Below are 57,671 nucleotides of genomic sequence, written 5' to 3' on the forward strand. Positions count from 1 at the left end.
AGCGAAAACGAACGACTTTCTCAAGCAATAGAGCTCTCTCTTATGCACTTCTCAAAATTTGATTTTACAACGATAAGAGGCGATATTCTAACGGGTATTTACGATAGATTTTTGGAAGGCTCCCAACGAAAAAAACTAGGAGAATATTACACCAAACCAAGCGTTGCAAGATATATAATCGACAGAATAGAGATAGATAGAGATGATGTCGTATTGGATCCCGCATGCGGATCGGGCACCTTTTTACTGGAGGTATTCAATAAAACTATCGGCGAACATATAGATGCGGGAGTAGTTACGTATGAAGAAGCGGTAGAAGAGCTCTCTCATATCAGGGGAAACGATATAAATCCTTTCTCCTCGATGATAGCGCAAATACAGATTCTGTGGCATCTATTAGCTTTTAAAAAAGATATATTGAATCATGGATTTCCAAGACTCTATATCGCTGAAAAACATAACTCCTTGATACCTGCCGATATATTGAGCTCAGAATACTCCACTTATGTAAAAATCGATAAAAAAGAGTATGACGCGGTTATCGGAAATCCTCCCTTTGTCCGTCCGGAAAGAAAAGATGAAGATTTTTCAAAAGATGTGGCCAAATTCTATTCAAAAGATATAAAGATCGATAAAAATCTTTTTACTCTTTTCATATACAGAGCTTTGAAATCTTGGTGTAAAGATGGGGCGTATCTTGGATATGTCATACCTCTTTCATTTTGCGACAATAAATCAAATAGCAATCTAAGAAAGCTCTTTTTGCCTTTTAAGCAAAGATGGAAAATTGTTGAGATTGTGGATATGGAAGCGATATCGGAATATGTGTTCGATGCTTCCGTGCAGCCAATTATCTTTATAGCCAAAAACGAACCCGCATCCGAAGATGATGTAATTAGAATAAAAATAGCCGGAACGGAATCACTTCTAGAATCTGGAGATATAGACTTAAACAAAGCGCCGTATGCAGATTTTAAATATATGGATGTATGGAGCAAAGATGGTAGGATCCTTACAAAAATAAACAGCGAAAGAAAAAAAATTATAGACAAACTGTTGCAATACAAAACATTTGAGGATATTGCTTTTAGATATTGGGTGCTTACTAGAAAAAATAGAATTATTCAATATGGACTTCTTCCTGAATTTCAAGGGATGGAAGAGAATGACAAGATAGAAGAAAGAACAGGCATTGCTAGAGGAGCAGTATTTAGAGGTAAAAAACCAAAAAAAGATAACGGTTTTAATATATACAAGGGTGAAAATATAGCAGCTGGACTTATAGAGGGGGAGCCCGCTGAAAACAATATTGATATTTTAAATGTAGACGATCCTTCTTTATGGAGATATTTAGATATCCTGCCAAATTATGGTTTTGCATTTTTACAAATTTCATTAGGACTAACAGCTGCACGTTTTAAACCAAAAAAAGAAGCTTTCCTTGACACCGCAACTCTATTTTTTCCATCAAAAGAGCTACGAGATTTTCCTTTTGATCTTTTAATTTTATCTAGTGTTTATCAATTCTTTTATGGAATATATGCAAGAATGGGAGTGGTAGAGCAGTATTATAGTCATGTCTATCCATTAAATCTAAAATGGCTGCCATGGAGCGATAAGCTTTCAGTTTATTCGGATGACATTGAAGCCAAAAGGAAAGAATATTACGAAGCTTGCAAAGCCTTGCACAATCGAGAAGAAGCATTGATGGATATTTTAGAAAAAATTGGAGCAAAACCTTTTACACAACTATGCAGAGACTTAGGGGCATCCAATAACACATGGGGAGTCAAATGGAGCGAAATAGACGATGACAGAAAAATTCAGATCAATGCTCCAGAAATTAAAAACCCAAGTAAACATGGAGATGCCTATAGGATATATTTAACCGATGATGTATTTACCTTTATAGAGATAGGAAACGAGTTTGCCGCTAAAGCTTTTGGTGCAACTTTGACGATATATCACGGCAAAGTAATGAAAAAGTCTGATTTACTGAGAATTAAGGTGCCAGAAAACGATGATGCCTTGAATGAATTTGTAGAAGAAATTAAAAAATATGATCAAGGGGAATATGCTAGCATTGTAGAAAACATCATCTATCAAATAGATGAGATTGTTGGCAAGTGTTTTGGGTTGAGCGAAGATGAAATTAGATATATTCAAAAAGAGATGAAGCATGATCCATACTTAAAACATATAAAACCAAAACTCCCATTTTCCGGAAAGAAAAAGAGGGGGCTGTTTGCAAGTTTGGCATCTTCGGATAGATACAAGTAAAAGGAAGGAAGATATACGCTTATCGTGCAAACGATAACTTTTCGAGCGTAAAAGGTCTAATGAAAAATAACATAGAATTATCCACTTCTGGAATAAAGTTTAGTTATAGAAGATTTTTAGCAGATACAAGTATTGGCTTTGCAATAATATTACTTTTTTTATCTCAATATCCAAACTATATGGAACATAATTTTATGATAATGTTTTTCATATTGGCATCTACTCCAGTTGGAATATTGGTAAATATCAGTAGTTGGATACTGTTAGGTTTTTTTCAAACACGCGTTACAAAAGATGTTGTGTTATCTATTAAAAATGGCAAGTTATGGTCAATAGAAAAATACTTATTACTTGGTACGGATGAACATTTTCAAATCAAAGATACTATAGAATTTTATAAACTTAATGAAGAAAATTTTTACAAAATTGTTAAATTAATAGAACATTTTCTCTCTGTGCATTGTCCGCAAAAAATTGGATATTATCAAGATATAGTTGGAATGAGGATATTTTATAGAAATGTGAGCTTATTATTAATGATTATACCGTTTATAGTAAAATTAAATCTAATTCAAATAGGGATTATAATTTCTATGAGTTTATTTTTTCTTATTGCAAATTCTATAATAACGATCTACGGTGTTTTTTATTTATTACAAGTCTTTAAAATGCTGTTTTTAAGGGATAAACTAGATAGTAAAATAGATTATAAAGAAATAATATCGACTATCAAAGAATTTAATGGTTGTGATTAAACTGGAATAGTGTTAATGTGAAAAAGTATCTATTAAGAAAATAGCAATAAATCTCTTAAAAATCATAGAAATAAATTATAAGAAGTAGGCCTCTTTTCATATTCCATAGAAGTATATTAAAGGGGGATTTGAAAAAGATAGGTTGGGAGTTTTATTGAAAAAATTTGTATCTATAAAAGATAGAAATAAAGAAAAATTTAAATAAATTAAATTAAAATATGAAAAGAAAGGGGCATTTATATTATGAAATTAATTAAAGATCAAATTCATAATAATATAATTTATTCTAATCTTGAATCAGAGATATTTTCTAATCTATTATTTAATAGGCTACATCATATTCTTCAAAATTCAATGGCTTATATGGTCTATCCTACAAATAAAACTTCTCGTTTTGCGCATAGTATTGGTGTAATGCATATTGCTTCTCAAATTTTTTATTATGGAATTAAAAATAGTGATGAGAAAGTTTTTGCAGAGTATATTCAAAATAAAATAAATTTTATTGAAAGTAATATTAAAGAGATCAAAGAATATATTAGACTTGAGCTTTCCATTGATGGGGATAGATGTATTCAGTATCTTTTTGATAATGAAAAATTACAATATGATAAATTACGTCCTTTAATAGTACACTTATTAAGTAATTCTTTTGTAAAAAATTTTATGTTTTATTCTGATATTTTTAAAGATGATGCATACTATGTTTCATATTTTTTACTTTTAATATCATTACGACTTTATGGGTTATTACATGATTTTGGGCATATGCCATTTAGCCATCTAACTGAATTTTCTTTAGAAAGTTTGGCAGATAAAATTTCAGATAAACGTATTGAAATTAAAGATGAATCTTTTTTTGATTTTTTTTACCGATTATCTGAAACTGAAGATAAGTTACACGAGACGATTGGAAAAAAATTAAGTTTAATGTTAATGAAGTATATTGAACAACAATTTGCTGAAAAATATGCAATGACCAAAGAAGAGAAAGCGGGATATGCATTAATATTTTTTTTGCTAAGAAAGATATTACTAGAATTTTATAAACACAAAGATAGCTCTCTATATTCTCTCGTCGAAATAATATCAGGTGATTGTGATGCAGATAGAGTTGATTATACGTTGAGAGACGGATATGCAACATCTCTTATTAAAGATGGAGCTGATGTTGATAGAATAATTAAAACATTTTGTTTAGATAAAAGGGAATCAACAGATTTTTCTGATAATTTTAAATTTTTTCCTTCTATCCAAGCTCTTTATGATATAGATGATTTCTTCCTTGATAGAACCCATATTTATAAAGTAGTTATAAATCATCATAAAGTCAGAAGATATGATCATCTTTTATTGAATACAATACGGATTTTATTAGAAGAAGAATTAAAAGATTATAATAAATCTGATACGCTTGAAATTAAAACATTAACGGATATGATTTCAACAATTAATGAAATATTAGTATTTGATATTAATAATGATATAAATTCATTAAAAAAAATCGAGAGAATCTTTTTTAAAACTAGTCAGATGACTGACTATTGGTTATTATCTTATATCAAAGAGAAATTAATTAATTCTTATATATCAGAGACAGAGATGCCCGAAGAATTGTTTTTGTTATTAAATGAAATATTTACTGGATCAAAGAAAATAAAATCTTTATGGAAAAAAGAGTATGATGCACAAAATTTTTTAAAAGAACTGGGTGCAGAACTAGTAAAATTAGATGCAGGGCTATTTAGTGATACAACAATTAGTAAATCTTTTATAGAATTAAAAGAAGATTACAAAAAAAATCCAAATTATGGTGTAATAAAATTTATCCGTCAATCTTTAGAAATAAAACCTCAAATATTATACAAAATAGAAGAAAAGTTTAGAGAGAACCATTTATTTATATATCTTGCACAAACTAAATTAGCATCTCCTCCGACTAAAAATTACTTTTCTTTGATAAATCTTAGAAATAAGAGAGAAAAGATCAATTATTATGAGCTCTCCTTGAAAGCAAGGATATTAATACGTGAGAAATATGAATTTATTCCATTTTATGTTTTTTATTCAATAGATGTTTCTGTTTCACCTAAGGAGATAGAAAAAATGCTCAAAGATTTTTTCATCGAACAAATTTCAATAGAATTATAAAAGGGAGGTTTACATGTGTAAAAAATATAGAAGATCCGAACAAATAGTTAATAGACTTATTTTAGAAAAAAATGAATTTACTTATGATAGTGTCATTGAAGAAATCCGTAAAGAAAATGGTGTGATGAGAATAGCACCGGGTGTAACAATAAGGGATTATTTGGATTTCTTAGAAAGTAATAACTTCCTTCGTTATATACCTAGAGAAAGAAAATATATTCGTATTTAGAGTCAATTTTAAATTAAGAAGACAAGAATGAACTCGTTTGCTATTTGGTTGGAAAATCAAGACACGTCTATAGACGAATGTCATTTAAATATTTGGTACGACAAAGAAAATAAATATAAAAACTATATAGAATTTGGTTTTAAGTATGATGCCACATTGATAAACAATATTAAATTATATGTACCTTTTAGAGTTGAACAGAGTATGGTTGAAGATATTGTTGAAACTAGACTTAGAAATGATGAAAAACTTCTTGGAGCATTATTTAATACGACTATTGAGTCTTTAAATAATAATTTAGTTAAAATGAACCATTATTTACATCCAGAATTTTATTTGTCGGGTGTCCAATTTTCAATTGATGATGTTGAAAATGGTGGAAGTTTGATAGATCTTTTCCCTGAAGATATAGAGGGACACTCAAAGAGTTATATACGATTTAGAATATATAGAATTGACAAATTAGTAAAGCTTATAGATGAAAATCTTAGTTATTTTGAAGGGATATTTAGAAAGAGTGGTATTTTTGAGCTCAATATTAATAATATAAGGAAAATGCCAGAACAAATTGCTTTGGAAATGGGGGAACACTCCCACTCATTTAAACGAATTCATGTATTTTTAATGTTTAATAATTCTGTAGATATATATTTTGAAAATTTTGGTTTAAAAGACGCTAGGATTCTTGAAAATCATATTTGGGACGATTATATTAAGTTTGATAATGTGAATAATTATTATGCGTTGGATAAAAAAACAGATATAGAAAAAGTTATCGCATATCATTGGTTCAAAGGAAATAAGGTTGGGAAGGTTGAGAAGAATATTAGTGATTTTAATCTTTTTGTAAAAATAAAATATATAAATTTTAATTTAAGAGCTCTAATCATAACTTGTATAGTTATAATATTATTAGGTGCTCTAGGAAGCATTTTGGCTGATTGGATAAATTTAGAGAGGTTTATTATTGGTGTGATTATTGGCATAACGATATGGTTAGATAAAATAAATCAAAGGATATGATATGGAATCTGTATTAATAAAGAGACAAGGGGTAAAACCAAAATATAATTTATTAACAGATTATTCATATAGACAGTTTTCGGGAAATTGTTACTATATAAAAGGTATTGAAATATATAATTTAATTAAAGAAGCTAAACTGTACTATCCTAAATTTGATTTATGGTATTTTGGAAAAGTGCTTCCAGGTTTATCTTTTCAGAATAGGAAATTTTTAATAGAAAAGAGAGATACAGATATTGCTGGAATTGCTATTATTAAACATTCCTTAAATGAGAAAAAATTATGTACTCTCCGCGTAATTGATAATTATCAAAATAGAGGTATTGGAATAAAACTTTTTGAAAGAGCTTTTGAAGAGTTAGAAACTGATAAACCTTTTTTAACTGTATCAGAAGAAAAATATGAACAGTTTAAAAGAATCTTTGATTATTATGGATTTAAAATGACATCTAAGAAAAAGGGGCTATATCGTAAAGATAAATATGAATATTTTTTCAATGAGTTTTCAAAATAGGTTTTACAATGAAATATATTGAAGTTAAAAAATTCTCAGAAATAGATTTAAATGATCCTTTTTTTGATAGCTTAAAGAGGGATTATTCAGATTTCCCCGAATGGTTTAAACGAAAAGCAAAGGAAGGTGCAAAAGCTTTTATTTTAAATCGAGATGATGGGAGTCTCCAGGCATTTTTGTACCTAAAAGAAGAAGATACCGTTAATGATGTTTACCCACCACTTCCTAATGGTAAAAAGATAAAAATAGGGACTTTTAAAGTAGATCCACATGGTACAAGACTAGGTGAGAGGTTCCTTAAAATAGCAATTGACTATGCTTATGAGAATAATGCAAGATGTTTGTATGTTACAACATACAAGGAGAAACATCCACAACTTGTTAAACTTTTTGAAGAATTTGGTTTAAAATATTATGGCTCTAAAGGACAAGAAAGTGTATTTGTAAAAGAGATGTTTAAACTCGAAGGTAATTTAACAGAACGTTATCCGTTAGTTGAAATAAAAGATGAAACGAAAATATATGTATTAGGCATTTATCCAGAATATCATACAAGGTTATTTCCTGATTCAAAATTAAAAACGGAAAATTCTGATGAAATTATTCGAGATATTTCCCATACGAATGGTATTTTTAAAAATTATATAGCGAAAATTCACGGATTACAGAAGTTAAAGCCAGGAGATGTATTAGTTATTTATAGGACAAAAGATAAAGGAAGACAAAGTGCACGATATAGTTCCGTCCTGACTTCTTTATGTGTAGTCTTAGAGAAAAAACATCAAGATGAGTTTCGAGATTTTTCAGATTTTTACATATACTGCAAACCATATTCTGTTTTTACTAGAAATGAATTAATGTATCAATACAAAACTGGTGATAAAAAAGTAGTCAGAATGACGTATAATGTGGCATTCAAAAAACGTTTAATTAAAGAATATATAGAAAAGAATTTTGGTATTCCTAATTATTGGGGATTTTTTGAAATACCAAAAGAATTTTTGAAACAGATAATAATAGATGCTAATGTTGACGAGAGGTTAATCATAGGGCTCTAAATGGGCAAAGTAGTCTTTGTTGGCGGTATACATGGGGTAGGAAAAACAACTTTTTGTAATAAATTGACCGAAATATATAATGGAAGTTTGAAACATTTGAGTGCAAGTGAAATTATAAAAAAATACAAAAATTATGCTTTTAAAGAATTTGAGCATAAAAAAGTTAAAGATATAGATATAAATCAAAAATTGCTAATTGAAGGGTTAAAAAAAGAGAGAGAAAAAGACAATATATTACTTGATGGTCATTTTGTATTATTAGATGAAAAAGGAAATATCAAACGAATAGGTATAGAAACATATATGGCATTGCAAGTGAATGGTATAATACTATTACTAGATAAGCCAAAAGAAATAATAAAACGACTTAATATTCGGGCACCTAATCATTCTTTTACTATTAATTTATTAGAAACCATGCAAGATGAGGAATTAAGTTGGGCGAAAGAAGTAGCCAAGATTTTAAAGTTGCCCTTTAAAGAAATTAATTTCAATCAGTGTAATACATATGAAGATTGTTTAAAAGAGAGTATAAATTTTATATCCGCATACATAAATGATTGAGGAGGTCTGAAATTTTCCAAGTATTGATACGGATCAAAATAATTATGTAACTTCTTGATGTTTTTTAATTTAATTGAATATGCTTTTTCTCTGTTGCTAAAATAAGAAAAGAATTCTTCCTCAGTTATTCCTGCATATTCCCGACATATTTCCCATATTTTTTGAGGGGTTCCTTCAATTACTCTTTCAAATTCACAAATAGCTACAATTTTTTTAATAGGCGATGATGCATAAATAAATATATTTCTAATATTTTTTTCTTTGAAAATTACTTTCCTAAATTCATATAGTTTTTCTTTGTTTAAGATTTTTTCAACATATTTTGGTTTGATAGAGATGATTATATCCACTGCATTTTGATTTTTACAAACTAGATAATCATTAGTTAATGACATACTAGGTAAACATTTCTTTACCATCTTATCATACTCCTTAGCATTTAATATAAATTTTACAAAAAATATACTAATATTTATCTTAAAGTATAAAAAATATACTATTAAGGTATAAAATGAAAAAGTCTTGTCTATCTATAAAAGAATTTAAAAGATTTTTGAAAGAATTGGGATTTACTCAAAAACAGTTCGCAAATTTTTTAGGATTATCTGAGCAAACATTGAAAAAATGGGTTAAAGATCAAGAGATACCATATTATGCGGAAATAATTATAAAACAAAAGATGGAACTAGATAAATTTAGGAAGGAACATTCTTGTATAGATGAATTGCTAGAAGATCGAATAAAAAATATACTTTCTAATATTCAAAAGAATTAAAAATATTTTGATTTAATTTACATTAGAGTAGCGAGTTCTGGTCTTTTTCTTCTTTCTATCTTGATTCCTAACACTCTTGATAAACTTGAATAAGAAAGCTCTATTCCATTTTTTTTCATCCAAGAACAAGCATTTTTAACTTCTTCAATAGTTACGAAATGGGCTTGTTTTTTATATTGCCAAATCGTTTTCTCATACCAAAAAGGTATATAATTTAAATCTCGTTTGAGAATAGCATATGAGATTTTATTTGAATTGATAAATCGTTGTAAATTTATAGGAGAAGAGAGAATTGAAATAGAAGCTGTAAAGACTGCAAATGCTTCTTTGAGAGAAATGATTTCTTCTAAAAACTTTCCTCCGAGTTCCCTTGTATTCTTGAGTTTAACATTGTGTAGCTTAATCTCTTTTTCCAAAATATCCAAATTTCTATAGCCTGAAAGATATATGAGTTTTGCCATATGTTTTAGAATACGGAAATAGAAAGGCGAATAATACCATTTGCTGTTATATACAAAATATCCCCTATACAGTATTTCGGTCGCTTTTGAAAGATAATATATGCCTTTTGAATTGTGATGGATTTTTTCCGTTTCGGCTTCTTTATAGATAAATCCGCAATTCCAGCAATTAAATGATTTTGTATCCAATTTTCTTTTTACCAAAAATATCGGTTCCCCGCATTGAGGACATTCGTTTATGAGAAAGTTTTTATGTTTTAGACAAACCGTATAGAAGCTTAATCTCCACTCTTTTCTGAAATATTCCTGTTCTTGCAGACATTGCGGACAATATCTTAGTCCTTTTATACGTGGATAGCTTCCTCTTACTTTTACCGGTGTTATAAGGTGGTTTCTGGTTTTAGAATCTATTATTTCGTTTAGAAAACCGCTGTAGCTTTGCAATGAGGTATTAAAAACATCTTTTTCATCCAGTAACATTCGCTTTGCGAAATTGTTTGCTATCTTTTTATCCACAAAAATATCCGTATCCCTGTTAAGGAATTTATTTTTATATTCAGGGAAATAGTAATTGATAAAAGTTGGTGTTTGTAAGAAATTTATAGTAGCGTTTCTTGCGATCCATGAGGTAAATAGTTCATCGGGATATGGTTTGACTCTGTTTTTGATTACGGTTTTTGCCAATTTTTCTTTAAATTTTTTATCCCTGTAGACTATTTTAAAAAGATACCCTTTTTCAGGATGAAACTTAGATTTCGTCGGCATAGATAACGCCTTCTCTGTCATATGCGGGGACATACTCTATTTCTTTGAGCATTTTTCTTTCTATTTTCTCTTTTCCGCTTTCAATCGCCTCTATTGCTAAAAGATTGCAGATTGTTACAATATCGCCTATGAGTCCGTCACTGAGTTCTAAAATTTCGGTAAACAATTTTTCGTTCTCGTAAATTTTTGAAGGTTTTTTAAGCGGTAAAGTCTTTTCAATTGCGTAAAGCAAAGACAAATAATCTTTATCAAGCTGCCATTTTTTTATTTTTGTCGGGACAAAACGGCTTTTTAACTGATGGTCTGAGCTTACTAAACTCACTCCTTTGGGTATTCCAACTAAAACTATGGGAATTTTTAAAACATTTGAGAGATTTTTAATTCCGCTCATAAATTCCATCTGTTTGGTTATGCTTCCTATTAACGCTCCTTGAATTTCATCGATTATAATCATTTTCACCTCATTGACTTCACAATAATGCTTTATTTTGTTTTCTCTTTCGCTAATGGGTTCATCTTTTCTGTATGGAACAACAAAAAACTGGAACATCTTGTTGTATAGATCGTGCAAATCTGCTCTATTCGGTGCTTGTATTAACATGACATGTTCAAAAAAAAGCTGCTCATCTTCATTTCTATAAATATTCATTTCATAAAATTTCTTAACCATTGCAGTTTTGCCGTTATTTGAATCTCCTACTAAAAGCATAGAGCGGATTCTATCTTTTCTTGGCTCATTCATAAGATCTGAAAGTTTTTTGAAAAGTTTTATTGCTTTTGGATGTTTGATGAATTTTGGAGCTTTTATAAAATTTACTCTATCTTCTTTATTTTTATCAAGTTCCTGGAGTGTTTTTTGCGGGAGCCATTGAAGATACTCTTTTTGTGTCATATTCTACCCTTTAATCAAAATCAATTTCATAATCTTCAAATTTTATATTTTTTAGTCCAGCCTGTTTTGTATTCTTCTTTTTATTTTCCAAAAGCGGTTTGGAAGTCTGTTTTCTCTCTTTATTTCTTCTATGCTGTTTCGTTTTTTTAGCTGCTTCGTCTTCCATCTCTTTTAACTTCAAAACTGTTTCAAGGAATTCTTCTTCAGTATAATCTTTTTTTCTCGCATCCATATAATGTTTTCTTGCATTTTTAAGCTCCCATTTTGAGATAGCTGGTAAAAATCTCTTTTTTGCTGGGATTTCAATATATTCCTTTAAATCTGGATGGAAGAAATAAATTTTTCTTAAATCATAAGGATCGTATCGAAATATATATTTCTCTTTACTCTTTGGTGGAGTTATAAAAGGGATAAGAGACTCATCGTAATATTTAACTCCAAAAAGTTCAACTCCCGCTTTTTGAATGGTTCTTTCTTCAAACGGTAAAAGAGATATTTTTGCAAATCTTTTTTCCTCTTCGCTTTGAAGCATTCTTAAAGCAACTGGTGGATTTTCTGAATCACCATAAAGACCTTCTTGAAACTTTTCTTCTGGCGTTAAACCATTAAGTCCTTTATGCGGTTTTTTATGATAATAATTTACTATCCATTCGGTGAGATACTTTTCAAGCTCTTTTAGAGTAAATATTGCATTTTTTTCAGAATCATAATCTCCTCTTTCTTGAGGATTTGAAAAAGTGGTACCTTTCAATTTATGAATTTGTATATTAAAAGTTTTAATAGCTCTTTCTATATGTCCTCCGCTTTTAGGACGTCCTTTTGGTCTGAATTCAAGATTTATGCCCATAACTGAACAAAAAGTTTCCAATCCTTTGCTTCTAAACTCTTTAGCGTTATCTACATGAATAGTATTTGGAATTCCATAAATTTTCCATTCTCCTTCGATTCCCAACTCTTTTAAATAGTTTTCTTTTGAAATTAGTCCCATATAAATGGTTTTTCCAACCGAATACAACCCTGGAGCTTCAAGTGTAAGGCAAAAACCGTAAATCATTCTGCTATAAACATCTATTGCTAGTGTAAGAGTTGGACGTCCTATCGGTTTTCTATAGGTTTCATCTACTATTTGAATATCTAAAGGTGTGTGGTCTGTTTGGACAATCTCTAGAGGATATTTTGCTTCAAAGGTATTAGGTGATTCTTCAATTAAATTTGCAAATTTTTTGTTGCCTTCTCTCTTTTTGAATGCGTATCTTTCGTCGATTTGAGACACCATTCTCCATACGGTTGCATAACTGATTTTTTTCAATCCTTGTTCATACAGTTTTGCGTTAATAAGTTCATGAACGTGAGCTATGGATGGTTTTTGAACACTTAGATAGTTGCTATCTATAATTTCCCAAGCTATCCGTTCTTGTTCTTTACTAATTCTAAACTTTCCTCTTCCTCCTCTTTGGGAATAATTCGGAACCAGAGCTAATAGATTGTTTCCACTGTTTTTATAAAGTTTTATCCAATCGTAAATAGTTTTTATGCTTTTGCCTGATTTTTTTGCTATTTCCTCAACATCCTTTTTAGTTCTTGATTCCAATAAAGGTTTTATGATTTCAAGTCTCTCTTTAGCAATTTTGAGATATTTTTCTTCAATACTTTCTATAGGTTTTAATGACAAAGATTTTGGATTGTCATTTAATTCGCTTATTTTAATGGTTTTGAATAAATTTGTTTTAATTTCTTTTATCACAATAGTGTCAATATCAAGGATCTGATGAATAACATACTTTTTATCTTTATAAGATATAGTTTTACCTATTTTAAGTTCTATCATAGTTAATCCTTACTATCGAATCAGTTGAGAGTTTTTTAAAGAGATTGATATCTAAGATTTCGTCAAATATCATCTTGTAGATGAAAGCCATATTGAAACCTTCCTTTGCCAATTTGTTTAAAGATACTCCATTATATTTTTGAATATAACTAATTATTTTTTTCTTTTCATCTTCAGATAATGTTATACCCGCATAATTATAGATAAAAGATATATTGGAAAAATAAGGTTCTTCAATATCTTTCTCAGTAAAAAATTTAAATTCTAAATTGTTTTTATCGCAATATTCTTGAAGAGTATTGATTTTTCTTTCAAGTCTTTCGTCCATTTTTTCTACTTCATCGTAATATTTAACTTCTATAAGCAAATTTTTGTTGTTATTTCTTTTGGCTAATACATCGGGAACATATCTTCCAATATTTAAAGGCTGTTCTATATATGATTGAATACTTTTATCAAACTCTAAAAATAAAAAACATTTTTTCTCTAATTGAGATTCAAATTTTACAACTCTTTTGTTTTTGTAGCTGAAAAAATTACCTGCAACTGATCTAGTTTGAATAGGTATCTCTCTAATTCTCATTAACTAACCTTACATAAGAAATTATAGATAAATTAGAATAAATATAATTTAGTATATCTAATTTAGAATAACAGTGCAAATATATTTGAATAATTTCTTTTTTTATTTATGGTAAAATTTCCAAATTAAGCGATTTCAAGGAAAAATTTGGTGAAATTATATTTGAATAATTACAGCGGTTCTAATAGAGCAAAAATAGGTGAAGTGGCTTTGTCCCATCTTGGGATACTTTTTTTCGATGAACTTCCTCATTTTTCCAAAACAGTATTAGAAGCGTTGAGAGAACCTTTAGAAGACGGCAAAATTCTAATCTCAAGAGTAAACTCCAAGATTGAGTATAAAACCGATTTTTTATTTGCGGCGGCTATGAATCCTTGTCCTTGCGGCAATCTTTTAAGTTTTAAAAAAGAGTGTAGATGTAGCGAAGCGGAGATTCAAAGATATAAAAATAGACTATCCGAGCCCTTTTTAGATAGAATAGATTTATATGTGCAAATGAGCGAAATTAACCCGGAAGATAGTTCCACTATAAGCAGTAAAGAGATGAAAAAGTCCGTTTTAAAAGCTTTTGAGATGCAAAAAAGAAGAGGTCAAAAAAGAGTAAACGGAAAAATGGATGAAAAAGAGATTGAGAACTACTGCATCTTTGATGAGGAGGCAAAAGAGATTTTAGATAGAGCGGTTGATAGATTTTCGCTCTCTTTTAGAAGTATCAACAAGATTAAAAAAGTCTCTAGAACTATAGCCGATATGGAGTCAAGCGAGAAGATTGAAAAAAGACACCTATTGGAAGCGTTGGGATTTAGAAAAAGATAGATAAATCTTCGGCGATTATGCGCCAAAGATTGATATAACCCCTTTTGTTATAAAATAGCCCCCCACCATAAGCCAGATAGCCATAATCAGAGCCAACATAACCGGTTTTATACCAGCTTGTTTAAATTTTTGTACGCTAGTTTCCATTCCTAAGGCGGTCATAGCCATAGTAAGTAAGAAAGTATCCACTTCGTTGATATCTTTTATAATAGGCTTTATAGCTTCAAAATCGGCTAAGGCGGAGTTTATGCCAGCCATTACTATAAACCATATCGCAAACCACGGAATAGTTATTTTAAACTTTTGGTTTTTTTGCTCTGAGTCTGAAGTTACGGTTCTTGAAACGATTAAACCTAAAATAATTAAAAGAGGAGCTATCATCATAACTCTAGTCATTTTTACGATTACCGCGTTATCTGACGCCACTCCGCCTATAGCTCCACCGGCAGCTACGACTTGCGCTACTTCGTGAACGGTACCACCAACATAGATGCCGTATGCTGCGGGATCCATATCAAATATGCCGGCCTTGTATAGAGCGGGATAGATAAACATTGCTATAGTTCCAAAAAGTACAACTGTTCCTACCGCTACCGCACTTTTATAGGGTTCTGCTTTTAAAACCGGTTCAGTGGCTAAAACCGCAGCTGCTCCACATACGCTAGAACCTGAGGCACAAAGAACGGATGTTTCTCTATCAAGTTTAAAGATCTTTACTCCTAGCCACCATCCTAAAATAAAAGTTGTTGAAAGCATTATGACCGAAACTATCAAACCTGACATCCCAACTTCGATGATCTGTTGAAAAGTTATCCTAAATCCGTAAAGCACTATTGCAAATCTTAAGAGTTGTTTAGAGCTAAAAATAATACCTGGAACCCACTCTTTTGGGATATGGCTTCTAAGAGTGTTGGCGTAAAACATACCTATAACGATACCTATTATTAAGGGACTTATAGCTAGTTTTTTTATAAAACCCATATTTGAAATCTCTATTGCGGCTATTGTAAAAAGTGCAACGAAGAGTATCCCGTTTAGAGTGTATCTGATATTTTCTTTTGAAAACGCCATATCAATCCTTTATATGGAAGATTATGCAAATACTCAATTATTTTGATAGAATATATCTTATGATATCAGTCAAATTAAAGATGAGATTAATAATCCTTAAAAAGAATTATAATATTTTTTTTAAAATAAGAAAAATAAATAAATTGGTATATTATCATAAATATAATTGAAAAAGGATTTAAAAATGAGAATCACTCTAAGACAGATGGAGATCTTTTTACAAGTAGCAAAAATAGGACATCTAACGCAAGTAGCAAATGAGATGGGGCTTAGTCAATCCGCCGTATCAATGTCTATAAAAGAGCTTGAGTGTATTCTTGGATGTAAGCTGTTTGATAGAATCCAGAAAAAACTTGTCTTGAATGAAAAAGGGCGTGCTTTTATGCATGCTATAGAGCCTTTAGTGAAAAAACTTCGAGACATAGAAGAAGAGTTTATGTCTCAAGAAAATAAAGGGGAACTAACAGTAGGAGCAAGTACAACTATAGCAGACTACATAATGCCTCATATTATTTGCGAATATATGGAGAAATATCCGGACGTAAAGATATCAATGAAGATAGGCAATACTGACGAGATAGTAAAAATGGTAGAAGAGGGAAGTGTAGATTTAGGATATATAGAGGGTGAAATACAAAATTTTAACGTAGTTACTTCACCGGTAGGAGTTGATGAACTTGTTATTGTAACCGGCGATAAAAATCTTGTTAAAAAGAAGGAGTATTATATAGATAATCTTTTAGAATACAAATGGATTTTAAGAGAAGAAGGATCTGGTACTCGTTCAGTCTTTTTAAATAAGATTAAAAATTATGTAACTGGTTTAAATCTATTTTTAGATCTACGTCATACAGAGGCGATAAAAAGTGTCTTAAAAGAAACTTCCGGGACTATTAGCTGCATATCTAAAATAGCAGTAAATAGAAATATAGAGTGTGGAGAACTTTATCAACTCAAAATAAAAGGCTTTGACTTTACCAGAGAGTTTTTTCAAATTCATCATAAAGACAAATACAAAAGCGAACTTTTCAAGAAGTTTAGCGTATTTGCCAGATATAGGTTTGGTGAGATTTTGAATAAGTAGAATAGATAGGAGAAATTATGCAAAATCTCTATAAAAGTGTGGCTTTTTTAGATAAAAAGTGTTATGAAAACTACTCTCTTCCAGAAGATATTTTGATGGAGCACGCTGCCGATGGGATTAATAAATTTATTAGAGAGAGGTTTGAAAAAGGCTCTAAAATATTAATAGTAGCCGGTCCAGGAAATAACGGAGGAGACGGAGTTGCACTAGCTAGACTTTTATATGGGGATTTTGAAGTTTCTCTTGTTATGCCTTATGGAGCAAAAACTAAGATGTGCAAAATTCAGCTTGATAGATTTTTTGCGGTGGGAGGCGAGCTTAGCAGTAATATAAAAGAGTATGATATAGTCATTGACGCTGTTTTTGGCTCTGGTCTATCTAAACCTCTTAGAGATGATACCGTTTTGCTTATAGAAAGACTCAATTTATTAAAAGCTTATAAAATAGCGGTAGATATACCTTCTGGAATAGATGAAGATGGAAAACCTTTGCCTGTTGCATTTAAGGCCGATATCACATTTACTATGGGGGCTTTGAAGAGTGCACTTTATATGGATTTGGCAAAAGATTTTGTAGGAAAAGTTAAAGTTGTAGATTTAGGAGTATCTAGAGAGCTTTATGAAGAGCCCTCTCATATCAAACTTTTGGATGAAGTGGATCTAAAGCCACCTTATAGAGAGAAGAACTCTTCTCATAAGGGAAATTACGGGCATCTAGCGGTTATTGCCGGAGAGAAAGAGGGAGCTGCAATACTAGCAGCTTTAAGTGCTTTGAATTTTGGTGCAGGCTTGGTAACTATAATAACCAATGAAAAGATAAATGTCCCTTATGAACTTATGTATTCAAACTCTTTGCCGAAAACTGCAAATGCTATAGCCGTTGGAATGGGTCTTGGTCAAGAATATAGTGATGAGGACTTTAACTCTTTGGTAATGGATAATAATCTCCCTTTGGTTGTAGATGCTGATCTTTTTAAGAGTGAAAAGATAAAAGAGCTTTTAAAAAAGAGTAAAATTGTTTTAACCCCTCACCCTAAAGAGTTTGCATCTATGCTTGATATTTTGAATATCGCACAAGTCTCTCCAAAAGAGATACAGCAAAATAGGCTCTATTTTGTTCAGCAGTTTTGCAAAAAATATCCAGAAGTTGTATTGCTGTTAAAGGGTGCAAATCCGATAATTGCCAAAAATGAGGAGTTATTTATAAATCCACATGGCTCAAACGCATTGAGCAAAGGCGGAAGCGGGGATATATTAACAGGACTTATAGGTGCACTTTTAGCCCAAGGGTATGAGCCATTATCTGCAGCTATTCAGGGTTCTTTAGCTCATGCAATAGCTTCTAAAAAGGTAGAAAAAGCAAATTATGCTTTAACGCCAATTGATTTGATAGAGGCTGTAGGATGTCTTTGAAAAAGATAGTGGTTTTGTTTAGTGGCGAAGGAACTAATCTTGAAAATATACTAAAAAAGCTTCATAAAAAAGAGTTTGAAGGTAAAAAAATCCAAATCGTTAAAACTATAACCAATAATCCCAAGGCAAAAGGTATCGAAAAAGCTAAAAAATATGGAGTTGATGTTGAGATTATTGATCATAAAAACTTCTCTTCAAGAGAGGAGTATGATGAAGTTTTGGTTAAAAGCATCAAAAAGGTTAATCCCCATCTCGTAGTTTTAGCTGGCTTTATGAGGATTTTGTCACCTGTTTTTACATCCAATATAAAAAATGCAATCAATATTCATCCATCTTTATTGCCTCTTTTCAAAGGTGTTAATGCAATAAAAAAAAGTTTTGAGAGTGAGATGAAAGTAGCCGGTGTTACTGTTCATAGAGTAAGTGATGAACTCGATTCGGGCAAGATTTTGGATCAGTGCTGTTTCCATAGAGATAATGAGAGTTTTGAGGAGTTTGAGAAAAAAATCCACCAACTAGAGTATAAACTATATCCTGAAGTGATAAAAACTCTTTTAATAAGAGAATAATGTTAATTGTTTTAGAAGTTTTGTATTTTAAAAAGATATTGCATATTTTTTGATTATTTGGCCAATATTGGTAAGTTATTGCACAAAAAATATCCTGTGATATTAGATGTTAAATGTAGTTTATAATTGTTAAGCATTTAGTATGTTTTAGTATGTGTAGTTATAGGAGTTAAAAATTAAAAAGATTGATTTGATTGTAAAATTTTTGACTATGAAAGTTTTTTAAAGTAAAATAAGATAAAAATTATCCCATTTAGGAGAAAATTATGGCTGATATTTTAAAAATAGGAAAATATGAATTTACAAGTAGACTTATAGTTGGAAGCGGAAAATATCCCGATTTTCAAACTACGTACGACGCGACTATTGCAAGTGGAGCGGAAATGATAACCGTTGCGGTAAGACGCGTAAATATTACCGATCCAAACAAAGAAAATCTTATGGACTATTTTAAAGATAGCGACGTTCAGTTTTTACCAAATAGCGCAGGTTGCGTAACCGCCGAGGAGGCTATAACGCTTTTTAGACTAGTTAGAGAAGCTACAGGCATAGATATAATAAAACTAGAAATTATAGGAGATACTGAAAAAACTTTGTATCCTGACGTTATAGAGACGGTTAAAGCTTGTGAAGTTTTGGCAAAAGAGGGATTCACGGTTATGGCTTATACAAACGATGATCCGATTGTTGCAAAAAGACTTGAAAATGCAGGAGCTGCTGCAGTTATGCCGTTAGCAGCGCCAATAGGAAGCGGACTAGGGATCCAAAACAGATATAATGTTGTATTTGTTAAAGAGGCTGTAAGTGTTCCGGTAATAGTTGATGCAGGTGTTGGATGTGCTAGTGACGCTGTAATAGCGATGGAACTAGGAGCTGACGGAGTACTTACAAATACTGCTATAGCTCAGGCTAAAAATCCTATCGCTATGGCAGAAGCTATGAAACACGCAGTTATTGCCGGGAGACTTAGCTATTTAGCAGGACGTATTCCGAAAAAACCCTACGCTACGGCTTCAAGTCCAACAGAGGGGATGATCCAGTTTTAAAGTTTTAAAATATGAGCCGGTTTTATAGGCTCATATTTTTATAATTCCCATTAAGTTTAACATCATAAAAAGTAGGGATATAGGAGCTATATAGCGGATTGAAAATCTCCAGACTTTATAAACTTTTTCTCCCATTTCCGGTTCTAACTCGGCTTTTACTCTATCTTGATGTATTTCATAACCTATAAAAATTGCTATCAAAAGTCCTCCTAGAGGCAATAGTATAGAGTCGGTAGTATACTCTAATATATCAAATATTGGTTTACCCGCTATACTAAAAAGATCTCCCCACCCTTTGGTATAAGAGAGCAGAGCGGCTATACCAACAAGCCAGTAAATAGAGCTTATAAAAGCTACCGCTTTGGTCCTGCTAAAATCGAATCTATCTATTAGATATTGAACTACCGGCTCGACAAGGCTTATAGCCGAAGTGATACCGGCAAATGCTAAAGATAAAAAAAAGAGTAGAGCAAAAATAATACCCAAAGAGCCAAAATTGTCTAAAATAGTTGGTAAAGAGATAAAAACAAGTCCCGGCCCTTGAGATGGCGATGCGCCAAACTGAAAAAGAAAACTAAAGATAACCAAACCGGCTATAAGTGCTATAAAAGTGTCCATAAAGGTTACTATAAATGCTGTTTTAGTTATATTTGCATCTTTTGGCAAAGAAGCAGCGTATGTCATAATAGCCCCCATACCAAGAGAGAGGGTAAAAAATGAGTGGCCAACTGCTCTTACTATCGCTTCTGAGTTTAGCTTATCCCATTTTGGCTCAAACATAAAACTCCAAGCCTTAGTAAATCCATCTAAAGAGAAAGCGTACAAAAGAAGTCCAAAAAGGATTAACATTAGTGCCGGCATAAGTATAAGATTTATCTTTTCTATACCGCTTTTAATTCCTTTATGTACTATATATCCTACTATAATGACTGCAATCGTATGATAAAAAATAGCAACTCCTGGGCTTTGTGTTACCAAAGTATCAAAAATTGTTTTTGCATCTTCAGTAGTTGATGGCAGTCCAAACATCAGTATGATCAGATAATAAAAAATCCATCCGATGACCACTGAGTAGAAAGTCATAATGATAATACCGTTAAAACCTATCAAACCAGCGTATTTCCAATATTTTTTATTTGGCGGAGCTAAAGTTTCAAAACTTCCTACCGTATCTTTTCTACCCAGAGCGCCAATAAGCATTTCAGCAACCATTACAGAAAAACCGATAAAAGCTATTGTGAACAGATAAACTAAAACAAACGCACCGCCGCCATACTCTCCCGTCATATATGGAAATTTCCATATATTTCCCAGTCCAACTGCGCTTCCTGCAGCTGCCATAATAAAGCCAACTCGGCTAAAGCGTTGAATTTTCACTTTCTCTCCTAGCCATTTGTTTGTTGATATTATATAAAACAATTATTTAAATATGTAATTAAGGCTCAATTTTATTAGCTCTACTCTTTTATTTATATGTATGTAAAGATAAAGATGAATTTATCATATTTGTAACTTTTTCTTACTTTTATAAATGATCTTTAAGTAATATTTTATATAATTTAAAATAGTTTATTAAATAATTCGATATTGTGCATTAACAACAAGCAACTAATAAAAATTGAAGAATTTATCATCTAAACGCTTCTAAATATGGAACTGTTTTTTAAAGGGTGTTAAAGTACCGCAAGGACTGTTATGGATATAAAGAAATTGCAAGAAGAAGCTAAAAATTTTAATGTTTTGCTTGTGGAAGATAATGAAAAAGTTTTACAAGTAACAAAAACTCTTCTTCTAAAATTTTTCAAAGATGTAAAAGTTGCGTTTAACGGTAAAGAAGGTCTTGAAATTTTTGGAAAAGAGAAGTTCGATATAGTAATCACTGATATAAATATGCCTAAAATGAACGGGCTTGTCATGATACGCAAAATCCGTCAAATTGACCAAGAGGTTCCAATAATAGTTTTGTCGGCCTATAATGAGACAAACTACTTTATTGAGTTGATAAAAGAGGGTGTGGACGGGTATCTTATCAAGCCAATTCAGTTTGAACAGTTGACTACTACTTTACAAAAAGTAGTTTCAACGTTGAGACAAAGAAGAGAAGCTGAGCGTTATAAATATCTTTTGGAGCAGTACAAAGAGGCTGTTGACGAGGGTACGATAGTTTCAAAAACTGATACGACCGGAAAGATAACTTATGTGAACGAAAACTTTGAAAAAATCTCTAAATATTCCAAAGAGGAACTTATAGGTAAACCTCACAATATTATTAGACATCCAGATGTTCCCAAAGATTTTTTCAAAAAACTTTGGGAGACGATTTTAGCGAAAAAGACTTTTAAAGGTGTAATTAGAAATCTAGATAAAGATGGAAAAACATACTATGTACAGAGCACAATAAAACCTATATTGGATAATAAAGGTAATATTCAAGAGTTTTTTTCGATTCGTCAAGATATTACCCATACCATGAATCCAAAAAAACTACTTTTAGAAGCTCTTAAAGAGGTCAAAAATAAACTCTTTGTTTTAATGAAACTCGAGCAATATAGCTTACTTGAAGAATTTTATCCTCAAGAGATACTTGAAAAGCTAGAAAAAAAAGTACTTAATTATCTTAATACTTTTTTCTATCAATATTTTCATACGGATTACATATTTCATCTTGGTAATGGAGAATATGCGCTTTTAATTGAAAAAAATTTAAGTAACGAACAAATAGTAGAGTCATTGAAAAAAGTCCAAAAGAAGATCCAGCAAGATGAAATTATTATAGACCAATTTATCCAATACAATATCTCTGTATTGATAAGTGTTGTTTATGAGGGTGATTACTTTTATGAGTCGGCGATTTTTGGGCTAAAAAAATTGGAAAAAGAGCAAAAATATTTTATAGTTGCCAATAATTTGGCAAATGAGTATAGAAAAAGGGTTAAAGAAAATATAAAAGTTATCAAAGAGATAAAATATGCTCTTAATAACGACTCTATTTTAGTTTATTATCAACCCATAGTAGATTCAAATACTTCAGAAATAGTAAAATATGAAGCTCTTGTGCGTATGCGTTCTTCTAATGGTGAGATAAAGAGCCCCTTTTACTTTTTAGGTGCTTCTAAATTAAGTAATCTCTATCCAAAGATAACGCAAACAGTTATCGAGAGAACCATTACTCTTTTGCATAATACCGATAAGCGGGTTAGTATTAATCTTTCCGTTTTGGATATCGAAAATGATGAGATGCGTTCAAATATAATCCATATTCTCTCAGAACATCGTCCTTGCGTTGATAGAATAACTTTTGAGTTGCTTGAAGATGAAAAGGTACATGATTTTAAGGTTGTAAAAAACTTTATTAAACTCATAAAATCTATGGGCGCCACTATAGCGATTGATGATTTTGGCAAAGGTTACTCAAACTACTCCAGGCTTATTGAGTATGAGCCAGATTTTTTGAAAATTGATGGCTCTTTGATTAAAGATATAGATCGAAATCCTATTAGCCATTCAGTGGTAAAGAGTATAGTAACGTTTGCTAAAGAGCAAAAAATGAAGACCGTTGCAGAGTTTGTGGAAAATGATATTACAGTTAAGATATTGCAAAACTTGGGTGTTGATTTAGTACAAGGCTATTTTTTTGGCAAACCTCAGCCTTTAGAGTTTAAAGATGGCGGAAATGTTTGATGTATTGATAATCGAAGATTCTAAAACTATTAATAATATACTTTCTAAAAGACTTGAAGAGTTGGGTTTACAAGTAACTCAGACCTTTACCCTAAAGGAAGCAGAAGAAAGGCTCTCTCAAAAAAAGTATGATTTTTTGATTTTAGATTTGCATCTGCCTGACGGCGAAGGTATAGATCTGCTAGGCAGTATCCAGACCATAACCGATACCAAGATAATAGTTCTCACCTCTACCGCCGATGACGAATCTTTAAGACAGGAATTATTTAACAGAGGGATATTGGATTATATTATAAAAGATCAAAACTTTCTCTATTCGGTAGAGGAAGTGATAAAGATTTTTGAGCATTTTTTATCCAGAAAAAAAAAGAATATGATCATTATCGATGACTCAAAATTTGTAGTACGTCAAGTTAAAAGAGTATTAGATACAAGAAACTATAATGTAGATGGTATTCATACCGGGAAAGAAGGATTGGAGCTATTAGAAAAAAAAGAGTATGAACTTATAATTTTAGATATTGAACTACCCGATCTTCACGGTTTAGAAGTTTTAAAAAGAATCAGAGATAAACCTTCTCTTATTCATTTACCTATTATTGTACTTTCTGGGAGTAATACGCCAGGTCTTGTTAGAAAGATACTCAAAAGCGGAGCGAACGATTATATTAAAAAGCCTTTTGTTGCAGAAGAGTTTATACTAAAGGTTGATTTTTGGATAGATTACTTTGAACAGCAGATGCAGCTAAAGCGTAAAACTATTGAGATGCAGCGACTAAACGAGCGGCTTGAAAAGATAGTTAAAGCTGAAGTTGCGAAGAATGTCGAACAAGAAAAGATGCTGCTTGCACAATCTAGACTTGCGGCTATGGGTGAGCTTATAGCAATCATTGCTCATCAATGGAGACAGCCTATTAATGTTATTAGTACAATAGCGAATAACGTTAAGATATGGCTAGAACTTAAAGAGTATGATATAGAAAAGATTAAAGAGAACTGTGAAAATATCTTAAGACAGATTAACTATTTAGATACTACAATGGAAGATTTTAGAAATTTTTTTATGCCGCAAAAGGAGATGGTAAAAACCGATTTTGGCAAAATTGTACAGAAAGCGGTAGAGATTTTAGAACATCTACTTTATATAAAAGATATCGAGCTAGTTATAGAAAAAAAATCTGTTGAAAAGTTAGAGACATATGAAAATGAACTTTTGCAAGTAGTCATTAATATTATCAAAAACGCCGTTGATGCCATGGAAAATAAAAATAGAAGAAAAATCAAAATTTTGATAGATGGTTGTAAACTAGAAATAGCCGATAGCGGAGGAGGAGTGCCATCTAAAATTTTAACAAAGATTTTTGAACCCTATTTTAGTACAAAAGGACAAAAGGGTACAGGACTAGGACTATATTTGAGCAAACGTATTGTAGAGGAACGTTGCAATGGAAAATTGGAGGTGCGAAACGAAAAGGAAGGGGCGATTTTTACCATAGAATTATGTAAAAGTTAAACTGTAATACTCACAACATCATTTGACACTCATACTTTCTCCCATTGATTATTTGTCAGTTTAATTATCAGTGTCAGAAGTGATAGTTTTTTCGGGAGTGTAAAAATAACTGTGTAAATCCTTATAAAAAGATTAGATAAAATTAAAGAATAAAAAGGATTTACACAATGAGGTATATCAATACAGAAGAGGTAAAAAAAGCTATCAAAGAGGGAAAGGGGATAGATATTGATGAGATCTTGGAAGAATTCAAAGGTCTTTTAAAAGAGGTTTATCAGACTGCTACAGAAGTAGAGTTAACTGAGCATTTAGGATATGAGAAGCATCAAGTTTCAGATAATCCAAATTATCGTAATGGGTACAGTGAAAAAACTTTAAAGTCCAAATATGGGGATATAGAGGTTAAGATACCAAGAGACAGAAACGCTACCTTCGAACCAAAGCTTATCAAGAAGCGACAGACTCTCATAAAGGGGACAGAAGATTTAATTTTGTCTTTATATGCAAAAGGGATGAGTGAACAGATTTCAACACCATCTTGATGATTTATATGGGTATGAACTTTCTATTCAGACAATTTCCAATATAACAGAAGCAATAATAGATAAGGCAAAAGAGTGGCATAGTCGTCCGCTAGAGGCAATATATCCGATAATATTTATGGATGCTACAGTTTTAAAAATAAGAGTGGATAGAGTAGTATAACCCAAATTTTTCATTAGATAATGATAAAATATTAAACCTACCATACAAGCGGAAAAACTAAAGGGAAGAGGGACTAACCAAATGGGTGAGTTGAAGATTGGGTATATAGACAAGAATATTACGCCATTTGGAGGGATGAAAATATTAAAAGATTTTATGGATCGTAAAGGATAGATGTAGATAGTTTGACGATAGATTTGGATAACTTTTATCGCTTTTGGGGGAGCGTTAGAAATTTTGTGTCAATCCGATAGAATAAAATAATCTAAAGGAGAGACACAATATGGAAAACTTCGATTTGAATGAAGCTCTTGAGGCTATCAAGGCTGGAGCAAAAATAGATGGCAAAGATGGAGTACTTGCACCACTTATTAAACAACTCACAGAGGCTGCTTTAGAAGCAGAACTTGAATCACATCTAGCTAAAGAGATAAAAAACCGCAAAAATGGCAAATCTTCAAAAACAATGAAGAGTTCAGTTGGCGAGTTTGAACTAGTGGTTCCAAGAGATAGAAAAGGGACATTCGAACCTCAAATCGTTAAAAAGTATCAAACTTATATGAGCGATCAAATAGAGCAGAAAATACTATTACTCTATGCTCTTGGAAACTCCTATAGCCAGATAGCCCAGCATATTAAAGAACTTTATGGTATTGAATTTTCCAAAGCCACTATTAGTGCTGTTACAGATAAGATTATTCCAATGTTAAAAGAGTGGCAGCAAAGACCATTAGAGGCAGTATATCCTTTCATTTGGCTTGATGCAATACACTATAAAATCAAAGATAATGGTAAATATGTTAATAAAGCTGTTTATACTATTCTTGGAGTAAATTTGGAAGGCAAAAAAGAGATATTGGGACTTTATCTATCAGAGTCTGAAGGTGCCAATTTCTGGCTATCTATTTTAACAGATTTAAACAATAGAGGAGTCGAAGATATACTTATTATCAGTGGATGGACTCAAAGGGTTTTCAGAGGCTATCAATGCAATATTTCCTAAGACCGAAGTGCAACTTTGCATTATTCATCGTCCGAGCGAAGCGACAACCCCGCAGGCGAAGCCGAGGACAATAAGAAATTCCCTTAAATATGTAGCTTCTAAAGACTCCAAAGAGTTCATGAAAGACCTTAAAAAAGTGTATCAGGCAATATCCAAAGAGGCTGCCGAAACGGAATTGGATCGGCTTGAAGAGAAATGGGGCAAAAAATACCCCATTGTTATCAACTCGTGGAGAAATAAATGGGAAAATCTCTCCTATTATTTCAAATATCCTGAAGATATCCGTCGTATCGTCTATACTACAAATATCATAGAATCTGTCCATCGACAGTTTCGAAAACTTACTAAAACAAAAGGAGCGTTTCCCAATGAAAACAGCCTTTTAAAGCTGCTCTATCTTGGTATTCAGAATGCTCAAAAAAAGTGGACAATGCCAATTAGAAACTGGAGTCTTACTCTCTCCCAATTGGCTATATTTTTTGAAGGAAGACTCGAGAAAGCTCTCGAGCTATGATATAATCCTATGAACTATCGGTGACACAAAATTATGAACGGTCTCCTTTTTAGTTGAGAAATTTAGTTGAGAAAAAAGATAAACTTCAAAATAATATCATTAAATTTTCTTATGTAAGAAGAACTCTATTGCAAAATCCGGGATTATATTATAGTCTATTAAGAGTCTGTTTAATTTTTTAGATACTCTTCCTGCTATTATAAAAAATATATAGAGGTAAGGGGACTGTAAAATAAACTGTGTAAACCACCTAAAGTCCTTAAAACCTTAGCGTGTATATTTTTGCATAATTTCACTGAAAAATATACAAAGCTGAGGATAGATTTCACTCCAGCTTCTGATTTTTGTATTACTCCATTTGTGCTGTACCTCCTGTGTGGCAAGATAAAGAAGCTTAAAAGCTGAATCGATGGTTGGAAAAGAACCCACAGACTTTGTTCTTTTTTTAATATTTGAATTTATCGATTCTATGGGATTTGTCGTATAAATCAGTTTTCTTATAGCTTGGGGATATTTAAAAAATGTAGATAGCTCATTCCAGTTAGATTGCCAAGACTGGGTAATATGGGGATATTTTTGACCCCATTTGTCATTAAAATTTGTAAGAGCAAGCTCTGCTTCTTCTTCGGTTGATGAAGTGTAGATACTCTTTAAATCTTTAGCTACCTCTTTTCTATCTTTCCAAGATACAAATTTTAGGCTATTTCTGATCTGGTGTACAATACATCTTTGAATTTCTGCCTTTGGATAAACTGCCTCTATAGCCTCTTTAAATCCATTTAGTCCGTCTATTGCAAATATCAATACATCTTCAACACCTCTGTTTTTTATCTCATTTAAAAGTGTTAACCACTGTTTAGAACTTTCATTTTCACCTATCCATATACCAAGAATATCTTTTTTCCCTTCAAGAGTTATGCCTAGCATTATATATGCAGCAATATTTTTAACTACTCTATCCACTCTTATTTTTAAAACTGTAGCATCCATAAATATTATCGGATATATTGCCTCTAGCGGACGACTATGCCACTCTTTTGCCTTATCTATTATTGCTTCTGTTATATTGGAAATTGTCTGAATAGAAAGTTCATACCCATATAAATCATCAAGATGGTGTTGAAATCTGTTCACTCATCCCTTTTGCATATAAAGACAAAATTAAATCTTCTGTCCCCTTTATGAGAGTCTGTCGCTTCTTGATAAGCTTTGGTTCGAAGGTAGCGTTTCTGTCTCTTGGTATCTTAACCTCTATATCCCCATATTTGGACTTTAAAGTTTTTTCACTGTACCCATTACGATAATTTGGATTATCTGAAACTTGATGCTTCTCATATCCTAAATGCTCAGTTAACTCTACTTCTGTAGCAGTCTGATAAACCTCTTTTAAAAGACCTTTGAATTCTTCCAAGATCTCATCAATATCTATCCCCTTTCCCTCTTTGATAGCTTTTTTTACCTCTTCTGTATTGATATACCTCATTGTGTAAATCCTTTTTATTCTTTAATTTTATCTAATCTTTTTATAAGGATTTACACAGTTATATTTACACTCCCGAGGTAAGGATTTGGAGTAAACTATCTAAAAAATGATGGATGATTTTAGTCTTTTAGAAAGTTTTTTATAAAGTTTTCTAAATAATTTTCTCTGTTTAAACTCTTCAAACTCCATATCTCCTATTAGCTTTCCTACACTTAAAATCGTATCAAATGAGAAATCTCTCTTTTTTAAATACTCTTTAATATGGATTCTTTGTACTTCAAGATCTTGATGCCTTCCTAAAATATCTTGAATATTTTTGCAGTTTTTTATAAATATTTGCGTCTCTTTTTTTTGATAGAGGCGAGAGAAGAACTCTAGTAGATAGCGGATCCTTTTAAATTGGATTCTTAGCTCATGATATTTATAAGCAGGTGTATTTTTTACTATCGATTTTGCTAGAAAAAATATTTTTTTCTCCCTTTTTTTTATGATTTTATACGAAGTAACAATGATTGGAAAGCTAGCTTTTGCAGTAAACGAAATCGAGTCAATCAGATTTTTGATATTTTTGAATTTTTCACTTTTTAAAAGTTCTAAAATTCTTTTTTGCTCTTTTTCTTGAATCTCTTGTAATTTATCTTTGAAATCCTTTAAATAATCTTTCATAGAAGGAGGAAGATGTGAGAGATATTCATCGAAATTGGAAAGTAAAACGTCTATATCCCTTTTTTTGTTTGTGGATGACATAACCTCTTTTGTTTGAGAATATATGGTTTCAAACCACTTTTTTTGAAAAAACTCTTTAAACTCTTTCAAAAAGACTAACATTTTTCTTAGAGAGACTCTAATCTGATGAAGATTTTCTATATCTTCATCGCCTGTTAATATTTTTTCTCTGTAATATTCAGCTCTTCTAAAAAGAGAATGCAAAATAGTTTTAGAGGCCTCTTTAGTACTACAAAGAGGAGCAATCTCTTCAATATTTAAAATATTTTCGCAGTTTTGTAAAGTGGGAATATTTTGGTTTTTAGCCAAGAAAAAATTGGAAAATCTTATATCTTCAGTAACATCTTCTAAAATAAGCTGTTTAAATCTTTTATCTATATTGAAATATTTGGCTTCTTTCTCATCTTTAAACTCTACTTCTAAAAAAAAGAGTCCTTTTAGCTCTTTTTCAAATCTATCTATCTCATAGATCTTTTTTCTTGTTTTGACTTTATATCTCGTTTTATACAAGGAGTAGATATCTTTATAATTTGATAAGATATTTTCAAACTCGTCTTTGGTTATCTCTCTTTCAAACTCCTCTCTTGCAAGCCCTTCGCCTTTTTTTAATGTTAGAAAGTATTTTTTTCCAAACTTCCTGATTCTGATAGGAGTGTTTGAATCAAATATATAAAACTGTGAGATATCGAAAGATTTGTAGTTTAGTCCAGCTTTTTTCAGGAAGTTTTCTATATTGAAAGGCTTTAGAAGAAATTTTTTCTCAATCTCAAGAGCCATAGCAAACCTCCCGGTCTTTGTATAATTATACTATACAAATCCGGGAAGTAAAAACTTAAAGTTTTGCTTCGTAGCGTCTTAGCATCCAAAGGCGTCTTAAAGCTTTCTTTCTAGCTTTTATCTTTTCCTCTTTTCTTATTTCAGTGGGTGGTTTATAAAATCTTCTTGCTCGTGCTTCTGTAACTATAAGGTTTCTATCTACCTGTTTTTTAAATCTTCTATACGCTTCTTCAAAACTCTCATTTGGATTAACTATAATGCCGGGCATTTAAGTCTCCTTGAGAAAATTTCTGAAAAATTTAAGTGCAATTATAACAAAAATTCGAAAAATTTAAAGATGAAACTGATATAATTTTGAAATTATGGGTTGAAATTAAGGGGGATTGATGGAGTATTATAGCTGGATTTTGGCTTTTCATATTGTTAGTTTTATTAGCTGGATGGCTATGCTTTTCTACCTTCCGAGACTCTATGTTTATCACACAGAGTTTAAGGATAAAAAAGATTTCGTTGAGATTGTAAAGATACAAGAAGCAAAACTTTACAATTTTATAGGAGTACCAGCTTTTTGGGCTACGCTATTAAGCGGACTTGCTATGATTGCTATAAATCCCGGACTTTTTAAAAGCGGTATGTGGCTTCATATTAAATTAACCGCAGTAATACTTCTTATAGCATACCATTTTAGTTTAGGATATTTTAGAAAAAAGTTACTAAATGATGAATGCACAAAAAGCGGAAAGTTTTTTAGAGCGTACAATGAAGTGCCAACTATCTTGATGATTATCATAGTGGTTATGGTTATAGTTAAACCGATATGAAAAGAGCTGCAGTTTTTAGCGGAGGTGGAGCAAGATGTATGGCTCAGCTTGGTTACCTCTCTTTTTTAAAAGAGATGGGAGTCGAGTTTGAATGCTATAGCGGAGTTAGCGGAGGTGCTATAGTGGCTTCCTTTTTGGCAAAAGGGTATAAGCCAAAAGAGATTTTTGAGATACTAAAATCGATAGATTATAAAAAGTTAATCAAACTAAATATATTTGGAGGCTCCATATTTCACCTAAAAAAAGTTTATCCTTTATTGAGAGATTTTGGATTAAAAGATTTTAGCGATTTAAAATATAAACTCTATGTTGCCGTAACAGATTATGAGACTTATGAGACAATCTACAGAGATAGTGGCGATTTGGCAAAATATCTTATAGCTTCTTCCTCTTTGATTCCAGTTTTTTCTCCCTTCGAAGTGGATGGGAGAGTATATATTGATGGTGGTTTTACAGATAATCTGCCGGTTACTCCTTGTGTAGATAGCGATTTTATTTTGGCTATTAATGTAAATCCTCCTCTTAGATTTAAAAACAGCTTATGGGGCAATTTCTATAGGGCTGGGTATATAATGCTAAATACTAATATAAGATATTCAAAACAGAAAGCCCATAAATATGTAGAAATTAAAAAGTGCGGAGTTTTTTCCATATTTGATACGAAAAATTTCGATAAAATTTATGAAGCGGGATATGAAGAAGCTGAAAATGATATAGAGTTTTGGAAAAGGATATGAAATGATAAAAGAGTTTTGGGAAAAGTTTGTAGATGAGAAGATCATTCCTTATGTTTTTAAATGTTCTAAACATCCGATGAGATTTGTTGAGCTGTTAAAATCAAACAAAGCTTATATAGATGGGCTTGATCCTTCCATGACTATACCTGGATTTCGGTTGTCAACCATAAGACTCTATATAGTATATTTTATTTTGTGGAACTTGGTTATCATACCTGCTTCTTTGATATTTCACGCTTTTTTGGCAAAACTTGATTGTCATCTTTCAATAATCCTTGCAATTATATTTACGCTTATCTTTTTTGGTACTTTTCAGATATTTAAAGAGTGGCTTATACATAGAGTAGCTGAAAACATTATCAAAAAAGCGTGGCAAAATCATCTTCCACATTTTAATTACGAAAAATACAGATACAAAGTAGCCGAGATTTATGCGGAGGCTATGGATAAAGAGATACCAAAATTTGAAATAGAGAGATATATCATAGATAGGCTAGTGGAGTCTTAAACTCTTTGCCAGACTATTTTTTTCCCAAACCCCAAAAGATTGTCGGTAAGTTTCACAAAGTCGAGCTCTATCGACCAAAGAAGGGGTTTATGGTTTTTTGCAAAGGGAAACTTTTCAAAATAGCTTCTTATTTCTTCAAATGTTAGGGAATTTTTAAGTCTGCCTGTAAACTGGATACCTTGAATTTTTCCTATATTTTTTGTTTCTTTCGATACCGTCCCTGCAATTTTAGGATTTGAGATAGCTTCTTTCATATGTTTTGTTTTTATATCCGAAGCAAATATTAAACTTCTGTTTTCTATGTTAAAAGCGTAAAAGCAGTTGGCACAGTAAGGCTCCCCCTTTCCACAAACCGCAAGTGTGAGTAGATGATGAGCTTTTATATACTTTTCGATTATTTTGTCCATTTCTTATCCTGTAGCTATGTTGTATCCTTGCAAGACAAACAGATATCTTCCAAGTTTAGCTAAAAATACCAAAAACAGAAATTTTTTAAGATCATAATGCATAACTCCCGCTATGAATGTGATAGGATCTCCGATAACCGGCGCCCAAGAGAGTAAAAGGGCAAAGGGTCCTAGTTTTTCAAAATATTTTTGAGTTTTTTCTATCTCTTTTTGTTTTAGATATCTTTTTTTAATAAGATAGTCGGTCCCTTTTAAGCCTATAAAATAGTTAAGTAAAGAGCCCAAAGTGTTTCCTACAGATGCATTGAGTAACAAAAAGAAAGGATTTAGTCCTTGATGAAGATAATAAATAAGCATCCCTTCACTATATATAGGCAAAAAAGTTGCCGCAGCAAAAGCGGATAAGAAAAGTAAAAAATATCCAAGCATAGACAAAAGAGCCTTTGTTTTTCGGATATAATAACACAGCTATCACCGAAAAGCAAAAGCTTTTCGGAATTGAATCATAAGGCAAATTCTACATCAAAGTTTTTGCTCGCTAGATATTCGCCAAAGCTTTTAAAACCGCTTTTTTGGTAACTTAGTATAAGTTTTTCAATAAAGCCGGGTATCTCATCGTGAGTCAGCAAAATTCCTGTTCTTTTTGAAAAACGGCTTGATTTTCCTTCAAGTTTACCTCCTACCAAAAGCTCAAAACCTTTTACACTTTTTCCATTTCGTTTAAACGTGGCCCCACTTAGACCTATATCTGCAATACAAGGATGAGCGCATGAATTTGGACAACCGTTTACACTTATATTGACCGGCTCACCGAAAGCTGGAAATCTGTTTTCAAGATAAAGAGCGATTTTTTCGGCAAGGCTTTTTGTTTCGTTTATGGCAAATTTACAAAAATCGAGACCGGTACATGCTGTTGTCCTTGTTCTAAAAGCTGATGGATAAGGGTTGATTTTCATCTTTTCAAGCTCTTCACAAATTCTGTTTGTCTCCTCTTTTGGAACATCCAAAATGATGAAATTCTGTTTTGTTGTAGTGCGAATTTCACTTATATCATATTTTTCAAGCAGCGTATATAGCTGCAATAGCCTGTCTCCTCCCATCTTTCCGCCGAAAAGTGCACATCCTATATGATTGGTGTTACTGTTTTTGGATGGAAAAATTCCGCAATGGTGTCTTATTTTGGCAGGTGAAACTTCAAAGAGTTCTCTCTCTTTTATTTTAATACCCGAGTTTTTTTCAAGAGTCTCTTTAAATTTCTGCACTCCCCATTTTTTTATAAGATGTCCAAGTCTTGCTTTATTTCTCTTTTCTCTATTTCCAAAGTCCCTAAATATCTCAACAGCTGCTTTTGCAAGAGGTACTATTTCATCCTTTTGTACATATCCCAAAAAGTTTGCAAAGCGTCTGTTGCTAGCAAGTCCCCCACCGGTAAAGAGAGCAAATTCAACCCCATTTTTTCTTTTTACAGCTACAAAACTCAAATCTTGTATCTCATAAGGCATACAGTGTTGTGCACATCCGCTAACTCCTATTTTAAATTTTCTAGGAAGATTGCTAAAATCTTTGTTTTTGAAAAAAAGTGAATTTATCTCATCTACAATATCACTTACGTCTGTAATCTCTTCTTTGGCCCTTCCATTAAGAGGGCATGTAACAGTATTTCTTACAACATCGCCTGCGGCCATGCATGTGCTAAGACCACTTTTTTGAAGTTTTTCAAAGATATCAGGAACATCTTTCATTTTTATCCAATGAAACTGTAAATCTTGTCTAGTTGTAAAATCTGCACTGTTTTTCGCATACTTTACCGATATCTCTCCAAGTGTTTTGATTTGTTCTTTGTTTAAAACCCCTTTTTCTATCTTAACTCTGAGCATAAAATATTGTGTAGGATCCGATTCTGGTTGGAGTGTCCTATTTTGCGTATAAAGACCGTACCATTTGAGACGATCGATATCTTCAGGATCCATCGGGATATCTTCTTTTGCATATCTGTATATATCCTTCAATACATCAAGCCCGTCTTTTTGGCGTTTTAATCTTTCAATGCGTGTTGCTTTGCTCTCTTTCATTTCTTCTCCTCTATTGATATACATCCCCATTCAGGGAAGTGTTTTCTGATGTAGCGATTTAGTTCTATCTCTGCTTCGGTGTAAACTCTTTTTTTCTTATCACTTTTTGTTGCATCTATGATCATACCTGCTGCAACGGTATGGTTTGTAATTTTATCTATAACAATAAAACTTCCGGTGCCTTTTATCTTGTTATAAGGATCACAAGCTATCTCTCTTGTTAGAGAAAGACGGCATTTTCCTATCTCGTTCAGTTCAAGAGTATCTGTTTTTATTTCCTCCCAGCTGTTTACATCTTTTTTAAATATAATCTCTTCAAATATTACATTCAAAGATGTTGTAGCTCTTTTTATCTCATACTCTATTTCTAGTTCCAAAGGCTTTTCATCCATCCAAACTATCATAGCTACTATAGTGTCTGAGGTTGTCAAGCAATCTTTTGAATGTACTATCATATCTCCTCGGCTGATATCTATCTCATCTTCCAAGGTTAAAGTTACTGCCATAGGAGCAAACGCCTCTTGTATGCTGACAAGCTTTGAATCACTGCCAATAGATGGGAGAATTATCTCTTTTATTTTGCTCTTTTTCCCAGAAGGTAAAACGGTTATTTCATCTTTCACTTTAACACTTCCGCTTGCAATGGTTCCTGCAAATCCTCTAAAGTCAAGATTCGGTCTGTTTACATACTGAACAGGAAATCTAAAATCTTTTTGGTTTATATCTTTTGAAATTTCTATTGTGTCCAAATATTCCAAAAGGGCTTTCCCCTCATACCACTGTATATTTGTACTCTTTTGTACAACATTGTCTCCCTTTAAAGCGGATATGGGTATAAAGTCTATAGTATGTATACTATCTTTGAACTCTTTCAAACTTTTTGTTAACTTTTCATACATCTGCAAATAGTCTCTTTTTATATTTTCGTATACATCTTTGCTGTAGCCGACTATATCCATCTTATTGATGGCAACAACTATATGCTTTATCCCGAGAAGAGAGACTATATATGAATGTCTTTTTGTTTGAGTTAGAACTCCTTTTCTTGCATCTATCAGTATCACAGCAAGGTTTGCAGTGCTTGCTCCTGTAACCATATTTCTTGTGTACTGTTCGTGTCCAGGAGTATCAGCTATGATATATTTTCTTCTGTCGGTTGCAAAAAATCTGTATGCAACATCAATTGTGATTCCTTGTTCTCTTTCGCTTTGAAGACCATCTACAAGAAGAGCAAAGTCTATCTCTTCGTTTGTCGTTCCGTATTTCTTACTCTCTCTTTTAACGACGCTTAATTGATCTTCCAGGACGGTCTTGCTGTCGTACAAAAGACGTCCTATAAGCGTACTCTTGCCGTCATCAACACTTCCGCATGTGATAAACCTAAGAAGCTCTTTGTTCTCGTGCTCTTTGAGATACTGCTCTATATTTGTTGCTACAAGATTTTGACCCATTTTAGAAATACCCCTCTATCTTTTTTTTCTCCATACTTCCTTCTTGGTCTTTGTCGATGATTCTTCCTTCTCTTTCACTATTTCGAGACAGAAGCATCTCTTGTATGATCTCTGGAAGAGTTTCGGCGTTGGAACTTACCGCTCCTGTTAAAGGGTAGCATCCTAAAGTTCTAAATCTAACTTTTTCTATTTTTGCTTTTTCTCTTAAGTGTTTCGGCATCCTTTCGTCATCTACCATTATCTTTGCTCCATCAATTTCGACTATAGGCCTCTTTTTTGCAAAGTAAAGAGGCACTATAGGAATATTTTCCAGATAGATATACTGCCAGATATCAAGTTCCGTCCAATTTGAGAGAGGAAATACTCTTACGCTCTCTCCTTTATTTATTTTTGTATTGTATATATTCCAAAGTTCTGGTCTTTGGTTTTTAGGGTCCCATCTGTGGAAGTAGTCCCTGAATGAAAAGATTCTCTCTTTTGCTCTACTTTTCTCTTCATCTCTTCTGGCTCCTCCGATTATAGCATCAAACTTCCCTTTGTTTAGCGCTTGTTTCAAAGCCTGGGTTTTCATAATGTCAGTATGAAGTTTTGACCCATGGATAAACGGGTTTATATCCATTTTTATACCTTCCGGATTTGTATGGATTATAAGTTCTACTCCAAGCTCTTTGACTCTTTTGTCTCTAAACTCTATCATCTCTTTGAACTTCCACAATGTATCTACATGCAAAAGCGGAAAAGGAGGTTTTCCTGGATAGAAAGCCTTCATAGCAAGGTGAAGCATTACCGAGCTATCTTTTCCTATGCTGTACATCATCACTGGATTTTCGAACTGGGCAGCTACTTCTCTAAGGATATATATAGACTCTGCTTCTAACTGTTTTAAATGGGTCAATTGTTTTTTATCTATCATTTTCACCTCTTTTTTATGTGTAGTCCGCACTCTTTGTGTTCCGGTTTTTCCCACCACCATCGTCCGCTTCTTATATCTTCACCCTCTTTTACTGCCCTTGTACAAGGCTCACATCCAATGCTTGGAAATCCTCTGTCATGAAGAGGATTGTATGGAATTTCATGTTTTTTTATATATTCCCATACCTGTTTGGTACTCCACTCAAATAGTGGATTTAGTTTTATTAATCCGAAAACGTCGTCATATTCAACAAGTTTTGCATCTTTTCTTGTTATCGATTGTTGGCGTCTAAGGCCAGTTATCCATATTTTTTTATTTTTAAGAGCTCTTCTTAATGGCTCTATTTTTCTTACTTCACAGCACCTTTTTCTATTTTCAATGCTTTCGTAAAATCCGTTGATGCCTTGTTCATATATGAGATTTTCCAAACTTTTGTAGTTAGGGACATACGCTCTTATTGTAATACCGTATTTTTTTTCGGTTTTTTCCCATGTTTTATATGTCTCTTCATGCAGTCTGCCGGTATCAAGCGTAAAGATCTCTATATTTGGATCAATATTTACCCCTATATGGGTAAGCACCTGATCTTCTGCTCCGAAACTACTTGCAAGCGCAATATCTCCTTGATACTCTTTCAAAAAATATTCAAGGACCTTTTTGGGATTTTCTTTTACAAATATACGGTTATAGTTTTGAGCAATTTCCAAAAAAGATTTCATACTTTATTACCTCCTATATCTGATACTCTGGCTCTTTTTTTATGCGTCCAAGCGGTATCTTATTCCATACTCTTTCGTGAAAATAGTAAAGGATCATTTTTGTTATAAGCTCTATTCCCCCTATAGAAGCAGCCATACCAAAACTCCCGGTTATAAAAAAGGAGATGGCTATAGTGTCTAAAGTACCTAATGCCCTCCATGATATAGTTTTAATGACGCTTCTGTAAGGCTTTTCGTGCATTTTTAACTCTCCATATAGACTAAGTCTATCGAATTAGTCAAGATTGACCTCAAAAAAAATGTTTTTATTTTTGACGAGTTTTTCAACTCGTCAAATTGTGTAAAATATTTGGTTTGAGACCTTTTGCTGATATAGTTTAAAATCATCAAGGGTTATATCGAAAATTTTTTCCAGTTTTTTTTGTGCTTCCTCGTAAAAAAGCTCCAAAACAGGATTGCCCGTACAGGTTTCGGTTATCTTTATGTTGCCTTCTAACGATCTCACAATATCCAAAACTTTGATATTGGAAGGGTGGGTTGATAGCATATATCCTCCATAAGCTCCTCTTATACTTTTTACAAAGCCATCTTTTTTCAAAATATTCAAAAGCTGCTCAAGATAATTTTGAGGTATATTTGCTCTTGCTGCGATATCTTTTATTTTGACAGGCTTATTGAACTGATAATCTTTTGATAGTTCATACATTGCAACTAAACCATATGTTCCCTTCGAGGAGAGAAGTGTCATATCAGCTCTCCATCGCTTGTTTTAGATCTTCAATCAAATCTTCATAATCTTCAAGACCAACACTTAGCCTTATTAGACCCGGAGTTACTCCTGTTTTTTCAAGTTCTTCCGGACTTAGTTGCTGATGAGTGGTGCTTGCTGGATGAGTTATAATAGATTTTGAATCACCTATATTAACAACTACACTGAAAATTTTTGTATTGTTTAGAATCTTTTTAGCAAACTCAAAATCACCCACATCAAAACTCAAAAGTCCTGAAGCCAATCCATCTTTGAAATATTTCTGTGCTTTTTCATAGTTTACATCACTTTTTAGCCCCGGATAGTTCACTTTCAAAACTTTAGGATGTTTTTCTAGAAACTCAGCAATTTTAAGGGCATTTTTAGAGTGTTCTTTGATCCTTACTGCTAATGTTTCCAGACCCTGTATATGTAGCCAAGAGTTAAAGGGTGCAGGAGCAGCGCCTATATCTCTAATAAGAGAGAGTCTCACTCTAAGTGTAAATAAAGCAAAAGGAAGATCTGCATAAACTAGACCATGATAACTCTCGTCCGGTTCGTTGAATTGAGGATATTTCTCATTGCCTATTAATTTTTGATTTAGTTCTTTGTTTTCTACTATCAATCCCCCAATTGCAGTCCCTTGTCCGTTTATGTATTTACTAGCACTATGTACTACAACATCTACACCTTTTGTTAGAGGATTGAAAATGATAGGTGTTGCTACTGTGTTATCGCATATTGTTACAATATTGTGTTTGTTGGCTATTTCAACTATTTTTTCCACATCCGCTATGCTGATGTGAGGGTTTGAAAGAGATTCGAAAAATATGGCTTTAGTTTTATCATCTATGAGTTCTTCTAGGTCTTGTACTGTAACGCTATCGAAAAGTCTAGCTTCTATACCGAATCTTTTTATAGTATGTGTTAGTAAAGTTGTTGCACCACCATATATCTTTTTTGCTACTATTATATTGTCTCCCGCTTCGGCAAGATTAGCTACAGCATAGAAGATGGCTGCTTGTCCACTAGATGTTGCAATAGCTGCAGCGCCTTTTTCCAATGCGGCTATTCTCTTTTCCAAAACTTCTGTTGTAGGGTTGTTTAGTCTTGTATAGATAGGTCCTAGCTCTTTTAGTGCAAACAGATTTGCCGCACGTTCTGCACTCTCAAAATCGTAAGCGGTGGTTTGATAGATAGGTACAGCCATAGTGTTAAAGCCATCTTTATTATATCCGTAATGTAGAGCAAGAGTCTGTTTCTTCATGTAAATCCTTTTTGTTTTTTGAAAATTATATGAAAAGAAAGAGATAAAGTCAAGTAAATCAATAGAGATTATACAGAATGAGCAGAAAGATAAAAAAAATTTATTTTTGTTGGTTAGTAAGAGATTCTCTTACTTATCTTTAGAGCATTTACAAGAGATCTTTAACTCCTCTTTTTTAGCACTACAATTGCACTTTTTTACACCTTCTGCTTTGTAGTTGGATTTTGGAGCCTTTTAAACTGTCCCATTTGTCAAGACAACTTTTTTAGCATTCATCTTTCAGCTTTTCAAGCTGCTTTTTCTTTTGATGTCTGATAGACATTCATCGGTCTGTTATAGTTTAAAGATGAATGCATTCGATTGAAATTGTAAAATTTGATGTAGTTTCGTATGCCTGTTCTGAGTTCCTTAACGTTGCTATATTCCCTGAGATAGATCTCTTCATATTTGAGTGTTCTAAAGAAGCGCTCTATTGCAATGTTATCGATACTTCTTCCTTTAGAGTTCATAGAGATTGTGATGCCATACTTTTTTAAAAGTTTGGTATGATTATCACTTGTATATTGACTTCCTTAATCTGAATTGAAGATTTGGGGTACTCCATGTATATCGATAGCATCTTGAAGTGTCTGTGTCACTAATGATACATCTATAGTGTGTTGGAAAGCCTCCACGATAGCAAGGCTTTAGAGTGCCAATCGATAATGGCGCATAGATACATAAAGCCACCCTTGACTGGGATATAGGTAATATACCACTCCACACTCTATTTGGTCTATCCACAACTACTTGACCTTTATCGTTTTAAAGGCTTTCAAAGAGTAAGGATAGATTGTGTGCTCTTTGGCTTTGGTGCTGGTTTGTTTCTTTCTTTTAGGATAAATTGCAGCAATTCCTAAAAGTTGCATCAATCTATGTACTTTATTATGACCTATATGCCAACCTTCCTCTTTGAGCCTAGCGTGGATTCTACGATAGCCATAGGTTGCAACATCGGTATATATCTCATCGATACGGCGCATAATCTTCAAATCGTATTCGCTTATTCCTTTTGGTTTATAGTAAAGTGTGGAGCGATTGAGACCCAAAAGTTCACATTGTCTCGTCAAAGAGATGGTTTTAAGCTTGGACTCGACGAGACTTTTCTTACTTGATAAGTCCAAGCTTTTTAGTTTTCCCACTGCCCAGTCTCTTTCTATTGTGGTCTTTCCTAAAGTTTTCGCTAAAACTTCATTCTCAATTTCTAGCTCTTTTATCTTTTCTCTATACTCTTTTGTAGCCTCTGCGATATCGAATGCCAAAGAAGCGTTTTCTAAAAACTTCTTCTTCCATTGGTTGAGTGTTTGAACGCTGATACCATATTTACTTGCTATCTTTGCAGCAGGCTCCTCATCTTTTCATAGCTCCAATACTACTTTGGTCTTAAACTCTGCGCTATAGCTTTTTTTCTTTTTGCTCATCTTTAGCCCCTTTCTTTTTCCCTCTTATCATTTTAGCTAATTTGAAGCTCCTTATTAGATTTTGTTGTCTAAAATTTTAGGGGCATTATAGCGAAGCTGTGAGATTTTATTTAGACTAACACAAGGAGGGTTTTATGTATTATGTTGGCATTGATGTTTCAAGTAAAAAGCATTATGTTTGTATATTGGATAAGAATAAAGAGTTGATTATAAAACCTTTTAGTATCGCTTCTGATATACAAGGTTTAATGTTATTAAGTAAAAATAAAGTCTATTATTTTGGATAAGAGTAAGATAGTGTACACTAAAGTTCGCAATTTCACTTGAAGACTCTTTTTTAGATTTTGAAATCTTCAAAAGAGTTGGATAGACTTCCCAGTGAGGAATAAAGCAAACAGGAGGAAGCCTATCCATGAGGAATAATAGCAAAAAAATAGATGAAACAAAAATATTCAAAGAGATAATGACACAGTTTGTAGTTGATGAAGATCCACTTTTATCAATGATGAAATGGATGATGGAACAGTTGATGAAGATAGAGTCCGAGATGAAAGTTGGAGCTAAAAAAGGTGAGCATAATAGTGAGAGAAAAAGCTATTTCAGCGGTTATCGTCCAAGAAGATTCGATACAAGACTAGGCACTGTATATCTGATGGTTCCAAAGATCAGAAAAGGAGGCTATATTCCATTTTTCATAACAGAGAGAAAAAGGAGCGAACAGGCTTTAATTGCAATGGTACAAGAGGCATACGTTAATGGAGTATCCACAAGAAAGATAGAGCGTTTAGCCAAAGAGTTGGGGATAGAAAATATTAGTGCTTCGCAAGTATCTCAAATCAATAAAGGGCTAGATGAACAAGTAAAAGAGTTTCGAAACAGACCGCTGCAAAAAGAGTATCCATTCGTTTGGGTTGATGCTTTGTATGAGAAAGTGAGAAACTATGAAGGAAGAGTGGTATCTACCGCTATTATGATAGCTTATGGTGTGACATTGGAAGGAAAAAGAGAAGTATTGGCGATCGAGCCTTTTGTCAATGAAAGCGTAGAGAGCTGGAAGAGTTTTTTTGATAAACTCAAACAAAGAGGCATAGAAAAGATTGCCCTTCTTGTCAGTGATGCACATTTAGGGATTCAAAAGGCTTTCAAAGAGAGTTTTATTGGCGCATCATGGCAACGGTGTAAAGTCCATTTTATGCGTAATATCCTGGCTCATGTTCCACCTAAAGCAAAAGAGAAATTTGCAGCCAAACTCAAACAAATCTGGCTGCAAAACAGCAAAAAGGAAGCTTATCTTATAGCCCAAGCTATTATCGATGAATATGGCAAAAAATTCCCTGAAGCTACCCAAGTGCTTCAAAATGGATTGGAAGACTCTTTGCAGTTTTATCACTTCCCGCAAATTGATAAAAGGAGGATAAGTTCGACAAATGTGTTAGAAAGAATCAACAAGGAGATTAGAAGACGCTCTAAAGTAGTATCTGTTTTTCCATCAAGAGAGTCCTATATTAGACTCATTACCACATACTTGATGGAGTACACTGAAGACTGGGAGATTGAGAGAAGCTATATTCATCCACAAAAGCTTCAAGAGGTGATGGAAATCTATGAGGTGCAGCTTAAAGCTGCTTGATATCCAATGAAATACAACTTGCTGGAAAGTAAAATTGCGAACAAAACTTGACAGTATCAAGAGTAACTTTTTAATTGGTTAGAATCTACTGGTATTTACAGCGAAAATCTTTATGAGTTTTAAACCCAGATTTTGCAATAGAGTTCTTCTTGAATAAGAAAATTTAATGATATTATTTTGAAGTTTATCTTTTTTCTCAACTAAAAAGCGATAAAAGTTATCCAAATCCACCAATAGGAAGAGATAGATTCTTGTTTTTTTCAAAAAGAGAGTTCATCCAAGCTCTTCTTTTTTTGGCTAGAGCCATTTTGAGCACTTTTTGATTGGAGTAGTGATTAGTAATATAACTTCCTATTGCAAAGCAATAGGCTCTGATAGTTGTGAAAGACATTGATTTGATTGTAAAAGAGAGTGTTTAAAAAGAGCTAGGATATTGTACGCCATCATAATGAATCGAAAGGAAGCTTCCGTAGCGAAAAAGCCTTTGAGTACAAAACTATCTATGGCAAAATCATATTTGAGCTCTTTGATTTGGTTTTCAGCATCAGCTCTTTGATTGTAGAGTCTATAGATCTGATCTGCTGGTAAAGAAAGATTGGTCACATAGGCGCTATATCTATACAGCGGTTCATCAAAAAGAGTTTTACCTGTCGCTTTTGGATAGTTTTCGACTCTTTTTCGCACAATAACATAGCGTCTAGGATAGGGACTATTTGGATGTTTGAGATACAATATGGCTGTATCGATCCCTTTTGTTATCGATATCCATTGAGTTATTTTACCTATCTCGTATTGGATATTTGTATAGAACTTTACCGCTATGATGTAGTTTAGCTCTTTGTTCTCTAGCCATTTGAGTAGTTCATTGGCATAAAAACCGCTATCGGCTCTGACTAAACCTATAGGATGATCTTGCAAAACTTTCTCGAATGTCTCTTGTAAAAAGGCTTTGTAACTGCTAAGACTTACGCTATTACCGCTTCTTAGCCAAGCGTTCTACCATTTTCGTCTGTTCTATAAAGACTATGAGAGGATGATGAGAAGGTCTGCCAGGCTTTTTAGGATTATAGCCAACTTTCGCTCCCTCTTGATTGCCATATCTTGTTATAACTGTAGAATCCAAATCTATCGTCAAACTATCTACATCTATCCTTTACGATTCATAAAATCTTTTAATATTTTCATCCCTCCAAATGGCGTAATATTCTTGTCTATATACCCAATCTTCAATTCACCCATTTGGTTAGTCCCTCTTCCCTTTAGTTTTTCCGCTTGTATGGTAGGTTTAATATTTTATCATTATCTAATGAAAAATTTGGGTTTAAAAAGAGTTTGACGCTTTAATAGAACAAAAAGGTCTCACACATTATTGAACATATCCTAAAAGCCCTAAAATGAACGCACATAATGAACGCTTCAATAGAACCATTCAAGAACAATTTATTGACTATTATGAAGACCTACTCTTTACAGATATTAACGAATTTAACAAAAAACTTGCCCACTGGCTCATCGATTACAATACCAAAATACTACACTATTCACTTAATTTTAAATCTCCGGTAAAATACCTTCTTGAAAATCATAATGAGTGCCATATGTATTGGACTTATACAATCTATTGACAACACTAAAAAAAATTTGTATAATTCCAGTCCAATTTGTTTGCCGGTGTAGCTCAGTTGGCTAGAGCAGCTGATTTGTAATCAGCAGGTCGGGGGTTCGAGTCCCTTCACCGGCTCCATTGATAAAATCAGTGTTTGACCAGTAAGACACTGGTGGGATACTCAAGTGGTCAACGAGGGCAGACTGTAAATCTGCTGGCTTTCGCCTTCGGAGGTTCGAATCCTCCTCCCACCACCATTAAGTGTCATTTGCGGGAGTAGCTCAGTTGGCTAGAGCATCAGCCTTCCAAGCTGAGGGTCGCGGGTTCGAGTCCCGTCTCCCGCTCCAGAACTGGGAGCTGAACTAATTACCTCTTTTACTACTTAGTTTTGCTTCCATTGTATATTGCCATTGCGATTTGAGTTGTGCCCAGATAGCTCAGTGGCAGAGCACTTCCTTGGTAAGGAAGAGGTCGGCGGTTCAATCCCGCTTCTGGGCTCCATCCAAAATATATAGTGTTTGAATGAAAGTGTTTGTGTTTGAAACAATTTTACATTGACACTATCATAAACGCTAATGATATTAAATTAAAACTTAAGAAAATATTTGGGTATATTTTGGTAGAATTAGCCCGAATTTTAATCAAATTATACGGAGGAAAAGATGGCTAAAGAAAAATTTGTCAAAACCAAGCCACATGTTAACATTGGTACTATAGGTCACGTTGACCATGGTAAGACTACTTTGACTGCTGCTATAACTGCAGTTTTGGCTGAAAAAGGTTACGCTGAAAAAAGAGATTACGATCAGATAGATAATGCGCCAGAAGAGAGAGAAAGAGGTATTACTATCGCTACTTCTCATGTTGAATACGAAACTGAAAAAAGACACTATGCGCACGTTGACTGTCCTGGACACGCGGACTACGTAAAAAACATGATCACTGGTGCTGCACAAATGGATGGAGCCATTTTAGTTGTTTCTGCTGCTGACGGTCCAATGCCACAAACTAGAGAGCACATTCTTCTTTCAAGACAGGTTGGTGTTCCATATATAGTTGTATTCCTAAACAAAGAGGATATGGTTGACGATCCTGAGCTTCTTGAACTTGTTGAAATGGAAGTTAGAGAGCTACTAAACGAGTATGATTTTCCAGGAGACGATGTACCAGTAATCGCAGGTTCTGCTTTAAAAGCTTTAGAAGAAGCAAAAGAAGGAAAACTTGGACCTTGGTCTGAAAAAATCATCAAGCTTATGGATGCGGTTGATGAGTATATTCCTACTCCTGAAAGAGATATCGACAAGCCATTCTTGATGCCAATTGAAGATGTTTTCTCAATCTCTGGTAGGGGTACAGTTGTTACTGGTAGAATCGAAAGAGGTATAGTTAAAGTTGGTGATGAGGTAGAAATAGTTGGCATAAGACCAACTCAAAAAACTACTGTTACTGGCGTTGAGATGTTTAGAAAAGAGCTTGATCAAGGTGAAGCTGGCGACAATGTCGGTGTACTTCTAAGAGGTACTAAAAAAGAGGAAGTTGAAAGAGGTATGGTTCTTTGTCAACCAGGCTCTATAACTCCTCACACTAAATTTGAAGCAGAAGTTTACGTACTAACTAAAGAAGAGGGTGGAAGACATACTCCATTCTTTAGCGGTTATAGACCTCAGTTCTATGTTAGAACAACTGACGTAACTGGAAGCGTTATTCTTCCAGAAGGGACTGAGATGGTTATGCCTGGAGATAATGTAAAAATCACGGCTGAACTTATAGCACCGATTGCTCTTGAAGAGGGAACGAGATTTGCTATCAGAGAAGGTGGTAGAACTGTCGGTGCCGGTGTTGTAACTAAAATAATCGAGTAATTTTAGGGGCTATTGCTGCCCCAACATTAAAAAGGCATAAAGATGAGAGAAATAATTCATTTGGCTTGTGAGAAGTGTAATAGAAGAAATTATCACACGACAAAAAACAAAAAAACTCATACAGAGAAATTTCAAATAAGAAAATATTGCAAATTTTGTAAAGAACACACACTACATAAAGAAGCTAAACTTTAAGAAGGTTGAAGGCTGAAGTTAGAAGGTTGAAGAGATGACTTTTGTCTTTCCTTCAACCTAATTACCTTTAACCTAAATATAGGGCAGTAGCTCCAATGGTAGAGCGGCGGTCTCCAAAACCGCGTGTTGGGGGTTCGAGTCCCTCCTGCCCTGCCATAAAAGGATTTATAAAATGGAAAAATTTATAAAATATTTTGAAGAAGCAAAGATAGAGTTACAAAAAGTAATTTTCCCTACAAAAGACCAAGTAAAAAATGCTTATATTGCTGTTTTTGTCGTGGTACTGATTGTTTCACTTTTTTTGGCGTTGATAGATTTGACTATGTCATTTACTCTTTCACATATAATGTAATTAAGGAATCTACTATATGACACATAAATGGTATGCGATACAGGTTCACGGCGGAAGTGAACAAGCAGTAAAAAGAGCAATAGAAAATATAGCTAAAGATGAGCATCTTGAAGAAAAAATTAAAGAAGTAATAGTACCTACGGAAGATGTAATAGAAGTAAAGCAGGGAAAAAAGAAAATAACACAAAGAGCTCTTTACCCAGGATACGTCTTCGCTCTTTTAGAACTAGATTTAGATTTATGGCATAAAATACAATCAATGCCAAAAGTAGGCAGATTTATAGGCGAATCAAAAAAGCCTACTCCTTTGAGTGAAGAAGATGTAAAAGTAATTTTAGAAAAAGCACAACAAAAAGGTGCGCCTAAACCTAAAATCTCTTTTGAACGCGGTGAAGTTGTTCGCATTATCGAAGGACCATTTGCTAATTTTACCGGTGTTGTAGAAGAGTATGATATGGAGCATGGAAAATTGAAGCTAAACGTATCTATATTTGGTAGAAGCACACCGGTTGAGATTCTCTATTCGCAAGTTGAAAAAATAATCTAAATTATTAGAAAGGAAAATAGATGGCTAAAAAAGTTGTTGGTGAAATCAAACTACAAATACCAGCCGGAAAAGCAAACCCGTCACCTCCAGTCGGTCCTGCTCTTGGACAAAGAGGTGTAAATATTATGGAGTTTTGTAAGGCGTTTAATGAAAAAACTAAAGATATGATGGGATTTAACATCCCTGTTATTATTACAGTTTATGCTGATAGAAGTTTTACTTTTGTTACAAAACAACCGCCTGCTACTGATTTGATAAAAAAAGCCGCAGGTATACAAAAAGGTAGTGATAATCCACTTAAAAATAAAGTAGGAAAAATAACTAAAGCTCAACTTGAAGAGATTGCAAAAACAAAAATGCCTGATTTAAATACAAATGATCTTGAAGCCGCAATGAAAACAATAGCGGGATCATGTAGAAGTATGGGGATTGAAATAGTTGATTAAGCGATCTTGACCGCAAAGATCTAAAAGAGTTGCGGTAGCAAAAAAAATGCGGAGAGAATAATGGGAAAAAAACATTCTAAAAGATATCAACAACTATTAGAAAAAATAGATAGAAATAAAATCTATTCTGTTGAAGAGGCTGCAAAGACTGTTAAAGATCTTAAATCTGCCAAATTTGACGAAACTGTTGAGTTGGCTTTAAGACTTGGAGTAGATCCAAGACATGCGGATCAAATGGTACGAGGTTCTGTTGTTTTACCCCATGGAACTGGTAAAAAAGTAAGGGTAGCAGTTTTTGCAAAAGGTGTTAAAGCTGATGAAGCTAAAGAGGCAGGTGCTGATATTGTCGGAGCTGAAGATTTAGTAGAAGAGATTCAAAACGGAAATATTAATTTTGATATAGCTATTGCTACTCCCGATATGATGGGTTTAGTTGGAAAAATAGGTAGAATTTTAGGACCAAAAGGACTTATGCCAAACCCTAAAACCGGAACGGTGACAATGGATGTTGCAAAAGCTGTAAAAAATGCTAAGAGTGGACAAGTAAACTTTAGAGTTGACAAAAAAGGTAATATTCACGCAGGGATTGGAAAAGCTAGCTTCCCGGCAGAACATATTGCAGAAAATTTAAAAGAGTTTGTAGCGGCAATTAATAAACTTAAGCCTGCAGCCGCAAAAGGAAAATATATAAGACTTGCTGCCTTATCTTTAACTATGAGTCCGGCAATAGAGTTAGATTCTCAGGAATTAATGGATATTAAATAAGTTTGAAGTTTAACGTTTCAAGTTAGTAAAAAAACTTGAAACATATTTTAAAACTTCAAACTTTATCTTAGACTGAAGATAGTGGGCATAAAAATAAGACCTGCTTGAAGTCTTCTGTCGGAAAGGAGGTTAAGAAATTGACACGAGCTCAAAAAGAAGAGGTTGTTGCCAGGCTCACTGAAGAGTTCAAAAATGCAGCAGCTATAATAGATTGTAACTATAAAGGTATGAGCGTATCTGAGTTGGAGTCTTTTAGAAAAAAGCTTAAAGAAAAAGGGATTAAAGCTCAGGTTGTAAAAAATACACTTGCTTTAATTGCTTTAAAAAATAACGGTATTGAAGATTTCCAACTTAAAGATACAAATATCCTTGTTTGGGGTGACGATCTCGTAACTTTAGCAAAAACAGTAACTGAATTTGCTAAAGAAGCACCGAAAGGTTTTGAGATTAAACAAGGTTATTTTGAAGGTGAGGTTGCTGATCCTGCCAAGATTGAAGCCTATTCTAAGCTTCCGAGCAAAGAAGAGCTTCTTGGTATGTTGCTGTCTGTATGGACTGCGCCTCTTAGAAACTTACTATACGTATGGAATGCACCAAAACAGAATTTTGTTACAGTGCTTGAAAATATAAAACAACAAAAAGAAAATTCTTAAAATAAAAAGAAGGAGAAGTGACATGGCTATAACAAAAGAAGATGTAATCGAGTATATTTCAAATCTATCTGTTCTAGAATTAAGCGAATTGGTGAAAGAGTTTGAAGAGAAATTTGGTGTTTCTGCTCAACCAACAGTAGTTGCTGGCGCTGTTGCAGCTGGTGGTGATGCTGGTGGCGCTGCTGCAGAAGAGAAAACTGAGTTTGACGTTGTATTAACTGATGCTGGTGCTAAGAAAATTAATGCTATTAAAGTTGTAAGAGCTGTAACTGGCCTTGGACTAAAAGAAGCTAAAGAAGCTGTAGAAAGCTGTCCAACAACAATTAAAGAAGGTATAAGCAAAGAAGAAGCTGAAGAGATTAAAAAGCAGTTTGAAGAAGCTGGAGCAAAAGTAGAGATTAAATAATTTTGTTTTTTAAATTTAGAAGAGAGGTTTATCCTCTCTTTAATCCATTGTTAGATATTATGTTATCTTACCCCCTACAAGCCTTCACGGCTAAAACTACTTTTAACAGAGGTTAGTGCCTATGCTAAACAATATAAAATCCGGAAACAGATTAAGAGTCGATTTTTCAAAAATTCCTCAAATCATTGAGATACCGCATCTATTGCAACTTCAACAAAACAGTTACGAAAATTTTTTGATGATCGACAAAGAGGAGAGAAGTCAGAGTGGTATAGAAAAAGTTTTTAGATCAATTTTCCCTATTCACGACTCCCAAAATAGGTTGTCTTTAGAGTATATTGGAAGTGAGATTACTAAGCCTAAATATACCATTCGCGAATGTATGGAGAGAGGTCTTACGTACAGCGTCTCTTTGAAAATGAAGATACGTTTGGTTCTTTGGGAGCGTGACGAAAAGAGTGGAGAGAAAATTGGTGTAAAAGATATGAAAGAGCAGACTATCTTCGTAAGAGATATTCCTCTTATGACAGATAGGACATCATTTATAATCAACGGCGTTGAAAGAATCGTTGTAAATCAGCTTCACAGAAGCCCGGGTGTAATTTTTAAAGAAGAAGAGTCTGCTACTAGTGGTGGTAAACTTGTATATACCGCTCAGATAATTCCAGATAGAGGTGCATGGCTCTATTTTGAGTATGATCCAAAAGATATTTTATATGTAAGAATCAATAAAAGAAGAAAAATACCGGCAACAATTTTGTTCAGGGCATTGGGATATAGTAAACAGGATATCTTAAAACTATTCTATCCTATTACTAAAATCATAATAAAAGATAACAAATTTTTTACAGAGTTTAATCCAGACAATTTTGTAGGAAGAGTATCTTATGACGTAAGAGATGAAAACGGAAATCTAATAATAGCAGCTGGAAAAAGACTAACTTCAAAAAAAGCAAAAAAGCTTCAAGAAGATGGTTTGAAATTTGTCGAATACCCAGTTGATATATTGATAGATAGATTTTTGGCAAAACCTATTATTGATTCTAACAGCGGTGAGGTATTATTTGATACGTTAACTCACTTAGATGAGAATAAACTTAAAAAGATTATTGATTTAGGAATTGAAAATCTTTATATAGCAAATGATTTGGCAACTGGAAAAGATAGATCTATTATTAACTCTTTTATTGCTGATCAAGAGAGTCTTAAACTTCTTAAACAGACTGAAGGGATAGAAGATGAAAATGATTTAGCTGCTATTAGGATATATAAAGTTATGAGACCAGGAGAACCCGTTACTAAAGAAGCTGCAAAATCTTTCGTAAAACAGCTCTTTTTTGATCCTGAAAGATATGACATTACCCGTGTGGGTAGAATGAAAATGAACCATAAATTGGGTGTGAAAGTTCCAGAATATGTTACTGTTCTAACTAGCGAAGACATCATAAAATCGGTTCAGTATCTGATTAAAGTTAAAAACGGTCAAGGTCATATAGACGATAGAGATCACTTAGGAAACAGAAGAATCAGAGCAATTGGGGAATTACTAGCAAATGAGCTACATAGCGGTTTAGTTAAGATGCAAAAAGCTATCCGCGATAAGATGACTACTATCAGTGGAAATCTAGACGAGCTAATGCCGCATGATTTAATAAACTCAAAAATGATTACAAATACTATTTTAGAGTTTTTTGCAAGCGGTCAGCTTTCACAATTTATGGATCAGACTAACCCTCTTAGTGAAATCACACATAAAAGAAGACTATCTGCTTTAGGTGAAGGCGGTTTAGTAAAAGAGAGAGCAGGATTTGAGGTTAGAGACGTCCATCCAACTCATTATGGAAGGATATGTCCGGTAGAGACCCCAGAAGGTCAAAATATCGGTCTTATAAACACCCTTTCTACTTATGCCAAGGTTAATGAGCTAGGCTTTATTGAAGCTGCATATAAAAAAGTGGTTGACGGTAAGATCACTGACGAAGTTGTTTATCTAACTGCTGCTCAAGAAGAGGGTCTGGTTATAGCTCCAGCAAATACAGAAATCATTGATGGCAACGAAATCAAGGAAGATATGATTGAAGCTAGAAAGGATGGTGAGATTGTATTTGTAGAAAAAAATAAAGTTGATCTTATAGACCTTACGCCTAGAATGGTAGTTGGTGTGGCAGCTAGTCTTATTCCGTTTTTGGAGCATGACGACGCTAACAGGGCGCTAATGGGTTCTAACATGCAACGTCAGGCTGTTCCTTTATTGAAAACTGAAGCACCTATGGTTGGAACCGGCATGGAAAAAGTTGTAGCAAGAGACTCTTGGGAAGCTGTAAAAGCGAGAAGAAGCGGTGTTGTTGAAAAGATAGACGCTAACAATATCTATATTTTAGGTGAAGATGAAAATGGAGCATATATAGATCACTACTCTTTGCAAAAAAATCTTAGAACCAATCAAAATACATGTTTTACTCAAACACCAATCGTTAAAAAAGGCGACTATGTTGAAGCGGGGCAGATAATAGCTGATGGTCCTAACATGGACAAAGGAGAACTTGCTCTTGGAAAAAATATGCTTGTTGCGTTTATGCCTTGGAACGGATACAACTTCGAGGATGCTATAGTTGTAAGCGAAAGAATTTTGAGAGATGATGAGTTTACGTCCGTTCATATTTATGAAAAAGAGATTGAGGCAAGAGAACTAAAACATGGCGTTGAAGAGATAACAAGAGATATTCCAAATGTTAAAGAAGAAGAGATAGCCCATCTTGATGAGAGCGGAATAGTTAAAATCGGAACATATGTTAAACCTGGAATGATCTTGGTTGGAAAAGTTTCTCCAAAAGGAGAAGTAAAACCTACACCTGAAGAGAGACTTTTAAGAGCTATTTTTGGTGAAAAAGCTGGACATGTTGCCAACAACTCACTATATTGTCCTCCATCTATGGAAGGAGTTGTAGTTGATGTTAAAGTATTTACAAAAAAAGGTTATGAAAAAGACCCAAGGGCTATAAAAGCTTATGAAGAGGAGAAAGAGAGATTAGATCGAGAACATCATGATAAACTATTGATGGTAGATAGAGAAGAGATGCTAAGAATTATCTCTTTACTTTCTAAATCTCCTCTGGAAAAAGATGCTAAAGTAAAAGATAAAGAGTTTAAAGCTGGTGAGCTTATTCCAAAAGAGGAACTATCATCTATAAACAGATTTGCTCTTAATTTCTTGGTAAAATCTTACCCTGTTGAAATTCAAGAAGAGTATAAAAGACTTAAAAACTATTTCCAAAACGAAAAGAGAAAGTTGACTGAAGAGCATGAGGAAAAATTGGCTATTTTGGAAAAAGAAGACATCCTGACGAGCGGCGTTGTAAAACTTGTAAAAGTTTTTATAGCAACAAAAAGAAAACTCAAAATCGGTGACAAAATGGCAGGACGCCATGGTAACAAAGGCATCGTTTCTATCATAGTTCCTGAGATAGACATGCCTTATACGAAAGATGGTCGTGTAGTAGATATCGTACTAAATCCTCTTGGTGTTCCTTCGAGGATGAATATCGGTCAGATATTGGAAGTTCATTTAGGACTTATAGGAAAAAAACTAGGAGAGCAGATACAAGAGATTTTTGAATCCAAAAGAGACGATTTTGTGAAAGAACTTAGAGAGAAAATGATTGAGATAGCCAATGTGGCAAAACTGATGAATGCCAAAGAGGCTATTGGAAAAATGAGTGATGAAGAGCTTATTAAGTATGCTAGAGATTGGAGCAAGGGTGTAAAATTTGCCAGTCCGGTTTTTGAGGGTGTTACGGCCGAAGAGTTCAAAAAGCTCTATGAGATGGCTAAGATGGATATGGATGGCAAAATGGAGCTTTATGACGGTAGAACCGGAGAGAAGTTCAAAGAGAGAGTAAATGTTGGTTATATGTATATGTTAAAACTTCATCACCTTGTTGATGAAAAAGTTCACGCAAGAAGTACAGGACCTTACTCACTTGTTACACAGCAACCTGTAGGAGGAAAAGCTCTATTTGGTGGACAAAGATTTGGTGAGATGGAGGTTTGGGCTCTTGAAGCGCACGGTGCTGCCCATACTCTTAAAGAGATGTTAACAATAAAATCGGATGATGTAGAGGGTAGAGTGAAAGCTTATAAAGCTATTACCAAAGGTGAACCTATTCCAGAACCTGGTATTCCAGAAACTCTTTTTGTTTTAACAAAAGAGCTTCAATCACTTGGAATCGATGTAGAAATTTTAGATGAGGAAAAAGAAGATGAAGAGACTGGTACCAATTGAGATAGGCGAAGATCAAAGACCTAAAGATATAAAAGCACTTCAGTTTAGACTAGCAAGTCCAGAAAAGATTTTATCTTGGTCTCACGGTGAAGTAAAAAAACCTGAAACTATTAATTATAGAACTTTGAAACCTGAGCGTGATGGTCTTTTTTGTGCTAAAATTTTTGGGCCAATAAAAGATTATGAATGCCTTTGCGGAAAATATAAAAAAATGCGTTATAAAGGTGTAGTGTGCGAAAAGTGTGGTGTTGAAGTTACTACTAGCAAAGTAAGACGCACCAGAATGGGTCATATAGAGTTAGTAACGCCTGTTGCTCATATTTGGTATGTAAATTCACTGCCAAGCAGAATAGGAACACTGCTTGGTGTTAAGATGAAAGATCTGGAGAGAGTTTTATATTATGAAGCATATATAGTAAAAGAGCCAGGAGATGCTTATTACGATTTTGAGAAGAAAAATCCTGTTAAAAAGTATGATGTTTTAAATGAAGAACAGTATCAACAGTTAAAACAGCATTTTGGCGATAGCGGTTTTGAAGCATATATGGGTGGTCAGGTAATCAAAGAACTTTTAGAAGAGTTTGACCTTATTGAAGTTTTTCATCAGTTAAAAAGAGAGATGAAAGAGACCGCTTCTGAAGCGAAACGTAAAACAATCGTAAAAAGATTAAAAGTTATTGAGAGTTTCCTAAATAGTGGAAATAAACCTGAATGGATGATGCTTACAGTGGTTCCTGTACTTCCACCTGATCTTCGTCCTCTTGTAGCCCTTGATGGCGGAAAGTTTGCAGTAAGTGATGTAAACGATTTATACAGAAGGGTAATAAACAGAAACCAAAGACTTAAGAGACTTATGGAACTAGATGCACCTGAAATTATTGTTAGAAATGAAAAAAGAATGCTTCAAGAGGCAGTTGATGCTCTTATAGATAATGGTAGACGCGGAAATGCCGTAAAAGGTGCAAATAAAAGACCTCTTAAATCTCTTAGTGAAATAATCAAAGGAAAACAGGGTAGATTTAGACAGAACCTTTTAGGAAAGAGGGTTGATTTTTCAGGAAGAAGTGTTATTGTTGTTGGTCCAAATCTAAGAATGGATCAGTGCGGTTTACCTAAACTTATGGCACTTGAACTATTCAAGCCTCATCTTTTGGCAAAACTTGAAGAGAAAGGATACGCTACTACTTTAAAAGCCGCTAAAAAGATGATTGAAGATAGATCTAATGAGGTTTGGGAGTGCCTGCAAGAGATAGTTGATGAATATCCTGTGCTTCTAAACAGGGCTCCTACGCTACATAAACTTTCTATTCAAGCATTTCATCCTGTTTTGATCGACGGTAAAGCGATACAACTTCACCCACTGGTATGTGCCGCGTTTAACGCTGACTTTGACGGTGACCAGATGGCAGTTCACGTACCTTTAAGCGAAGAGGCTATTGCTGAGTGTAAGATATTGATGCTTAGCTCACTAAATATTTTGCTTCCGGCATCCGGTAGAGCGATTACCGTACCTTCCCAAGATATGGTTTTGGGGATCTACTATCTAAGTAAAGAAAGGGATGACGTTAAAGGTGCTAACAAGCTTTTTGCGGATGTTAATGAAATTATGACTGCTCTTGAGAGCGATCATCTGCATATTAATGCTAAAATAAGAACTAGAGTTGATAATAGAATCATATTTACTACTGCCGGTAGAATTATTATTAAAAATATATTGCCAGATTTTGTTCCGGTATCTCTTTGGAATAAGGTAATGAAAAAAAGAGATATTGCGGAGCTTGTTGACTACGTTTATAAACATGGTGGATCTGAGATTACTGCTGAGTTCTTGGATAATCTTAAAAATCTTGGTTTCAAATACGCCACATTTGCCGGTATTTCAATAAGTGAATATGACATAAAAGTACCTGAGGAGAAGAAAAAACTTATCGAAGAAGCTAAAAGAAAAGTTAGAGAGATTCAGCAGCAGTTCCAGGCGGGGCTTTTAACCGAGCAAGAAAGATACAATAAGATTATAGATATATGGACAGATACTACAAATGCCGTAGCAGAAGCCATGATAAAGCTTATTAAAAACGATAAGCAAGGATTTAACTCTATTTATATGATGGCTGATTCTGGTGCTAGAGGTAGCTCGGCTCAGATTAGACAGCTTGCCGGTATGAGGGGTTTGATGGCTAAGCCTGATGGAACTATTATTGAAACGCCGATTATCTCAAACTTTAAAGAGGGACTAAACGTTTTAGAGTATTTTATCTCGACACATGGTGCTAGAAAAGGTCTTGCAGATACCGCTTTGAAAACGGCAAACGCGGGATATTTGACAAGAAAACTTGTTGATGTTGCGCAAAATGTAAAAATTACTATAGAAGATTGCGGTACTCACGAAGGTATAGAAGTAACTGACATATCTATCGGTAACGAGATGATAGAGCCTTTAGAAGATAGAATCGTAGGTAGGGTTCTTGCTGAAGATGTGATAGATCCTATTACAAACGAAATACTGTTTAGCGAAGGAACTTTGGTCGACGAAGATAAAGCGAGAACTATTAAAGAAGCCGGTATAAAATCAGTTACTATAAGAACGCCTATAACTTGTAAAGCGCCAAAAGGTGTTTGTGCTAAATGTTACGGTCTTAATATGGCTGAAGGCAAACTGGTTAAACCAGGTGAAGCTGTAGGTATCATAGCGGCACAATCTATCGGTGAGCCAGGAACTCAGTTGACACTAAGAACATTCCACATAGGTGGTACTGCGAGTAGAACTGCCGAAGAGAGACAAGTAGTAGCTAGCAAAGAGGGTTTTATTAGATATTACAATCTAAAAACATACAGAAACAAAGAGGGCAAGATAATAGTTGCAAATAGAAGAAATGCGGCGGTATTGCTTGTTGAGCCTAAAATAAAAGCTCTTTTTGACGGTAGAATTGAGATTAAACCTATCCATGACGAAATTGTAATCACACTAGTTAGTGGTGATGAAAAAGTTAGATATTCTCTTAGAAAGTCAGATGTTGCCAAACCTAATGAACTAGCGGGCGTTAGCGGTAAAATAGAAGGAAAACTATATGTTCCTTTTAAAGATGGAGACAGCGTCAAAGAGGGCGATTCTATCGTTGAGATAATTAAAGAAGGATGGAATATACCTAACAGGATCCCGTATGCGGCAGAGCTAAAAGTTGAAGACGGGGCGCCTGTAACACAAAAAATAGTTGCCAACGCAAATGGTGTTGTTAAGTTTTACCTATTAAAGGGAGACTATTTAGAGAGATATGAGGATGTTAAAAAAGGTCGAAAGATTGACGAGAAGGGACTTTTTGCAGTAATTGCTGACAACGAGGGAAGAGAGGCAAGCAGACACTATATAGCTAGAGGATCTATTTTAGAAGTTGATGATAATGAAGCTGTAGATAAAAATACAGTATTAGCAGTTCCAGCAAAAAATGACAAAACAGTAATAGCCGAGTGGGATCCATATTCAAATCCAATAATAGCCGAAGCCGCTGGTACAGTTACGTTAGAAGATGTGATTCCTGGTGTGAC

The 57,671-nt window shown here is 33.5% G+C and carries 52 protein-coding genes, 5 tRNA genes and 5 pseudogenes (2 of these 62 cut by a window edge); 40 read left to right on the forward strand and 22 right to left on the reverse strand.

All coding sequences use genetic code 11. The features are described from left to right. The 8 genes from NIL_RS00660 to NIL_RS00695 form a co-directional block, all read left to right on the forward strand. Positions 1-2,280: the 3' portion of an HsdM family class I SAM-dependent methyltransferase gene (locus NIL_RS00660; protein WP_187647743.1), read on the forward strand. 1,182 nt of this gene lie to the left of the window's left edge; 2,280 of the gene's 3,462 nt are visible here — the last part of the coding sequence; its start codon lies off the left edge, out of view; it ends in the stop codon at positions 2,278-2,280. 59 nt (positions 2,281-2,339) lie between these two features. Continuing rightward, positions 2,340-3,035, forward strand: a complete 696-nt coding sequence (locus NIL_RS00665) for a hypothetical protein (RefSeq protein ID WP_187647744.1) — start codon at positions 2,340-2,342, stop codon at positions 3,033-3,035. A 243-nt stretch (positions 3,036-3,278) separates the two neighbouring features. Beyond that, positions 3,279-5,186 (forward strand): HD domain-containing protein, encoded by a 1,908-nt coding sequence (locus NIL_RS00670; RefSeq protein ID WP_187647745.1) that lies wholly within the window; start codon positions 3,279-3,281, stop codon positions 5,184-5,186. Positions 5,187-5,199: 13 nt separating this feature from the next. Then, positions 5,200-5,415 (forward strand): hypothetical protein, encoded by a 216-nt coding sequence (locus tag NIL_RS00675; RefSeq protein ID WP_187647746.1) that lies wholly within the window; start codon positions 5,200-5,202, stop codon positions 5,413-5,415. A gap of 27 nt (positions 5,416-5,442) precedes the next feature. Continuing rightward, complete coding sequence (locus tag NIL_RS00680) at positions 5,443-6,438, forward strand: hypothetical protein (protein WP_187647747.1); 996 nt, start codon at positions 5,443-5,445, stop codon at positions 6,436-6,438. 1 nt (position 6,439) lies between these two features. Continuing rightward, positions 6,440-6,955 carry a GNAT family N-acetyltransferase gene (locus tag NIL_RS00685; protein ID WP_187647748.1) on the forward strand — a complete coding sequence of 172 codons (516 nt, stop codon included), beginning with the start codon at positions 6,440-6,442 and terminating at the stop codon, positions 6,953-6,955. A gap of 8 nt (positions 6,956-6,963) precedes the next feature. Continuing rightward, positions 6,964-8,013, forward strand: coding sequence for an N-acetyltransferase (locus NIL_RS00690; protein ID WP_187647749.1), 1,050 nt, complete (start codon positions 6,964-6,966; stop codon positions 8,011-8,013). After that, positions 8,014-8,577, forward strand: a complete 564-nt coding sequence (locus NIL_RS00695) for an ATP-binding protein (protein WP_187647750.1) — start codon at positions 8,014-8,016, stop codon at positions 8,575-8,577. Here the strand turns inward: NIL_RS00695 and NIL_RS00700 are convergent. Next, positions 8,508-8,996, reverse strand: coding sequence for an ASCH domain-containing protein (locus NIL_RS00700; RefSeq protein WP_187647751.1), 489 nt, complete (start codon positions 8,994-8,996; stop codon positions 8,508-8,510). The two genes, NIL_RS00695 and NIL_RS00700, sit on opposite strands and share 70 nt — an antisense overlap. 92 nt (positions 8,997-9,088) lie before the next feature. Here NIL_RS00700 and NIL_RS00705 point away from each other — a divergent pair, with 92 nt between their 5' ends. Continuing rightward, positions 9,089-9,352 carry a helix-turn-helix domain-containing protein gene (locus tag NIL_RS00705; protein WP_187647752.1) on the forward strand — a complete coding sequence of 88 codons (264 nt, stop codon included), beginning with the start codon at positions 9,089-9,091 and terminating at the stop codon, positions 9,350-9,352. Between the two features lie 17 nt (positions 9,353-9,369). Here NIL_RS00705 and NIL_RS00710 read toward each other — a convergent pair whose 3' ends face one another. Genes NIL_RS00710 through NIL_RS00725 form a run of 4 tightly spaced genes read right to left on the reverse strand, consistent with a single transcriptional unit; the run spans position 9,370 to position 13,881 of the window. Beyond that, complete coding sequence (locus tag NIL_RS00710; RefSeq protein ID WP_187647753.1) at positions 9,370-10,578, reverse strand: TniQ family protein; 1,209 nt, start codon at positions 10,576-10,578, stop codon at positions 9,370-9,372. Then, positions 10,562-11,470: a TniB family NTP-binding protein gene (locus NIL_RS00715; RefSeq protein ID WP_187647754.1), complete on the reverse strand. Its 909-nt coding sequence runs from the start codon at positions 11,468-11,470 to the stop codon at positions 10,562-10,564. Before NIL_RS00715 ends, NIL_RS00710 begins: the two co-directional genes overlap by 17 nt. 10 nt (positions 11,471-11,480) lie before the next feature. Beyond that, positions 11,481-13,298, reverse strand: coding sequence for a TnsB C-terminal domain-containing protein (locus NIL_RS00720; protein ID WP_187647755.1), 1,818 nt, complete (start codon positions 13,296-13,298; stop codon positions 11,481-11,483). Beyond that, a complete protein-coding gene (locus NIL_RS00725; protein WP_187647756.1) occupies positions 13,285-13,881 on the reverse strand; it encodes a TnsA endonuclease N-terminal domain-containing protein in 597 nt (198 codons plus the stop codon). Before NIL_RS00725 ends, NIL_RS00720 begins: the two co-directional genes overlap by 14 nt. A gap of 150 nt (positions 13,882-14,031) precedes the next feature. Between NIL_RS00725 and NIL_RS00730 the strand changes: the two genes are divergently transcribed. Continuing rightward, positions 14,032-14,697 carry an ATP-binding protein gene (locus NIL_RS00730; RefSeq protein ID WP_246434442.1) on the forward strand — a complete coding sequence of 222 codons (666 nt, stop codon included), beginning with the start codon at positions 14,032-14,034 and terminating at the stop codon, positions 14,695-14,697. Between the two features lie 15 nt (positions 14,698-14,712). On the opposite strand, the gene NIL_RS00735 is transcribed toward NIL_RS00730, so the two are convergent. Beyond that, positions 14,713-15,768 carry a YeiH family protein gene (locus tag NIL_RS00735; RefSeq protein ID WP_187647757.1) on the reverse strand — a complete coding sequence of 352 codons (1,056 nt, stop codon included), beginning with the start codon at positions 15,766-15,768 and terminating at the stop codon, positions 14,713-14,715. Between the two features lie 184 nt (positions 15,769-15,952). Here NIL_RS00735 and NIL_RS00740 point away from each other — a divergent pair, with 184 nt between their 5' ends. The 4 genes from NIL_RS00740 to NIL_RS00755 all read left to right on the forward strand — a co-directional run bounded on the left by NIL_RS00740 (position 15,953) and on the right by NIL_RS00755 (position 19,879). Next, complete coding sequence (locus NIL_RS00740) at positions 15,953-16,852, forward strand: LysR substrate-binding domain-containing protein (RefSeq protein ID WP_187647758.1); 900 nt, start codon at positions 15,953-15,955, stop codon at positions 16,850-16,852. A gap of 17 nt (positions 16,853-16,869) precedes the next feature. Further along, positions 16,870-18,264 (forward strand): NAD(P)H-hydrate dehydratase, encoded by a 1,395-nt coding sequence (locus NIL_RS00745; RefSeq protein WP_187647759.1) that lies wholly within the window; start codon positions 16,870-16,872, stop codon positions 18,262-18,264. Then, the gene (gene purN / locus NIL_RS00750; protein WP_187647760.1) at positions 18,255-18,833 is read left to right on the forward strand and encodes a phosphoribosylglycinamide formyltransferase; all 579 of its coding nucleotides are present in this window, start codon (positions 18,255-18,257) and stop codon (positions 18,831-18,833) included. Before NIL_RS00745 ends, purN begins: the two co-directional genes overlap by 10 nt. Before the next feature lie 266 nt (positions 18,834-19,099). Next, on the forward strand, positions 19,100-19,879 hold the full coding sequence (locus tag NIL_RS00755) for a thiazole synthase (RefSeq protein ID WP_187647761.1): 780 nt from the start codon (positions 19,100-19,102) through the stop codon (positions 19,877-19,879). 30 nt (positions 19,880-19,909) lie between these two features. On the opposite strand, the gene NIL_RS00760 is transcribed toward NIL_RS00755, so the two are convergent. After that, entirely contained in the window at positions 19,910-21,256 is a 1,347-nt protein-coding gene (locus tag NIL_RS00760) for a sodium-dependent transporter (protein ID WP_187647762.1), read from the reverse strand. A 318-nt stretch (positions 21,257-21,574) separates the two neighbouring features. Here NIL_RS00760 and NIL_RS00765 point away from each other — a divergent pair, with 318 nt between their 5' ends. From NIL_RS00765 to NIL_RS00785, 5 genes and pseudogenes are all read left to right on the forward strand, one after another. Continuing rightward, positions 21,575-23,560, forward strand: coding sequence for an EAL domain-containing response regulator (locus tag NIL_RS00765; protein ID WP_187647763.1), 1,986 nt, complete (start codon positions 21,575-21,577; stop codon positions 23,558-23,560). Beyond that, entirely contained in the window at positions 23,544-25,073 is a 1,530-nt protein-coding gene (locus NIL_RS00770) for a hybrid sensor histidine kinase/response regulator (protein WP_187647764.1), read from the forward strand. Before NIL_RS00765 ends, NIL_RS00770 begins: the two co-directional genes overlap by 17 nt. Before the next feature lie 167 nt (positions 25,074-25,240). Beyond that, the gene (locus NIL_RS00775) at positions 25,241-25,615 is read left to right on the forward strand and encodes a transposase (RefSeq protein WP_187647765.1); all 375 of its coding nucleotides are present in this window, start codon (positions 25,241-25,243) and stop codon (positions 25,613-25,615) included. Next, entirely contained in the window at positions 25,590-25,778 is a 189-nt protein-coding gene (locus NIL_RS00780; protein WP_187647766.1) for a transposase, read from the forward strand. The genes NIL_RS00775 and NIL_RS00780 overlap by 26 nt, the downstream gene beginning before the upstream one ends. 283 nt (positions 25,779-26,061) lie before the next feature. Then, positions 26,062-27,295: pseudogene (locus NIL_RS00785) on the forward strand (IS256 family transposase). Positions 27,296-27,562: 267 nt separating this feature from the next. Here the strand turns inward: NIL_RS00785 and NIL_RS00790 are convergent. From NIL_RS00790 to rpsU, 3 genes and pseudogenes are all read right to left on the reverse strand, one after another. Next, positions 27,563-28,778 (reverse strand): annotated as a pseudogene (locus NIL_RS00790) (IS256 family transposase). A 99-nt stretch (positions 28,779-28,877) separates the two neighbouring features. After that, positions 28,878-30,281, reverse strand: coding sequence for a CYTH and CHAD domain-containing protein (locus NIL_RS00795; RefSeq protein ID WP_187647767.1), 1,404 nt, complete (start codon positions 30,279-30,281; stop codon positions 28,878-28,880). Between the two features lie 55 nt (positions 30,282-30,336). Further along, on the reverse strand, positions 30,337-30,549 hold the full coding sequence (rpsU, locus tag NIL_RS00800; RefSeq protein WP_187647768.1) for a 30S ribosomal protein S21: 213 nt from the start codon (positions 30,547-30,549) through the stop codon (positions 30,337-30,339). A gap of 118 nt (positions 30,550-30,667) precedes the next feature. On the opposite strand from rpsU, the gene hemJ reads away from it, so the two are divergent. From hemJ to NIL_RS00815, 3 genes are read left to right on the forward strand one after another with little or no spacing between them, the layout of a single operon-like run. After that, positions 30,668-31,102, forward strand: a complete 435-nt coding sequence (gene hemJ, locus NIL_RS00805) for a protoporphyrinogen oxidase HemJ (protein ID WP_187647769.1) — start codon at positions 30,668-30,670, stop codon at positions 31,100-31,102. Beyond that, complete coding sequence (locus tag NIL_RS00810; protein ID WP_187647770.1) at positions 31,099-31,839, forward strand: patatin-like phospholipase family protein; 741 nt, start codon at positions 31,099-31,101, stop codon at positions 31,837-31,839. The genes hemJ and NIL_RS00810 overlap by 4 nt, the downstream gene beginning before the upstream one ends. A 1-nt stretch (position 31,840) precedes the next feature. Further along, a complete protein-coding gene (locus tag NIL_RS00815) occupies positions 31,841-32,347 on the forward strand; it encodes a hypothetical protein (protein ID WP_187647771.1) in 507 nt (168 codons plus the stop codon). Here NIL_RS00815 and NIL_RS00820 read toward each other — a convergent pair. The 10 genes and pseudogenes from NIL_RS00820 to NIL_RS00865 form a co-directional block, all read right to left on the reverse strand. After that, complete coding sequence (locus NIL_RS00820; protein ID WP_187647772.1) at positions 32,344-32,754, reverse strand: pyridoxamine 5'-phosphate oxidase family protein; 411 nt, start codon at positions 32,752-32,754, stop codon at positions 32,344-32,346. The two genes, NIL_RS00815 and NIL_RS00820, sit on opposite strands and share 4 nt — an antisense overlap. 3 nt (positions 32,755-32,757) lie before the next feature. Then, complete coding sequence (locus NIL_RS00825) at positions 32,758-33,183, reverse strand: YqaA family protein (RefSeq protein WP_187647773.1); 426 nt, start codon at positions 33,181-33,183, stop codon at positions 32,758-32,760. Between the two features lie 74 nt (positions 33,184-33,257). Continuing rightward, positions 33,258-34,826: a nitrite/sulfite reductase gene (locus NIL_RS00830; RefSeq protein WP_187647774.1), complete on the reverse strand. Its 1,569-nt coding sequence runs from the start codon at positions 34,824-34,826 to the stop codon at positions 33,258-33,260. Then, entirely contained in the window at positions 34,823-36,277 is a 1,455-nt protein-coding gene (cysN, locus tag NIL_RS00835; RefSeq protein ID WP_187647775.1) for a sulfate adenylyltransferase subunit CysN, read from the reverse strand. Before cysN ends, NIL_RS00830 begins: the two co-directional genes overlap by 4 nt. A 1-nt stretch (position 36,278) precedes the next feature. Further along, the gene (gene cysD / locus NIL_RS00840; protein WP_246434443.1) at positions 36,279-37,190 is read right to left on the reverse strand and encodes a sulfate adenylyltransferase subunit CysD; all 912 of its coding nucleotides are present in this window, start codon (positions 37,188-37,190) and stop codon (positions 36,279-36,281) included. 2 nt (positions 37,191-37,192) lie between these two features. Beyond that, entirely contained in the window at positions 37,193-37,909 is a 717-nt protein-coding gene (locus NIL_RS00845) for a phosphoadenylyl-sulfate reductase (RefSeq protein ID WP_187647777.1), read from the reverse strand. 13 nt (positions 37,910-37,922) lie between these two features. Continuing rightward, positions 37,923-38,150: a DUF2061 domain-containing protein gene (locus NIL_RS00850; protein WP_187647778.1), complete on the reverse strand. Its 228-nt coding sequence runs from the start codon at positions 38,148-38,150 to the stop codon at positions 37,923-37,925. A gap of 90 nt (positions 38,151-38,240) precedes the next feature. Beyond that, complete coding sequence (locus tag NIL_RS00855; protein WP_187647779.1) at positions 38,241-38,657, reverse strand: RrF2 family transcriptional regulator; 417 nt, start codon at positions 38,655-38,657, stop codon at positions 38,241-38,243. 1 nt (position 38,658) lies between these two features. Beyond that, on the reverse strand, positions 38,659-39,924 hold the full coding sequence (locus NIL_RS00860; protein ID WP_187647780.1) for an O-acetylhomoserine aminocarboxypropyltransferase/cysteine synthase family protein: 1,266 nt from the start codon (positions 39,922-39,924) through the stop codon (positions 38,659-38,661). Positions 39,925-40,211: 287 nt separating this feature from the next. Continuing rightward, positions 40,212-41,384, reverse strand: a pseudogene (locus NIL_RS00865) (IS3 family transposase). A gap of 134 nt (positions 41,385-41,518) precedes the next feature. Here NIL_RS00865 and NIL_RS00870 point away from each other — a divergent pair. Beyond that, the gene (locus NIL_RS00870; RefSeq protein ID WP_187647781.1) at positions 41,519-41,671 is read left to right on the forward strand and encodes a hypothetical protein; all 153 of its coding nucleotides are present in this window, start codon (positions 41,519-41,521) and stop codon (positions 41,669-41,671) included. Between the two features lie 125 nt (positions 41,672-41,796). Then, the gene (locus NIL_RS00875) at positions 41,797-43,014 is read left to right on the forward strand and encodes an IS256 family transposase (RefSeq protein WP_187647782.1); all 1,218 of its coding nucleotides are present in this window, start codon (positions 41,797-41,799) and stop codon (positions 43,012-43,014) included. 351 nt (positions 43,015-43,365) lie between these two features. On the opposite strand, the pseudogene NIL_RS00880 reads toward NIL_RS00875, so the two are convergent. Together NIL_RS00880 and NIL_RS00885 are read right to left on the reverse strand one after the other, a co-directional pair. Next, positions 43,366-43,947, reverse strand: a pseudogene (locus NIL_RS00880) (transposase); the annotation flags it as partial. Between the two features lie 40 nt (positions 43,948-43,987). After that, the gene (locus NIL_RS00885; RefSeq protein ID WP_187647223.1) at positions 43,988-44,149 is read right to left on the reverse strand and encodes a hypothetical protein; all 162 of its coding nucleotides are present in this window, start codon (positions 44,147-44,149) and stop codon (positions 43,988-43,990) included. Between the two features lie 190 nt (positions 44,150-44,339). On the opposite strand from NIL_RS00885, the pseudogene NIL_RS00890 reads away from it, so the two are divergent. From NIL_RS00890 to rpoC, 16 genes and pseudogenes are all read left to right on the forward strand, one after another. Beyond that, positions 44,340-44,639 (forward strand): annotated as a pseudogene (locus NIL_RS00890) (integrase core domain-containing protein); the annotation flags it as partial. A gap of 42 nt (positions 44,640-44,681) precedes the next feature. Then, positions 44,682-44,758: transfer RNA gene (locus tag NIL_RS00895), tRNA-Thr, on the forward strand. 33 nt (positions 44,759-44,791) lie between these two features. Further along, positions 44,792-44,877: transfer RNA gene (locus NIL_RS00900), tRNA-Tyr, on the forward strand. 13 nt (positions 44,878-44,890) lie between these two features. After that, positions 44,891-44,967 (forward strand) — tRNA-Gly (locus NIL_RS00905). A 79-nt stretch (positions 44,968-45,046) separates the two neighbouring features. After that, positions 45,047-45,121, forward strand: a tRNA-Thr gene (locus NIL_RS00910). Positions 45,122-45,282: 161 nt separating this feature from the next. Then, positions 45,283-46,482, forward strand: coding sequence for an elongation factor Tu (gene tuf, locus NIL_RS00915; protein ID WP_187647783.1), 1,200 nt, complete (start codon positions 45,283-45,285; stop codon positions 46,480-46,482). Between the two features lie 42 nt (positions 46,483-46,524). Then, positions 46,525-46,677 carry a 50S ribosomal protein L33 gene (gene rpmG / locus NIL_RS00920; protein WP_187647784.1) on the forward strand — a complete coding sequence of 51 codons (153 nt, stop codon included), beginning with the start codon at positions 46,525-46,527 and terminating at the stop codon, positions 46,675-46,677. Positions 46,678-46,757: 80 nt separating this feature from the next. Further along, positions 46,758-46,833: transfer RNA gene (locus NIL_RS00925), tRNA-Trp, on the forward strand. A 16-nt stretch (positions 46,834-46,849) separates the two neighbouring features. After that, positions 46,850-47,029, forward strand: coding sequence for a preprotein translocase subunit SecE (gene secE, locus NIL_RS00930; RefSeq protein WP_187647785.1), 180 nt, complete (start codon positions 46,850-46,852; stop codon positions 47,027-47,029). Between the two features lie 16 nt (positions 47,030-47,045). Next, on the forward strand, positions 47,046-47,576 hold the full coding sequence (nusG, locus tag NIL_RS00935) for a transcription termination/antitermination protein NusG (protein WP_187647786.1): 531 nt from the start codon (positions 47,046-47,048) through the stop codon (positions 47,574-47,576). 20 nt (positions 47,577-47,596) lie between these two features. Beyond that, the gene (gene rplK / locus NIL_RS00940; protein ID WP_187647787.1) at positions 47,597-48,022 is read left to right on the forward strand and encodes a 50S ribosomal protein L11; all 426 of its coding nucleotides are present in this window, start codon (positions 47,597-47,599) and stop codon (positions 48,020-48,022) included. Between the two features lie 60 nt (positions 48,023-48,082). After that, positions 48,083-48,787, forward strand: coding sequence for a 50S ribosomal protein L1 (rplA, locus tag NIL_RS00945; RefSeq protein ID WP_187647788.1), 705 nt, complete (start codon positions 48,083-48,085; stop codon positions 48,785-48,787). Between the two features lie 137 nt (positions 48,788-48,924). Beyond that, positions 48,925-49,440 carry a 50S ribosomal protein L10 gene (gene rplJ, locus NIL_RS00950; RefSeq protein ID WP_187647789.1) on the forward strand — a complete coding sequence of 172 codons (516 nt, stop codon included), beginning with the start codon at positions 48,925-48,927 and terminating at the stop codon, positions 49,438-49,440. A 22-nt stretch (positions 49,441-49,462) separates the two neighbouring features. Further along, positions 49,463-49,846, forward strand: coding sequence for a 50S ribosomal protein L7/L12 (rplL, locus tag NIL_RS00955; RefSeq protein ID WP_187647790.1), 384 nt, complete (start codon positions 49,463-49,465; stop codon positions 49,844-49,846). Positions 49,847-49,967: 121 nt separating this feature from the next. After that, entirely contained in the window at positions 49,968-54,128 is a 4,161-nt protein-coding gene (gene rpoB, locus NIL_RS00960; protein WP_187647791.1) for a DNA-directed RNA polymerase subunit beta, read from the forward strand. Continuing rightward, positions 54,106-57,671, forward strand: the 5' portion of a protein-coding gene (gene rpoC / locus NIL_RS00965) for a DNA-directed RNA polymerase subunit beta' (protein ID WP_187647792.1). Its footprint extends 961 nt past the window's final position; 3,566 of the gene's 4,527 nt are visible here — the first part of the coding sequence; it begins with the start codon at positions 54,106-54,108; its stop codon lies beyond the right edge, outside the window. Before rpoB ends, rpoC begins: the two co-directional genes overlap by 23 nt.

The organism is Nitrosophilus labii, from assembly GCF_014466985.1.
Classification (GTDB): domain Bacteria; phylum Campylobacterota; class Campylobacteria; order Campylobacterales; family Nitratiruptoraceae; genus Nitrosophilus_A; species Nitrosophilus_A labii.

What these genes read in the sequence shown, in the direction of transcription:
- NIL_RS00665 (WP_187647744.1), top strand. Translation starts at nt 2,340, where the DNA reads ATGAAAAATAACATAGAATTATCCACTTCTGGAATAAAGTTTAGTTAT.
- NIL_RS00670 (WP_187647745.1), top strand. Translation starts at nt 3,279, where the DNA reads ATGAAATTAATTAAAGATCAAATTCATAATAATATAATTTATTCTAAT.
- NIL_RS00675 (WP_187647746.1), top strand. Translation starts at nt 5,200, where the DNA reads ATGTGTAAAAAATATAGAAGATCCGAACAAATAGTTAATAGACTTATT.
- NIL_RS00680 (WP_187647747.1), top strand. Translation starts at nt 5,443, where the DNA reads ATGAACTCGTTTGCTATTTGGTTGGAAAATCAAGACACGTCTATAGAC.
- NIL_RS00685 (WP_187647748.1), top strand. Translation starts at nt 6,440, where the DNA reads ATGGAATCTGTATTAATAAAGAGACAAGGGGTAAAACCAAAATATAAT.
- NIL_RS00690 (WP_187647749.1), top strand. Translation starts at nt 6,964, where the DNA reads ATGAAATATATTGAAGTTAAAAAATTCTCAGAAATAGATTTAAATGAT.
- NIL_RS00695 (WP_187647750.1), top strand. Translation starts at nt 8,014, where the DNA reads ATGGGCAAAGTAGTCTTTGTTGGCGGTATACATGGGGTAGGAAAAACA.
- NIL_RS00700 (WP_187647751.1), bottom strand. Translation starts at nt 8,996, where the DNA reads ATGGTAAAGAAATGTTTACCTAGTATGTCATTAACTAATGATTATCTA.
- NIL_RS00705 (WP_187647752.1), top strand. Translation starts at nt 9,089, where the DNA reads ATGAAAAAGTCTTGTCTATCTATAAAAGAATTTAAAAGATTTTTGAAA.
- NIL_RS00710 (WP_187647753.1), bottom strand. Translation starts at nt 10,578, where the DNA reads ATGCCGACGAAATCTAAGTTTCATCCTGAAAAAGGGTATCTTTTTAAA.
- NIL_RS00715 (WP_187647754.1), bottom strand. Translation starts at nt 11,470, where the DNA reads ATGACACAAAAAGAGTATCTTCAATGGCTCCCGCAAAAAACACTCCAG.
- NIL_RS00720 (WP_187647755.1), bottom strand. Translation starts at nt 13,298, where the DNA reads ATGATAGAACTTAAAATAGGTAAAACTATATCTTATAAAGATAAAAAG.
- NIL_RS00725 (WP_187647756.1), bottom strand. Translation starts at nt 13,881, where the DNA reads ATGAGAATTAGAGAGATACCTATTCAAACTAGATCAGTTGCAGGTAAT.
- NIL_RS00735 (WP_187647757.1), bottom strand. Translation starts at nt 15,768, where the DNA reads ATGGCGTTTTCAAAAGAAAATATCAGATACACTCTAAACGGGATACTC.
- NIL_RS00740 (WP_187647758.1), top strand. Translation starts at nt 15,953, where the DNA reads ATGAGAATCACTCTAAGACAGATGGAGATCTTTTTACAAGTAGCAAAA.
- NIL_RS00745 (WP_187647759.1), top strand. Translation starts at nt 16,870, where the DNA reads ATGCAAAATCTCTATAAAAGTGTGGCTTTTTTAGATAAAAAGTGTTAT.
- purN (WP_187647760.1), top strand. Translation starts at nt 18,255, where the DNA reads ATGTCTTTGAAAAAGATAGTGGTTTTGTTTAGTGGCGAAGGAACTAAT.
- NIL_RS00755 (WP_187647761.1), top strand. Translation starts at nt 19,100, where the DNA reads ATGGCTGATATTTTAAAAATAGGAAAATATGAATTTACAAGTAGACTT.
- NIL_RS00765 (WP_187647763.1), top strand. Translation starts at nt 21,575, where the DNA reads ATGGATATAAAGAAATTGCAAGAAGAAGCTAAAAATTTTAATGTTTTG.
- NIL_RS00770 (WP_187647764.1), top strand. Translation starts at nt 23,544, where the DNA reads ATGGCGGAAATGTTTGATGTATTGATAATCGAAGATTCTAAAACTATT.
- NIL_RS00775 (WP_187647765.1), top strand. Translation starts at nt 25,241, where the DNA reads ATGAGGTATATCAATACAGAAGAGGTAAAAAAAGCTATCAAAGAGGGA.
- NIL_RS00795 (WP_187647767.1), bottom strand. Translation starts at nt 30,281, where the DNA reads ATGGCTCTTGAGATTGAGAAAAAATTTCTTCTAAAGCCTTTCAATATA.
- rpsU (WP_187647768.1), bottom strand. Translation starts at nt 30,549, where the DNA reads ATGCCCGGCATTATAGTTAATCCAAATGAGAGTTTTGAAGAAGCGTAT.
- hemJ (WP_187647769.1), top strand. Translation starts at nt 30,668, where the DNA reads ATGGAGTATTATAGCTGGATTTTGGCTTTTCATATTGTTAGTTTTATT.
- NIL_RS00810 (WP_187647770.1), top strand. Translation starts at nt 31,099, where the DNA reads ATGAAAAGAGCTGCAGTTTTTAGCGGAGGTGGAGCAAGATGTATGGCT.
- NIL_RS00815 (WP_187647771.1), top strand. Translation starts at nt 31,841, where the DNA reads ATGATAAAAGAGTTTTGGGAAAAGTTTGTAGATGAGAAGATCATTCCT.
- NIL_RS00820 (WP_187647772.1), bottom strand. Translation starts at nt 32,754, where the DNA reads ATGGACAAAATAATCGAAAAGTATATAAAAGCTCATCATCTACTCACA.
- NIL_RS00825 (WP_187647773.1), bottom strand. Translation starts at nt 33,183, where the DNA reads ATGCTTGGATATTTTTTACTTTTCTTATCCGCTTTTGCTGCGGCAACT.
- NIL_RS00830 (WP_187647774.1), bottom strand. Translation starts at nt 34,826, where the DNA reads ATGAAAGAGAGCAAAGCAACACGCATTGAAAGATTAAAACGCCAAAAA.
- cysN (WP_187647775.1), bottom strand. Translation starts at nt 36,277, where the DNA reads ATGGGTCAAAATCTTGTAGCAACAAATATAGAGCAGTATCTCAAAGAG.
- cysD (WP_246434443.1), bottom strand. Translation starts at nt 37,190, where the DNA reads ATGATAGATAAAAAACAATTGACCCATTTAAAACAGTTAGAAGCAGAG.
- NIL_RS00845 (WP_187647777.1), bottom strand. Translation starts at nt 37,909, where the DNA reads ATGAAATCTTTTTTGGAAATTGCTCAAAACTATAACCGTATATTTGTA.
- NIL_RS00850 (WP_187647778.1), bottom strand. Translation starts at nt 38,150, where the DNA reads ATGCACGAAAAGCCTTACAGAAGCGTCATTAAAACTATATCATGGAGG.
- NIL_RS00855 (WP_187647779.1), bottom strand. Translation starts at nt 38,657, where the DNA reads ATGACACTTCTCTCCTCGAAGGGAACATATGGTTTAGTTGCAATGTAT.
- NIL_RS00860 (WP_187647780.1), bottom strand. Translation starts at nt 39,924, where the DNA reads ATGAAGAAACAGACTCTTGCTCTACATTACGGATATAATAAAGATGGC.
- NIL_RS00870 (WP_187647781.1), top strand. Translation starts at nt 41,519, where the DNA reads ATGTATTATGTTGGCATTGATGTTTCAAGTAAAAAGCATTATGTTTGT.
- NIL_RS00875 (WP_187647782.1), top strand. Translation starts at nt 41,797, where the DNA reads ATGAGGAATAATAGCAAAAAAATAGATGAAACAAAAATATTCAAAGAG.
- tuf (WP_187647783.1), top strand. Translation starts at nt 45,283, where the DNA reads ATGGCTAAAGAAAAATTTGTCAAAACCAAGCCACATGTTAACATTGGT.
- rpmG (WP_187647784.1), top strand. Translation starts at nt 46,525, where the DNA reads ATGAGAGAAATAATTCATTTGGCTTGTGAGAAGTGTAATAGAAGAAAT.
- secE (WP_187647785.1), top strand. Translation starts at nt 46,850, where the DNA reads ATGGAAAAATTTATAAAATATTTTGAAGAAGCAAAGATAGAGTTACAA.
- nusG (WP_187647786.1), top strand. Translation starts at nt 47,046, where the DNA reads ATGACACATAAATGGTATGCGATACAGGTTCACGGCGGAAGTGAACAA.
- rplK (WP_187647787.1), top strand. Translation starts at nt 47,597, where the DNA reads ATGGCTAAAAAAGTTGTTGGTGAAATCAAACTACAAATACCAGCCGGA.
- rplA (WP_187647788.1), top strand. Translation starts at nt 48,083, where the DNA reads ATGGGAAAAAAACATTCTAAAAGATATCAACAACTATTAGAAAAAATA.
- rplL (WP_187647790.1), top strand. Translation starts at nt 49,463, where the DNA reads ATGGCTATAACAAAAGAAGATGTAATCGAGTATATTTCAAATCTATCT.
- rpoB (WP_187647791.1), top strand. Translation starts at nt 49,968, where the DNA reads ATGCTAAACAATATAAAATCCGGAAACAGATTAAGAGTCGATTTTTCA.